We start from the raw sequence: 57671 nt of genomic DNA on the forward strand, positions 1-57671 counted from the left end.
CGAGAGTAGGGAACTGCCAGGCATCAAACAAGTGAAGAAGCCCTGAACGAAAGTTCAGGGCTTTTTTACGTGCGTAACCTGCGGAAAGCGGGGCGTCAGGCCGGCTGTCCTGCGCCGTCCGCGTCATTAAAACCGCCGGGCCGGGATAAAATGGCGCGTGAGAAAGCCGGATGGCGTGTCCGTCATAACGTAAAAAACTTACTCACAGACGCTCTCACCCCCTACAATAAGTGAAGAAGCCCTGAAAGAAAGTTCAGGGCTTTTTTACGTGCGTAATCTGTGAAAAGCAGGGCGTCAGGCCGGTTATCTTGCACTGCACCTGGCGTTATAAACCTGCACCACCGCTAGACCGGCAACGGATGCGTTTTTTTTACTTCTCTCAGTGATATAGAAGAATTAATACTCAGAATTCCGGGTAATTTACGCAATTCCTTTTCAATAAACAGACTGTAATGGTCTAAATCCCGCGCCACGACCTGTAAAAGAAAATCGGCTTCACCGGTGATGTTGTGACAGGAAAGTACGTAAGGATTGGCCGTGATCCGTTCTTCAAAGTCCCGGGTTGCTGCCTCACTGTGCTGACTGCAAACCAGACGAACAAATGCCATCACGCCAAAGCCCACCTTTCTGCGGTTAATCACCGCCTGATAGCCCTCAATAAATTCCTCATCTTCAAGCCGTTTCAGTCGTCGCCACGCCGAGGCTGGACTTACGTCCAAATCCTGAGAAAGCTTAAGGCTCGATACTCTGCCGTCCTGCTGGAGATAACGCAGCAGCGCCAGATCTTTCTTATCCAGAATGCTCACTGATATATCTACTCACTATTAGCGTATTTAATGAAGGATAATTTCATAATTAATTATTCAGCTGCAATAGCTGAAAAGTAATTTCCTGATCGAAAGGTATAATTTTAAAGACACCTACGATGAGGGTTTACTGATGAAAGCTGTCATATACGAGTCATTTCTGTCGCCACCACTACTGAAAACGGTGCCGGACCCCACTCCCGAGCCCCACGGCGTGGTGATTCGGGTCAAAGCGACCGGGGTTTGCCGAAGTGACTGGCATGGCTGGGTGGGGCACGATCCCGATATCCCTTTGCCGCATGTGCCAGGACATGAATTTGCGGGCACGATAGAAGCTGTTGGCAGTGCGGTGACAAAATGGCGGCCTGGCGATAATGTCACGATGCCCTTTGTGTCGGGCTGTGGTTTTTGTCACGAGTGTCACTCGGGCAATCAGCAGGTTTGCGATCGTCAGTTCCAGCCAGGTTTCACTCACTGGGGGTCTTTCGCAGAATATGTGGCGGTACAGCAGGCGGACTTGAACCTCATCGCGCTGCCGGACACACTTAACTTCACTACCGCAGCGAGCCTGGGATGCCGTTTCATCACCTCGTTCAGGGCAGTAGTCGATCAGGGAAGAACGTCTGCAGGGCAGTGGCTTGCCGTCCACGGCTGTGGTGGGGTTGGCCTCTCCGCCATCATGATTGCGAATGCACTTGGGGCAAACGTGGTAGCGATTGATATCGCGGAGGATAAATTGCAGCTGGCCCGGGATTTGGGTGCCGTCGCCGTCGTGAATGCTGCACGTGTGCACAATGTGGCAGAAGCCATCAAAGACATTACCCAGGGTGGAGCGCATGTTTCCCTGGATGCACTCGGTCATACGGTCACCTGCGTGAACTCCATTAACTCACTAAGAAAAAGAGGCAGGCACATCCAGATAGGCCTGATGGCGGGTGAACACAGTGCACCGCCTATCCCAATGGCCAGGGTGATTGCTAATGAACTGGAAATTATTGGCAGTCATGGCATGCAGGCTCACCGCTATGACGTCATGATGAATATGATAGCGGCGGGAAAACTCCGCCCTGAGAAGCTCATTGGCAGAACCATTAACCTTGAGCAATCCATAGAAGCGTTAATGAATATGGATAAGTTTGAATCGCCGGGGGTAACGGTAGTCACCGCGTTTTAACGGGTTAACACGACCTCTTCCTCGTCATTGATGTGCATGTGGACGGGAAGAGGCCGCTGGCCTCCCCTGCCTGCGCGACTGAAGATTTCAGTTGTTTCAGGGAATTAACAACACATGTCACATTTTGTCATATTCAGACAACACATCTTTCCGTTTCCGCCATGACCGTGCTTTACTCAACGCTTTAACGCTGCTTATCAGCAAGGAGCCGAGGCATAGCATGTCAGACGTGATCAAGAATCAACAAGCGCAGGTGCTTGACCAAAAAAAACGTATCTGGGCCATCGTAGGCGCATCTTCAGGTAATCTTGTCGAATGGTTCGACTTTTATGTGTACTCGTTTTTCTCACTCTACTTCGCCCACATTTTCTTCCCGCAAGGTGATACCACAACCCAGTTATTGCAAACAGCAGGCGTATTTGCCGCAGGCTTTTTAATGAGGCCAATTGGCGGCTGGTTATTTGGCTATATCGGTGACCGCCACGGGCGCAAAAAATCGATGCTGATCTCTGTCTGTATGATGTGTTTCGGCTCCCTGGTGATTGCCTGCCTGCCGGGCTATGACAGTATCGGGATCGCCGCACCGATCCTGTTATTGCTGGCGCGTATGTTTCAGGGACTGTCAGTGGGCGGAGAGTACGGTACAAGCGCAACGTATATGAGTGAAGTGGCGCTGGAAGGGCGGAAAGGCTTTTACGCATCGTTCCAGTACGTGACATTAATTGGCGGACAATTAGCTGCTGTGCTGACGGTGGTAGTGCTGCAGTTTATGTTAACCGATCAGGAGCTACGTACATGGGGCTGGCGCATTCCGTTCTTCCTGGGGGCGATGCTGGCCGTGGTAGCGCTGTGGCTGCGTCGCTCTCTGGACGAAACTTCCGATAAACAGAGCCGTGAGCATCGCGATGCCGGCAGTGTCATTGGCTTATTACGTAACCACACGAAACCTTTCCTGATGGTGCTGGGTTTTACGGCGGGCGGTTCGTTGAGCTTCTACACCTTTACCACCTATATGCAGAAGTACCTGGTGAACACTTCAGGCATGGATGCCAAAACCGCCAGTGGATTGATGACCGGCGCTTTACTGGTTTACATGCTGCTACAGCCCATTATTGGCGGCCTTTCCGATAGGATTGGCCGACGCACCTCCATGATGATTTTTGGTGCTGGTGCGGCGGTTTGTACGGTACCTGTCCTGACGCTGCTGCAAAACGTACAAAGTCCCGGTATTGCCTTTGCCCTGATTATGCTGGCGTTACTGATTACCAGCTTTTACACCTCAATCAGTGGGATTTTGAAAGCAGAGATGTTCCCGCCGGAGGTTCGAACCCTCGGCGTTGGGCTCTCTTATGCGGTGGCAAATGCGATCTTCGGTGGATCTGCAGAGTACGTGGCGTTACTGATGAAGCACAACGGTATGGAGACCACGTTCTTCTGGTACGTTTCCGTCATGGGGGCGTTGGCGTTCCTGGTGTCGCTGCTGCTACACCGGCACGGAAAAGGCATTAAGTTGTAACAGGGCAGACAGAATGCCGCAGTCAGGCTGCGGCATTCTGGATCTTCACAGGATACGGCTGATGAGCCGATCGATACGAATACGGCGCAGACGGCGAATCAGCTTACGCACTTTCGCCGGGTAGTCAGCAATGCTTTCCAACTCACGGAAGTGCCCAACAACCCTGGTGTGTTGACGAATCAGCATCAGCTCATGCTGTCGCTGCTCGGTCAACTGCTGCAGAGGATCGTGAATCAGGACCGCATTCTCCAGATCCAGTCGCCATGCGCGCGGATTAAGATTGTTGCCCGTAATAAGCTGCCACTCATCGTCAACCCACATGCCTTTCAGGTGATAGCTGTTTTCACCGTCTTTCCAGAGACGCACGGTCAGTTGACCGTTGCTGACGTAATACTGCAGGCGGCTTAAAAAACGACGCAGGTTAATTTCGTAGAGATAGGGCAAGGCACCGATGATTTTAAACGGCTGATCGGGCGCGATATAGAAGTCATTCGCCGTTTTATCCCCCACGATAATCTCAACTTCTTTACCCTGGCGTAAAAGGGCAATGATATTGCGCACCAGCAGTGCTGGCAGGTTGAAGTAGGGGGTGCAGATGGTGAGCTTCTTTTCGGCGCACGGCATTAAATGAAAAATAGTCTTATTCAGCAGGCTGCGCTTACCCAACCCGACCAGCGGTGTGACGGCGAGTTCATCGTTACCGGCATTACCTTCAAACTGATAGTTAAAGCCGCGTAAGTCCTGACGAAACTGACGCGTTTCATTTTTGATTTCCGGGCTGGATGGACGGTCAGCATAGTCCAGGCGATTGACCGCCTCTGCATCTTTCAAATGCACGTTCATCCATTCGAACATGGTATCGGTCAGCGCGGCATTACGGATGAGTTGATAGCGGTCGTAGCGGTATTTGTCGTGCTGATGCAGGTAAACGTCATTAATGCTGGCGCCGCTGTAGAGCAAGGTATCATCGATAATGAAACCTTTCAGATGCAGTACGCCCATTGCTTCGCGAGTATTAACCGGAATGCCATAGACTGGAATCACGTTATCGGGATGTTGCTGGGCCATCTCGCAATACCAGTCGGCGTTAGTAACACCGCGTGCGGCACCAATGCGACCCCGTTGCGCGCGGTGCCAGTCGACTAAGATACTGATATCCAGCTGTGGACGAGCCATTTTCGCGGCATATAATGCATCCATAACGGCCCGACCCGCATCGTCATTTTCCAGATAGAGGGCGACGATACAAATGCGCGATTGCGCTGACGCAATCTTTTCCAAAAGCGTCTCGCGAAATTCGGCAGGCGAATATAACGTCGACACATCCGCAACAGATTGTGACAGTTTAGGCAGCTGTGCGAGGTGTTGTTGGTGTTTATTGCGTTTAAATTTAGACAACATCACAGTGCACTTCTTCTCGGTTCATTGTATGGCCTTTTGCCACCAAATCAGGGTCATAACGCTAAATAATAACATCAACCACGGCGGACGGGGCGATTTTTACTTTTCTCTACACGGTAAAGTGACATTATCCTGTAACAAAAGCTTCAGGCTGACGATGCCATCGTCCATTTGCACATCTACGCTAAAGTTGAGTTTTTTCGCCAGTGTGACCATGCCGCGGTTGCCGGGCATGGTAATGCCATTCAGTTGTTGCAGACCATGGGCGCGTGTGTAACGAATCATTTTTTCAAGTAAACGTCGTCCCATTCCCAGCCCTTTGAGATCCGAGCGGACCAGCACCGAAAACTCCGCGTCAATGTTGTCTGCATCAGAAATGGCGCGAGTGACACCGATAATTTCCGGTTGCCCCTGATGCTGACGAACCGCAACAATTGCCATTTCCCGGTCGTAATCAATCTGCGTCATATTGGCCAGATCCTCATGGGTGAACTCATTAATTTCACTGAAATAGCGGTAGTAGAGATCTTCTTTGGTGACCTGACTGATGAAGTCGCGCAGAAGCGGTTCATCTTCGGGCAGGATGGGGCGGAATAAACAGTGCTGACCGTCCTTCAGTTCTACCTGCTCTTCCAGATGCTGAGGATAAGGACGTATGGCCAGACGCGTTTCACTGTCACCGGTAAAAGGCGCAAGCGTCAGCGTGACGTCCAGTAAGGTGAAATCACTGCCCGCCGCCAGCAGCGGATGAATATCCAGGCGTTGTATTTCCGGGCAATCCACCACCAGGTTAGAGACCTGCACCAGCAGTTGGCTCAGGCCAGCGACATCCAGCGGGATCAGGGCACTCCGGCTGCGGATCTTGCCGCTTTTGATTGCCTGAATCACCAGATAACGAGCCAGCGTCATATTGAGCGGTGGTAAGGCCACGGCGGCCTGCTTCTCGGCCTGCCACTCCACGCCGCCTTCACCCAGCATGATGATGGGGCCAAACAGGGCATCCTGCTCCACCACGACCCGCAGTTCCTGAGCACCGGCCCGGTTGGCCATGCTCTGTACGACCAGCCCTTCAATCCGTGCGTGCGGCAGCGTTTGTGTTACCCGGTCAACGATAGCGTCAGCCGCTCGCTTTACTTCCGCGGCGTTACGCAGATAGAGCATTACGCCCTGTACCTCAGACTTATGCGCCACATCGGGCGAACGCAGCTTCAGTGCCACCGGATAACCGATTTGTTCGGCGATAGTGACCGCGTCCTCACTGTCTTTGGCAATCCAGGTCGGTAGCGTCGCCAGACCGTAGGCTTTGAGGACGGGCTGCACTTCATGCGTGTCCAGAGACAAAATGCCCTTGTCCAGCGCCTGGGACAGCAGTTGGTGAGCCTGAGCGCTATCCTGCGTCAGGTTTACCGGCAAGGCAGGGGTTTCCCGCAATAACTTCTGGTTACGCCGGTATTCAACCTGATGCATAAACGCGGTGACGGTTCCTTCCGGCGTACGCCAGGTGGGAATGCCAGCCTGGGTAAAAGCCCGTCGTGCCGCCAGAGAAGAGTATTCGCCGCACCAGTTGGTCAACAGCGTAAGCTGTTTGCCGCGCGGATGCTGATGGATCAGCTGGATGATTTTCTCTGCGGTTTCAGTCGCCGGAGCGACGGCACTGGGGGCATGAATAATCATCAGGGCATCTAAATCGTGGCTGTCGAGCAGAACGGTCAGACAGGCCAGGTAGCGTTCCGGCGTTGCATCATCTTTTAAATCAACCGGATTGCCGTGGCCAACGCCTTCTGGCAGCACGGCATTGAGCTGCTGTACCGTTGGCTCACTCAGCGTGGCGAGCTTCCCGTTGCGGGCATAGAGTTCATCCAGCGCCAGTGCAGCGGGTGCCGCGCCATTGCTGATAATCATTAGCCGATGCCCGCGTGGTGGACGCATATGGCTTAACGACTCCACCGCCGTAAACAGCTCGTGCGTATCCTGTACACGTAATAAGCCCGCGCGCTGGATAGCCGCATCCCAGGCGGCATCCAGACCGCTGTGTGTGCCGAGCAGCGCCTGCGCCTGACGGCTGCGTCCGCTTTTGATGATCAGAATAGGCTTGTTACGGGAGGCGCTGCGGGATGCTGAAACAAAGCGACGGGCATCACTGAGGTGTTCAAGATAAAGCAGAATCGCACTGGTTTTGCCGTCGCGGGCAAGAAAATCCAGCAGATCGTCCACATCGGTATCCAGGCTGTCACCCAAGGCGATAAACCACGAAAAGCCAAGGTTGCGCTGCTGCGCCCAGTCAAGGATGGTATTGGATACGGCTGACGACTGCGAAATAAACGCGATGCGGCCTTTGGCGATAGGAACAGGAGAAAAGCTGGCGTTAAGGCCCTGCCAGGGGGCCAGTAATCCCAGACTGTTGGGACCCAGCAGACGAATCTGCCAGCGGCTGGCACACTGTTTTAACTCGGCTAACTGACTGGCGGGCGCGGAGAGGATAATACAGGCTTTACACCCTTTCTCGCCAAGCTGCTGTAACAGCTCAAGGTTTCTTTTGTGATGGGTACAGATCACCGCCAGGTCCGGGGCGAAGGGCAAGCTGTCAATGTCAGGCCAGGCCAGCACACCGCTAACCGCTTTATATTTTGGCGTCACCGGCAGCACCGGGCCGCTAAAGCCACCCGCCAGCAGATTACGCATCATAAAATAGCCTGCCCGTCCCGGCTTGACCGAGGCGCCGATTACCGCAATCGATTTGGGTCGTAACAGCGCTTCCAGCCCACGTTGACTCATCACCTTCTCCATTCATCGAGATTTAGGTGAGTGTAAACGCTTTTAGACTTTTTTACCGTCGGGCAGATCCCAGCCTGAATAACGACAATCAGCCTGCCACGGCGCGCATTACCGCGCCTGGCCGGGATGATGCGGCTTACCCGCAAGGTAAGCCTGACGGAACTGCTCAAAATGCTGGGTTAATGCCTGTGCCGCTTCCGTGTCGCCCGCCTGCTCCAGAAGTGCCGCCGCGATCTCTGCGGTACAGTGCTGGCCTTCGCCATGCGCTTCGCGCAGCCGGTAGCGAGAAGGGGCCGTAACATTGAGCGAGATCAGCGGAAAGCGGTCAAGCCAGGGGCTTTTACGAAACATCTTCCGCGCTTCGTTCCAGGTGCCATCCAGCATAATAAACAGCGGCGGTTTACCCGCAAGCGGCGGCGAGTGGATAACCTCGCGGCCTTCATCCGCATACGAGGCAGGAAAAACCACTAGCGGTTGATAAGCCTCATCGGCAACGGCTTCCAGCAATGCGGGATCGGGCTCGGTACGTGACCAGCCAAATGCCTGGGTGTCCGGTAACACATCGGCAATCAACCGGCCCGTATTGCTCGGCTTCATGGGTTCGGTATCAAACATCACCAGGCAAAAGCGACTGCGGGCAGACTGCACCTGGATGCTGGCGCACAGACAATTTATTTCAGGCAACAGGCATCCCTGGCAGCGGAGCACACGATTCCCGCGTGCCAGAAAGGGACGCGTGGCACGGGCCAGGCGTTGGGCTCGTAAACGCAAAACGGCATTATCAGACATGATTATTCAGGACAGGAAAAAGCGTAGTGTAATCGAAGCGTCGAACAAAGGGAAAAGGCCAGCCAGGCTGGCCTGTCGTGCTTACAGGGATTCGTCGAGCCACTCGTTGAAAGGGGCTTTCGGCATGGCACCGTTTAAGACATCCACCATCTCGCCGTTCTTAAACACCATGATGGTCGGGATGCTGCGAATGCGGAAACGACTGCTCAAAGCCGGTTCTGCCTCTGTATTCACTTTGATAAAGCGGACTTTACCGCTGCGCTCCTGAGCGACATCTTTAAATACCGGGGCGAAGTTAACGCAGGGTCCGCACCACGGGGCCCAAAAATCCACCACGACCGGCAGATCGTCCCGCAGATAGCTGTCCAGCGTTGCGGCCGTCGCGTTAATGACATCGCCCGAAAACAAGGCTTCACCGCAGCGACCACATTTGGCACCCTCGGCAAGCCGTTCTTCGGGAACGCGATTGGTTGCCTGGCAAGACGTGCATACCGTATTCATAAAAACCTCTGATAATGATGTAGAGCACTTTGCTCAATATTACCCATTATGAAAGGGTGATAAGATCGGCTCAATGTGGATTGCTCTATAGGTTCAATAGTTGATAGCTAAGCGCAGTCACATCAGGTAATCTTCGCGCTCTCAATGCAGGAGGAAGAAATGAACGACGAATTTAAAGGCAAAAGTGGTAAGGTCAAAGTCATGTACGTGCGTGGCGAAGATGAGCAAAGCGCGCGTGCGCCGAATCCTCGTACAGGCAAAGGTGGCCGTCCTGCTGCTCGTCGTGAAGACAATCGTCGTTCATCTGGCCCGCGTACTGAGCGTAGTGAAGACGGCGGACGCAGTACGGGCCGTCGCAGCGACAGCGCACCACGCCGCAGTGACAGCGCACCGCGGCGCAACGATCGTGGCAGCGACAATCGTGATGCCTACGGCAGCAGCGATTCACCCTGGCGCACCGTATCCCGCCCACCGGTAGCCGAAGACACCAAACCCGAAAATCCTGGGATTGGCGGTAAAGGCGTGGTTGACGTAGAGCAGATTCGTCGTCAGCGTCTGGAAGAAACCCGTGTTTATGGCGAAAACGCCTGTCAGGCACTGTTCCAGAGCCGTCCTGAATGCATCGTCCGTGCATGGTTTGTGCAAAGTGTGACGCCGCGTTTTCGCGATGCGCTGCGCTGGCTGGCGGCTAACCGCAAAGCCTACCACGTTGTGGATGACGCAGAGATCACCAAAGCTTCCGGTACTGAGCACCACGGCGGCGTCTGCTTCCTGATTAAAAAACGCATGGGCATGGACGTGGCCGAGTGGCTCAGCAAGGCCGAAACCAAAGACTGCGTGCTGGCGCTTGAAGATGTCAGCAATCCCCATAATCTTGGCGCTATCATGCGCAGCTGCGCGCACTTCGGTGTGAAAGGCCTGCTGGTCAACGATGCCTCGCTGCTGGAATCGGGTGCGGCGGTTCGCACGGCTGAAGGCGGAGCCGAACATGTTCAGGCCATCAGCGGTACCACCTTCAATGAAGGCCTGGAAGCGTTCCGCAAAGCGGGTTACACCATAGTGACCACCTCAAGCCATCAGGGGACGCCGCTGTCTAAAGCTGAGTTGCCTGCCAAAATGGTACTGGTGCTGGGACAGGAGAGTGAAGGTTTGTCCGACAGCACCTTCCAGCAGGGTGATATGAGCCTGTCAATTGGCGGCACCGGTAATGTTGAAAGCCTGAACGTGTCGGTGGCAACCGGCGTACTGCTTGCCGAATGGTGGCGTCAGAACGCCTGACCGTACTATTAAATGATGGCGCCGTTAAACGCGCCATCCATTGTCTGTTTCCCGGCGCTGTCCGGGAAATATCTTCCCCGTCAGCCCGTATCTTTTTCAGCGCCAGATGCCGCGCGCTGAACCTGTTCATCCATCTCATCAAGCGCCCGCTGATTATCCAGCCCCCACTGATAAAGCTGTTCCACCGGTTTTGCAAAACGGTTGCCCAGGGCGGTTAACTGGTACTCCACTTTGGGTGGGATCACGTCATAAACATGACGGGCGATTAACCCTCGCTGCTCAAGCTCCTTCAACGTCTGAAACAGCATCTTTTTCGATATTCCCTGCAGGCTCCGCTGTAGTTCGCCCGTGCGCGCCCGTCCGCCGGGCCAGTGGTACAAGGCATGCAGCACCATCGGATTCCACTTGGCAGAAAAAAGATCCATCAGTCGGCGTGGTGGCGAATCCACATAAAAAACCAGTTTACCTTCTACCCAGGCAGGCATCGTCAGCGCACTCCTTTTATGGTCACCAAATGGTAACTACTATCAATAATGAACCCATTTAAGTAGAGTTTGCCGCCCTCAGTTATATAAAGCCAGTCACTATGAGAGGCACGATGAAAATTAATGCACTAGTCGCCCACGATGCAACCCAGCCGCTTACGTCCGGGCTGATAGCACTGCGCCCGCTTCAGCCGCAGGATGTCAGAATCGAGATTCTTTACTGTGGCGTTTGCCACTCAGATTTGCACATGGCACGCAACGAATGGGCGGCAAGCCATTATCCCCTGGTGCCGGGACATGAAATTGTGGGACGGGTGGTTGAAACTGGTCACGCTGCCAGTCGGTTTGCGCCTGGTGATATTGTGGGGGTGGGCGTAATGGTGGATTCCTGCCGCACATGCCATTTTTGCCAGCATCAGGAAGAACAATATTGTGAGGCCGGCTTCACTGCCACCTATAACGGTACGGATAAATACACCGGTGACCGCACATGGGGCGGCTATGCCGAGCACGTGGTGGTCGATCAGGACTTCGTGGTGTCGGTGCCACAGCACCTGCCGCTGGCTGGTGTTGCGCCATTGTTGTGCGCTGGCGTAACCGTGTGGTCACCGCTGCGCCATTTTAACGTTAAAGCGGGCGACAAGGTCGGCGTCATTGGCTTAGGCGGGTTAGGGCATATGGCCGTGAAGCTGGCACGTGCCCTGGGCGCTGAGGTCACGCTTTTCACCACGTCGCCAGGCAAAGCCGAGGACGCCCAGCGTCTCGGTGCCCGTCATGTGGTGGTGTCACGCGATGCCTCGGCGATGCAAGCCAGCCGGAATGGGCTGGATCTTATCCTTGACTGTGTGGCGGCCCCTCACGATCTTAATCCTTATCTGGCGACGCTTAAAACCAATGGTCGCCTGGTGCTGGTGGGGATCCCGGACAGTCCGCACGTTTCACCGGACGTGACGCCGATGGTGTTCCGTCGCTTAAGCATTAGTGGCTCATCGATTGGCAGCATTAAAGAAACGCAGGAGATGCTGGATTTTTGCGGCGAGCAGAATATCACGGCGGACATTGAGATGATTCGCGGAGAGCAGGTCGAAGAGGCCTTCACGCGAATGCTGAAAGGTGACGTGAAGTACCGTTTCGTGATTGATATGAAAGCGACGCGCTGGTAGCCAATACAGGTTCTGGCGTGCATCACCGCCACGCCAGAACCTGCCACAAGGCTACGCGCTGTTACGACTAGTGCGCGCCACCCGCACCGCCACCGGCAGTAAAGGGTGGACGGGCAAACCAGATCAGCACCAGCAGTATCAGAAACACGCCTGCCGAGGCCCAAAAAATCTCGTTGGCAGAGATGATCAATCCCTGATTGGTGATCTGCTGCGCAATGTACGCCGAGGCTTGCTGATGCGTCATGCCCATCCCTTCCAACTGACTGTACATCTGCTGCGCATTGACGTTATAAGGCGTCACCGACTCGCTGAGATTACTGTGGTGCATTGCCTCACGATCCGTCCACATCGTGGTGGTGATCGAGGTCCCTATTGAACCCGCCAGCGTACGCACAAAGTTTGACAAACTGGATGCCGCCGCCATCCGGTCGGGTGTCAAACCCGACAGCGTAATCGTGGTAAGTGGCATAAAGAAGCAGGCGACCGCGAAGCCCTGAATAAATTGCGGCCAGGCTGATGCACCAAAATCCATGCCCGGTTCAAACGTGTAAGCGCGCCAGTAGAAACAAACGGCATACATGATGAAACTGAAGGTGACCAGTTTCCGCATATCAAGCTTATGGGAGAACCGACCAATAATGGGCGACAGGATGACAGGAATAATCCCGACTGGCGCCGAGGCCAGCCCAGCCCAGGTCGCGGTATAGCCGTAGACCTCTTGCAGCAGTTGCGGCAAGAGAACGATCGACCCAAAATAGAGCATGTAGGCCAGGCTAAGGGACAAGCAGCCTATGGTGAAGTTACGCGATTTAAACAGCGACAGATCGACTATCGGGTGGTCGTCTGTCAGCTCCCAAATCAATAACATCACCAGCGCCAACACCGCCGCAATCGTCAGGACGATAATTTCTGTGGAGTTAAACCAGTCCAGCTCTTTACCGCGATCCAGCATCACCTGCAACGAGCCAACCCCGACAACCAGCAGCACCAGGCCAACGGTATCGATAGGACGAATTTGCGTTTCGGTTTCACGACCGCGCAGGGTTTGCAGCGTGAGCATAATGACCACTACACCAATCGGCACGTTGATAAAGAAGATCCAGCCCCAGTGATAGTTATCACTGATCCAGCCGCCGAGAATGGGGCCGCATATGGGGGCCACAATCACCGTCATCGCCCAGAGTGACAGGGCGATACTGCGTTTTGCGGGCGGATAGTTATTCAGCAACAGGCTTTGCGACAGCGGGATCAATGGACCTGCAACGATCCCCTGAATTATCCTGAAGAAAATCAGCATTTCCAGGCTTTTCGACATGCCGCAGGCCCAGGAAGCCAGCGCAAACAGGATGGTCGACCAGGTAAAAAGTTTGACTTCACCGATGCGTTTGGCCAGCCAACCCGTTATCGGAATCGAGATGGCGTTTGCCACCCCGAAAGACGTGATGACCCAGGTGCCCTGGGAGTTTGAGGCCCCCAGATTACCCGCAATGGTCGGTATAGCAACGTTAGCAATGGTGGAATCCAGAACCTGCATGAACGTCGCCAGGGATAGCGCAATGGTCATTAAGACCAGCGGCATCCCTTTGAGCGGTGCTTGTGCCATTACAGCCTCCGGGTCATCATCCGGCGTTCGCGTGGACGATATCGGTAATCAGCTTATTGACCGGTGCAAGGTCAATGGCCAGGGCGTTGCTGCTGTAGGCAGCCTGCTGACGAACGCTGGTAGCCAGTGCGCTGCCGTCTTTATTATCGGTATCAATTTCTACCAATGTTGACAGCCCGATACGCAGAGGATGTTTAGCCACTTCGTCCTGGTTCAACTCAATACGGACCGGCAGTCGCTGAACCACTTTGATCCAGTTACCAGTGGCGTTCTGCGCCGGTAACAGCGAGAACGCGCTCCCGGTGCCCATATCCAGACCCACGACTTTACCGTGGTACACCACATCGTCACCGTAAATGTCCGCCACCACGGTGGCCGATTGGCCGATACGCACGCCAGCCAGCTGTGTCTCTTTGAAGTTAGCGTCCACCCACAGGTTGGTTGCGGGTACGACCGCCATCAATGGGGTGCTGGTGCTGATCTGTGAACCGACCTGCACGCTGCGGCGAGACACATAGCCATCCATCGGACTGCGAATCTCAGTACGTTGCAGCGCCAGCCAGGCGTCACGCAGTTCTGCCGCACTTTGCTTCACTGCGGGTTGGTTTTCCAGAGACGTATTCAGGATCACCGCCTGATTGGCGTTGTACTGCTGAACCGCCACATCCAGCTCCGCTTTCGCTGAAGCCACGGCATCGCGCGCGTGTTGCAGTTCTTCACGCCCAATCAGGTTAGAGGCACCCAACGGCTCGCGACGTTTCAGATCGGCCTGTGCCTGATCTAACGCGGTCTGACGGAGATTAATCGTCGCCTGATATTGCTTTGCATTGATCATCTGTTGGTGCACCTGACGCACGCTGGTTGCCAGCCCGGTCTGCGCTTTTTCAAACGCCTGCTGTGCGTCGGTTTTATCCAGCGACACCAGCACATCACCTTTTTTGACGTAATCGGTATCATCAAACCAGACTTTATTCACGCTGCCTGATACCTGGGCCATGACCTGCACCTGGTTACCGGCGACATAAGCATCATCCGTTTCCTGATAGTGGCGCAACACTAAATACCAGTAAACGCCCCACGCAATGCCAAGCAGTATGACCACCAGCGCCAGTAATATCAGCGCACCTTTGCGCTTTTTCTTCTTGTTATTGACTGGTTGATGCGGGCTTTGCGCCTCTGTTGCACTCATTTATTTCTCCACGTTTTCCACTATGTCGGCGGGTTAAACTCCGTTTTCACCTTCGCCCGAGCCAAAAAAGCCAGCGACTAAGCGCTGGCCGGATAAAAGAGGGTTAAAATAACGATTTCGTCAGGTGATTGTGTCGCAGATCTTGCTATTACCGTGAAAGGGAAGCCGTTAGTTTATCTTCTTCCATTTTATCCAGACGGGTAAGCAGCTTGCGGGTGATGTTTTCCAACTGCGATTTCTCATCGCCGGTCAGAGAAGACCACAGGTATTGCAGGCTCTGATGCTGAGGTGGCAGCACCTGTTGCAGAAACGCATTGCCTTTTTCGGTCAGATGAAGATGCAGGCAACGACGATCCTGAGCGCTCTCACGACGTTCAATCCAGCCGCGCTTTTCCAGCTCATCAGCGATACGTGTTGCATTCGTCCGTGATGAACCCAGCGCGGTGCTCAGTTCAGAGGGCTGGATGCTCTGATCTTCCTGCGCATCAAGCGTCAGTAACGCCATAAACAGGGTTTCATTAATCCCCTGTTCTTTAAGCATTTTGTTGCGATTGTCCAGCAACTTACCCTGCATGTGCATGCAAAGACGCGTCAGGAGAATCTCCTGGAAGGGAAAATCTGCATGACGATTTGCACGGATATTTAACATCTGCTCAATGGGCGTAAACGAACTTTCCATTAGAAAAAACCTCACTAATTTCAACTTTTATAGTAACCACGGTGGCAGCATTATGGGTGAGTGACCGGGTTCTGAAACCCCATCCTCAGGCTGTCGCACTGTGGTGATTCACGATCTGTCCTTGACCCCAGGGTAAAGGTTTTGCGCATCGATTCCATACGCGTTGGTCGTACAGTGAAACGGTACGACATCAAATGATTACGAAAGAAAAAATAACTTACGTGAATAACTTTGGGCCAACGATAGCAAACTCACACTCTGCTGAACAGGCTAAATCACACTATTCGGGCTATTCGCCTGTTCAAGACCACGATTCCGCCACCAGATGATCAAATTCAGTAAAGTCAATATCGCCCCGGCCACACAGACGCCATACCAGCCTGCCAGATGGTAGGCATTTGCCGACAACAATGAGCCTAGCGCACCGCCAATAAAGTAGCTGGTCATATAACCGGCATTCAGGCGATTGCGTGCTTCAGGCAGACGCGCATAAATGACGCTCTGGTTGGTGATGTGCACGGCCTGAACGGCAAGATCCAGCAACAAAATGCCGATAATCAGCGCCACAAGATTCTGCGCGCCCCAGGCGATAGCTGCCCATGACAACAGCATAATCAGCAAGCCTGCGCTGGTGGTGAGTCCGGCCTTACCTTTATCCGCCAGCGAGCCTGCCTTTCTGGCGGCCAGCGCACCGGCTGCACCGACCAGCCCCAGCAGTCCGATTTCCCCTTCCGTGAACCCATAGGGTGCGGAGGAGAGCAGAAACGCCATGGATGTCCACAGGATGCTGAAATTCGCAAAGGTCAGGCAGCCGCTATAAGCCCGGGTACGCAGCACCGGATCGGCCGCATACAACTGAAAGATGGAAACCAGAAGCTGGCGGTAATTTAGCGAGACAGACGGCGTAATGCGCGGCAGAGTGCGCCACAGGGCCAGTGCCATCAGCAGCATCAAGACGCTGGCGACCCAGTAGACGGTTTGCCAGCCACCCAACTGTGCCAGGCCGCCCGAAACGGTTCGTGCCAACAGGATGCCTAGCAGCAGTACGCTCATCACCGTGCCAGTGACTTTTCCCCGTTTTTCCGGCGCGGCCAGCGTTGCGGCCAACGGCACCAGAATCTGTGCCGCGACGGAAAAGAGCCCGGTGATCACCGTTCCCAGCAGCAGAAAGGGGAAGGATGAAGAGAGGGCAATGATCACCATGCCAACCGCAGCCATCACGATCATACCAACAATCAGGCCGCGCCGTTCCAGCATGTCGCCGAGCGGGACCAGTAACAGCAGCCCACAAGCATAGCCAAGCTGTGCGGTGGTCACAATGAACCCGGCGAGCGCGACAGATAAGTCGAAGTGCTGCGCAATGGTGTGGAGCAGTGGCTGAATATAATAATTGCTGGCGACACACAGGCCGGTGGCAACGGACATCAGTCCCACCAGGGCGGGCGTTAAACCAGGACGAGAGGTTGTCATAGGGAGGCAGAGGTAAAAATTAATAATGTGACGTTAATAATAACCTAAAAAATTATTTGAGGGCTATGTTTATGTGGCGCGTGGATGGACAGGTGATGGCGAAAAAAAAGGGCGAACCACCGTCCGCCCTTCGTCAGTCAGTTGTGCCTTATTTAGCGGCAGCGCGGGCGTCGCTAATCCACTGATCAAACTGGGCCTGATGGCCTTTGATCCAACTGTCTACGTGACGATTGATATCCTCTTCCGAGTTTTGCCCGGCATGCATGGCTGCATTTTCCGCATTGATATCATTAATCGGCAGTTTCATGTCGGCAAACAGTTTGGCCGCAGCCGGATTTTTTTCCGCCCAGGCTTTGTTGGCAACGATGTGCATGGTGTTGACCGGGAAGCCATAGTTCGCGCCGTTAGCCAGTTTGGTATCCACGCCTTTTTGTTCGCCCGGTAATGAGGAGAACGGCACCTGGAGCCAAACGACGTCGCGGCCCGGTTTAAGCACATCACTCAGCCAGTAAGGCGTCCAGGTGTAGTACAGGATAGGTTTTCCCTGTTTAAAGCGTGCCAGGGTGTCCGCCACCATTGCCGAGTAGTTGCCCATGTTAGCGGTAACGGTTTTGCTCAGACCATAAGCCTCATTCTGGTGATTAATCACCGCCTCACAGCCCCAGCCTGGCGTACAGCCGGTCATATCCGCTTTACCATCCCCATTGCTATCAAACAGCTGGGCAATTTTCGGATCTTTTAGCTGGGCGATATTGGTGATGTGATACTTCTCAGCGGTTTTCTTGTCGATGAGATAGCCTTGAGCCGCACCGGAGACGTAGGTTCCCTGGCGATAAAACTTATTGCTACCGCCTGCGGCTTTATACATATCGTCATGCAGAGGCTGCCAGTTGGTCGCCAGGAAGGTCGCATCGCCAGACGCAATGGTGGTATAGGCAACGTTGTAATCCACTTCACTGGGTTTCTCGACGGTATAACCCAGTTTCTCCAGGCCACGGCTCACCAGCAGCGTCTGAAACGTTTCTTCAGCAATCGTACTCTGTACCGGTTTAACCGTAATGCCTTTACCGGGCTGATCGGCGGCGAACGTCTGAGAAGCGGATAAGGCCGCCAGAATGGCAACTACGGCAGGGATCGTCTTGCGCATGGTTATTCCTCGTTTTTGTTGTCGCGTTAAAGGCGGCAGATAACGGCCGCCTTTACTGTTCAGGATTTACGGAAGGGACGTGTCAGCAGGCCAATTGGCCCGGTGTGATACCAGTGGCGGCTGCCACGGCTGCGTTTGTCACGCGCCACCGATTGGGTCAGGCGGTCAAGGATGATGGCCAGAATCACGATGCCGACACCGCCCACGGAGGCCAGGCCCATGTCCAGACGACCAATGCCGCGTAGCACCATCTGGCCCAGTCCTCCGACGGCAATCATGGAGGCAATCACCACCATCGACAGCGCCAGCATCAGCGTCTGATTCACGCCGGCCATAATGGTTGGCATCGCCAACGGCAACTGGACTTTGAACAGCAGCTGATGCGGGCTGGCACCAAAGGACTCACTGGCTTCGATCAGGTCGGCAGGAACCTGCTTGATCCCCAGAATGGTCAGCCTGACAATCGGCGGCAGGGCAAAGATAATGGTGACGACAACGCCCGGCACATTACCAATACCAAACAGCATGACAATCGGAACCAGATAAACGAAGGCCGGTGTGGTCTGCATCGCGTCCAGCAGCGGGCGCACAATTCTTGCCGCGCGTTCACTGCGCGCCAGCCAGATCCCCATCGGCAAGCCAATGATGATGCAAAACAGCAGGGCCGTGAGCACCAGCGCCAGGGTAATCATGGCCTGCGACCAGGCACCAATAGCGCCAATGGCGATCAGCGAAATCAGCGTGGCAATGCCCATTGCCGGACTGGCGATTTGCCAGGCGATTAACGCAAACAGCGCGATAGCAACGGGCGCGGGCATACCCAGCAACAGCTGTTGAAACGCGCTGAGGATATAATCTACCGGCACGCGAATACTTTGAAAGACCGGGCGGAAATGATTCACCACCCAGTCGATCCCTTCGGTTACCCAGTGATCCAGCGGAATCCAGGTTTTATGGAAGGGGTCCATGAGCGAGAAATGGTCTGCCTGGGGCGCGGGCGCGTTGTTCAACCAGTCGGTGCTGCTGGTGGAGCCTGTCGCGGCACTGCCATCCGGGGTGCCCCACGCATCTGCACCGCCGGTGGCTGCATGATGGCTGCTGTCGGCGGCACTGCTCTGGTCTGCGGCACCAGACCAGGGATCGCTACTCTGGCTGCTCTGTGTATCCGTTGCCGCCGCGTTATCCCATGGGGTTGATGTCTCTTTACTCATTGCTGGCTCCTTCACGATCTAAAGCACGTAAGAGCGTGCTTTTGGAGATCACGCCGACGTATTGATTTTCTTCTCCCACCACCGGAACGGCACAGGGTGCCTGCGCCACGTGTGAGAGCAGTTCATTTAACGAGGTCGTGGCAGGAACCGCCGTGGGCGCGTCGAGCAGGGCGCTTTCCAGCCCTTGTCCTGCCGCCAGCGCCGCTTTAAGAGAGTCGGTTGACACTACACCGATGAATTTCTGTTTTTCCAGCACGTAGCCGAACTCACGATCTTCATCCTGCAGCAGTTTTATGGCCGAGCGCGGGCCTAAACCGGCCGCTTTACGGATCAGCGCGCCAGCATTACGGCGTGCAATATCGTTAGCGCTGAAAACATGGCTGATATCGACACCGCGGAAGAACGTACGGACGTAATCATTGGCTGGATTATTCAGGATTTCGTCAGGTGAACCCACCTGGACGACTTCGCCATTTTGCATAATGGCAATGCGGTCGCCAATGCGCATGGCTTCATCCAGATCGTGTGAAATAAACACGATGGTGCGCTGATGTCTGGCCTGTAATTTCACCAGCTCATCCTGCATTTCGGTACGAATTAAGGGATCGAGCGCAGAGAAGGCTTCATCCATTAATAAAATATCGGGATTAATGGCTAAAGCACGAGCCAGACCTACACGTTGACGCATTCCGCCTGACAGTTCATCAGGATAGGCATGAGCATAATTTTCCAGCCCAACCTGACGCAACGCCTCAAGGGCTTTTTCCTGCCGTTCCACCAGGGGCGTTCCGGCTAATTCCATACCAAACGCGGCATTATTTAACACGTTAAGATGCGGCATTAATGCGAATGACTGAAACACCATGCTGATCTTATTTCGGCGAACCTCCCGCAGTTCGCTGTCCGATATTTTCGCAATATCGACACCGTCAATAATCACCTGGCCGCGTGTCGGCTCTATCAGACGATTGAGAAGGCGAACCATGGTGGATTTTCCTGAACCGGATAACCCCATGATGACGAATATCTCGCCTTCTTCAATGGCCAGACTGGCATTTTTGACACCCAACGACAAGCCTGTCTTTGCGAGTATCTCCTCTTTGCCACAGCCCTTATCAATATATTTAAATGCCCTCTGTGGATTATCGCCAAATACCTTATAAAGATTTTTTACTTCTAATTTAATTGTCATGCGATAGTGAAGCCCTGATTAAATTATTTTAATGTGAAATGACGTGTCCTGGTCGAATTTAAGCAGGCTATAACCTGACATACTCAGATTATCTGTCAACCCTGGTGTGAAATATCCATGGCTAAAAATTACCCGTCATGGCGATAATTTCCAGCGCTCACAAGGGATGAGGGAAGATGAATTTTTTGTGATTTATTTGAGAAATAGCAGATAATTAGCCTGCTCAGACGAAGGGAATTGCCAGAATGGCGTGAGGATCAGGGGAAAGGGATAAGAAATAATGATAGCGATAAGGCTGAAATAACGGATTATAAATCAGTGTCATTAATGATTAATGACTGTGCCGCAGAATCACGGCACAGGGTTCACTAAAAACTCCAGTCTTCGTCTTCGGTTTCTACCGCTTTTCCCATCACATAGGAAGAACCCGAGCCCGAAAAGAAATCATGGTTTTCATCGGCGTTAGGGGACAGGGCAGACAAAATCGCCGGGTTGACGTTGGTCATTTCTGCCGGGAACAGCGCTTCGTAGCCCAGGTTCATCAAGGCCTTGTTGGCGTTGTAGTGCAGGAAGGTTTTGACCTCTTCCGCCCAGCCGACATCGCCATAAAGCGCTTCGGTATAAACCACCTCGTTTTCATACAGCGCCAGCAGCAAATCAATGGCGAACTGCTGCAAGGCTTCGCGGCGACCTTCATCAACCTGCTCAAGGGCTTTCTGGTACTTGTAGCCGATATAGTAGCCGTGTACCGCTTCATCACGGATGATGAGCCGAATCAGGTCGGCGGTATTCGTCAGTTTGCCACGACTGGACCAGTACATCGGCAGCCAGAATCCCGAATAGAACAGGAATGACTCCAGAAAAACGCTGGCAATTTTTTTCTTCAACGGATCGTCAGCACGGTAATGGGTGAGGATGATCTCAGCTTTGTTTTGCAGCGCCTGATTCTCTTCGCTCCACTGATAAGCGGCATCCACATCGCTGGTGTTACACAATGTCGAAAAAATCGAGCTGTATGAGCGGGCATGTACCGCCTCCATAAAGCTGATATTCGACAGCACCGCCTCTTCATGTGGCGTCAGCGCATCGGGCATCAATCCCGGTGCACCCAGCACGTTCTGAATGGTGTCCAGCAGCGTCAGGCCGGTAAACACGCGAATAGTCAGCTGCTGCTGCTGTTTATCCAGCGTCTGCCAGGCAGGCAGATCGTTGGACAGCGGCACTTTTTCCGGTAACCAGAAGTTGCTGGTCAGACGGTTCCATACCTCAAGATCTTTCTCATCCTGAATACGGTTCCAGTTAATGGCTTGAATTTGTCTGAGTTGCATAATGTGTTCTCACAGTGCGCAGGAGACGCAGCCCTGAACTTCAGTGCCTTGCAGGGCCATCTGGCGCAGTCGAATGTAGTAAAGCGTTTTGATCCCTTTTTTCCAGGCGTAAATCTGCGCTTTATTTATGTCGCGCGTGGTCACGTCATCCCGGAAGAAAAGCGTTAATGACAGGCCCTGATCCACATGCCGGGTCGCCTCAGCGTAGGTATCAATAATGGCTTCCGGCCCAATCTGGTAAGCATCCTGATAGAGTTCCAGATTGTCATTGGTCATAAAGGGCGCCGGATAGTAAACACGGCCGGTTTTACCCTCTTTGCGGATCTCTATTCGCGACACAATCGGATGAATACTGGACGTGGCGTGATTGATGTAAGAGATCGAACCGGTGGGCGGTATCGCCTGCAAATTCTGATTGTACAAACCGGACGCCATCACCGAGTCCCGCAGTGCCAACCAGTCATCCTGCGTGGGTAAGGTGATGCCCGCACTGGCAAACAGGGCAGCGATGCGGGGCGTACGCGGTTGCCAGTCACACTGCAGATATTTGTCAAAATAGGCACCGGTGGCATAGGTTGACGCCGCAAAGCCATCAAAGGCCTGTTGGCGCTCTTTTGCCAGCTGATTTGAGGCGCGCAGCGCATAATAGGTCACACAGTAAAAATAGAGGTTGGTGAAATCCAGCGCTTCCGGTGAACCATAGGCGATGCCTTCGCGGGCCAGATAGCCATGCAGATTCATCTGGCCCAGGCCAATAGCATGGGAGCGGCGATTGCCTTCCGCCACGGAGGGAACCGAACCGATATCACTCATATCGGACACCGCCGTTAGCGCACGTATTGCCGTCTCCACCGTGTGCGCCAAATCGCCAGAGTCCATCGCATGGGCGATATTCAGCGAACCAAGGTTACAGGAAATGTCTTTTCCCATCCGGCGATAGCTGAGATCCTCATTGAATTCACTGGCGCTGTTCACCTGCAAAATCTCTGAGCAAAGGTTGCTCATATTGATGCGACCGGCAATCGGGTTATCCCGGTTGACGCTGTCCTCATACATGATGTAGGGATAGCCCGATTCAAACTGGATTTCCGCCAGCGTCTGAAAGAAATCGCGCGGCTGGATATAGGTTTTACGGATTCTGTCGTCCGCCAGCATCTCCTGGTATTTTTCGCTGATGCTGATATCCCCAAACGCCTGACCGTATATCCGCTCAACATCGTAGGGCGAGAACAGCGCCATCGGCTGATTCTCTTTGGCGAGCTGGAACGTAATGTCCGGGATCACCACGCCCAACGACAGCGTTTTAATGCGGATTTTCTCGTCCGCGTTTTCGCGCTTAGTATCAAGAAAGCGCAAAATGTCTGGATGGTGTGCATTGAGCCAGACCGCGCCGGCACCCTGACGTGCGCCAAGCTGATTGGCATAGGAAAACGCGTCCTCCAGCATCTTCATCACCGGAATGACCCCGGAAGACTGATTTTCAATGCGCTTAATCGGCGCGCCGGACTCACGCAGATTCGACAGCAGAAACGCCACGCCGCCGCCGCGTTTTGACAGCTGCAGGGCAGAATTCACCGCCCGGCCAATCGACTCCATATTGTCTTCAATACGCAGCAGGAAGCAGGAGACCAGCTCGCCGCGCTGTTGCTTGCCGCTGTTGAGGAACGTCGGCGTCGCGGGCTGAAAACGCCCGCTCAGGATGGCCTCCAGCACCGATCGTGCCAGCGCTTCATCCCCTTGTGCCAGCGTCAGCGCCACCATACAGGCGCGTTGCTCAAAGGTTTCCAGGTAACGCTTTCCATCAAAGGTTTTTAGCGTATAGCTGGTGTAGTATTTCCACGCACCTAAAAACGTTTTGAACTCAAAGCCCCATGCCTCGGCTTCATCGTGCAGCGCGCACAGGAAGTTAAAATCATACTGATTGAGCACGGCGGCTTCGTAGTAGCCTTCGGCGACCAGATAGCGCAGGCGCTCGGCAACGCTGGCGAAGTGCTGAGTATTAGGTTGCACGTGCTGAATAAGAAACTGACGCGCGGCCTGCTGATCTTTCTCAAACTGGATGCGGCCATCGGCGTCATACAGGTTAAGCATGGCGTTCAGCGCATGGTAGTCCAGCGCTACGTTGTTGAGGGTATCTGTCGTTGCCAAAATTGGGTTACTCCCGCTTTCACATTGGCGATATCGTCGGGGGTTCCCATCAGTTCAAACCGATACAGGTAGGGAACCTGACATTTCTTAGCAATGATGTCGCCCGCCAGGCAGTAACCTTCACCAAAATTACGATTACCGGCAGCGATAACGCCGCGCAGTCCGCTGCGGTTAACGTCATCATTGAGAAACTGAATCACTTGTCTGGGCACGGCCCCGCGATGACTGCCGCCGCCGTAGCTCGGCACCACCATGATATAGGGCTGGTGGAGATGCAGCTGTTGCTTACCATCAATCGGTATGCGGTACGCAGGCAGACCCAGACGGGTAATAAACCGATGGGTGTTTTCCGACTGGCTGGAAAAATAGACCAGTGGAAACATGTGGCTACCCGCCGATCGCAACAGACTGAGACAGGCGGGCTATCTTGTCCGGTCGGAATCCGCTCCAGTGATCGTCACTGGTCATCACGACAGGCACCTGGCGGTAGCCCAGCGCTTTGAGGTTATCAACCGCCTCAGGTTGTGAATCAAGGTTGATCAGGTGGTAGTCAATGCCGTGGCGATCCATTGCATTTTTCGTGGCATTACACTGGACACAGTTGTTCTTAGTGTAAATAATAATGCGCATGATTCGTATTCCTCTCTCATTGCGGTGCCGCTGCGGATAACGAAGTGTATTTCCCTGAATCAGGCTTCGTCCTTGCAAACATCTTGTGGGATGACAATGAAATGAATACTAGATGTAGTGTCTTTGGCGGTCAAGCGTACTATATATAGGGTTAATCGGGGTGAGGGCGGTAAGTCAGTCGCGGCGCGGTCTGCAACGCGAAAAAAAAATTTGTAAAGCCGGTTGTGCAAAAAACAGGCACAAAAAAGCCCCGCTCAGTGAGCGAGGCCGATGATAACGATAAGGCAGGGATTAGCGGCGTGAAACCAGCAGCGCGCCCAGAACAATCCCCACGGCAGCGCCGATACCTACGCCATACCAGGGTTTGTCATGCACATAGGCATCAACCTGATAACCTGCGTCGCGGGCAACCTGTGAGACACGGTTACCGCCGCCATTGAGTTTCGCGCGGGTTTGCTTCAGTAAGGCTTCCGCCTGACTGCGTGCAGAATTAACCTCATCTTTCGCTTCACTGCCGTAAGATTTAAGCAGCGCTTCAAGTGAATCAGCCAGCTCGTTCACATCCTGATTGATATCAATGTCATCGTTTTTTTGCGTTCGATTAAACATTTTTGGCTCCCTTGTAATTAACACGTAATACTTAGTGTAGACCACGTTTTGCGTAACGAGGCGCGGAATGGCCCTTTAGGGAAAATTCCGAATGCCCGTGCAGCCATGCTGATGTAAGGTTGCGTGGCTTTTGAAGAGGAGAGGATCAAGCATGTATTTACGACCAGATGAGGTAGCGCGCGTCCTGGAAAAAGTAGGCTTTGAAGTCGATGAAATTACCCCACGTGCCTATGGCTACCGTCGTGGCGACAACTATGTTTATGTTAACCGCGAAGCCCGTATGGGGCGCACGGCGCTGATAATCCACCCAACGTTGAAAGAAAAAAGTCAGCCGTTTGCCGACCCAGCTTCCGAAATGAAAACCTGTGATCACTACACGCAGTTCCCTCTCTACCTGGCGGGTGATTCTCAGGAACATTACGGTATTCCCCACGGATTCAGTTCCCGAATGGCGCTGGAACGCTACATACAGAGCGTGTTCGACTAGCGCATCCCGCCCCGTTAACGCGGGGCAACGACCCCTTCCCGACGACGCGTTACCGCTTCGCCCGTTGCATTTCAACGCGGTGACGCGTATAAATCTGCTGCATATAGATGTTTAGACGTCCATACGGATGGAGTATATGAGCGAGCAGACGACTTCTTCGCAGGATCAATTCAAGCGAACCATGAAAGTTCGTCATCTGGTGATGTTATCGCTGGGTGGCGTTATTGGCACCGGCCTGTTTTTTAATACCGGCTACATTATTTCCACGACAGGAGCTGCAGGCACGCTGCTGGCTTATCTGATTGGCGCGCTGGTGGTCTGGCTCGTCATGGCCTGTCTGGGTGAGCTGTCGGTCGCCATGCCTGAAACGGGGGCGTTCCACGTGTATGCTGCCCGCTACCTGAGCCCGGCGACAGGTTATACCGTTGCCTGGCTGTACTGGCTGACCTGGACCGTGGCGTTGGGCTCCAGCCTCACGGCGGCAGGGTTCTGTATGCAGTACTGGTTTCCACACGTGCCGGTGTGGATATGGTGCCTGGTGTTCTGTATCGCCATCTATCTGCTCAACGTGATTTCCACCCGCTTCTTTGCCGAAGGGGAGTTCTGGTTTTCCATTATCAAAGTCATCACCATCGTTGCCTTTATCGTGCTGGGCGGTGCGGCGATGTTTGGCTTTATCCCCATGAAGGACGGCACGCCTGCGCCGGGATTAAGTAATATCACGGCTCACGGCTGGCTGCCCAATGGCGTGTTGCCGATTCTCATGACCATGGTCGCGGTGAACTTTGCGTTTTCCGGCACCGAGTTAATTGGTATTGCCGCTGGCGAAACCGAAAATCCACAGAAAGTCGTGCCGCTGGCGATTCGCACCACCGTCGCGCGCCTGATCCTGTTCTTTGTCGGCACGGTCTTCGTGCTGGCGGCGCTGATCCCAATGGACCAGGCCGGTATCGTCAAAAGCCCCTTTGTATTGGTGTTTGAGAAGATCGGCATTCCGTGGGCGGCGGATATCATTAACTTTGTGATACTGACTGCCATCCTGTCGGCCGCTAACTCGGGTTTGTATGCGTCGGGCCGTATGCTGTGGTCGCTGGCCAATGAAAAGACCCTGCCGCGCGCCTTCGCCCGGGTCAACAAACGCGGCGTACCGCTGCTGGCAATCACGGTCAGTATGATAGGTGGCCTGCTGGCGCTGTTCTCCAGTGTTATCGCGCCGGATACCGTGTTTGTGGCGCTGTCTGCTATCTCTGGCTTTGCGGTGGTCGCCGTATGGCTAAGCATCTGCGCATCGCACTACGTTTTCCGCAGGCGTCATGTGCAACAGGGGAAATCGCTGCAGGATTTGGTGTACCGCGCGCCGCTGTATCCGCTCACTCCAGTCCTGGGCTTCCTGCTTTGCCTGCTGGCCTGTGTGGGGCTGGCATTCGATCCTTCGCAGCGCATCGCCCTGTGGTGCGGAATTCCGTTTGTGCTGTTTTGCTATGCCGCTTACCATGTCACGCACAAAAAAACACAGGCTAAGGAGGCCAGGGATGTCGCATAATCCTGTTGCGCACGCACTACAACAGTCTGCACCGTTGATTCTGGATGGGGCGCTGGCGACCGAGCTTGAGGCCCGAGGCTGTGATCTGGCGGATGCCTTGTGGTCTGCAAAAGTATTGATGGAAAACCCTGAGCTGATTTATCAGGTGCACTACGACTATTTTGCGGCGGGCGCGCGCTGCGCGATTACCGCCAGCTATCAGGCGACGCCGCAGGGGTTTGCGGCGCGCGGCCTGGACGAACAACAGTCTTTGGCGCTGATCGGGCAAAGTGTTGAACTGGCCGCCCGCGCCCGTCGTGATTATCTGGCGACGCAGGCCGATGAAACGATCCTGCTGGTGGCCGGCTCTGTCGGACCCTACGGCGCGTTTCTGGCCGATGGTTCGGAATACCGGGGTGACTATGCGCTGCCCGAAGCCGAGATGATGGCGTTTCATCGCCCACGCATCACCGCTTTACTGGCGGCGGGCGTGGATGTGCTGGCCTGCGAAACGCTGCCCTCCTTTGCTGAAGCGCGCGCGCTGGTTGCCTTGTTAGGTGAATTTCCTGACAGCAGCGCCTGGTTCTCGTTTACGCTGCGTGATGCCGAACACATCAGCGATGGTACGCCGCTGCATGAAGTGGCCGCGTATCTGAATGCGCAGCCGCAGGTTGTTGCGATGGGGATCAACTGTATCGCGCTGGAAAGCGTTACGCCGGCCTTGCAACAGCTACAGCACCTGACAGACAAACCGCTGGTGGTGTATCCCAATTCAGGTGAGCAGTATGATGCCAGCAGTAAAACCTGGCATTCTGCCCCCTCTGGCTGCACCTTGCATGACAAGTTTACCGAGTGGCAGCAGTCCGGTGCCCGGTTAATTGGCGGCTGTTGCCGTACCTCGCCTGCAGACATTGCGGCTATTGCCCGGCATTGTCAACCGCAATAAAGCAGCAGAATCGGGCGATGATAGCCCGATTGAGACAGATGAAAAGGTGGGAAGGGCGGTTTACACTGTGCTTCCTGACTTTTATCGGACCCTTCCATGAAACAGCACATTTTGGCTCTCGCCGCCGCAATGCTCCTGAGCGGCTGCGCCACCATTGTTGGCAATGAAACCCAATCGGTCCTGATCGATTCGCAGCCGCCGGGCGCGCGTTTTACCGTGCAGGATGAAAACGGCCGTCCGGTTGCGGAAGGATACACGCCCAAAACCGTCATCCTGGAGAAATCCAACCACAGCTACTTTGGCAAGAAGCACTATTTGCTGATGCTGGAAAGCCCGGGCTATGTGCCGGTGACGGTACCGATCGAGGCCCGCGCCAACCTGTGGTACCTGCTGGGGAACATTCCACTGCTTGGCTTACCGGGCTGGTTACTGGTCGATCCGTTCTATGGAGGGATGTACAACCTGGAGCCGGAGCATCCTCGTCCTTACATGAATCCGGTTGGCGCGCGCGGCTGATTACTGGGCCGTAGGTTTGACCATGCTGCCCTGGGTTTTATGCCGTTCAAGGTACTGATGCTGGAAGATACACATCCGGATCGTATTGCGGTACTCGCCATTGATGAAGAATTCGTGTTTTAACACGCCTTCAATCTCAAAGCCGAGTTTGCTGTAGATGTGGATCGCTTTCTCGTTTTCCTGATCGACAATCAGGTAGAGCTTATACAGGTTCAGTACCGAGAAACCATAATCCATCGCCAGCCGGGCGGCCTGCGTCGCCAGGCCTTTGCCCTGATGTGTCGGATCGATGATGATCTGAAACTCGGCGCGGCGGTGGACATGGTTGATCTCCACTAATTCCACCATTCCCGCTTTTTGCCCCTCATGCTCGACGACAAAACGCCGTTCGGTCTGATCGTGAATGTGCTTGTCGTAAAGATCTGACAGCTCAACAAACGCCTCATAGGGCTCTTCGAACCAGTAGCGCATGACGCTGGCGTTGTTATCTAACTGGTGCACAAAGTGCAGATCTTCTCTTTCCAGCGGGCGGAGTCTGATGGTCATCGTTTTTCCTTACGTTAGGCTGAGGCGGTAATGTGCTCAACGATCCGCCCCTGCGCCATGCGTACGGCACGGTCACACATATGGTCAATCACATCGGGATCGTGGCTGACCAGAACCATGGTCAGGCCATCCTGACGCTTGAGATCGTTAAGCAGATTGAGGATTTCAGCCTGTATTGACATATCCAGTGCTGACGTCGGCTCATCCAGCAGCAGTATTTTGGGTTGCAGTAGCAGGGCGCGAACAATCGCCACGCGCTGACGCTGGCCGCCGGACAGCTGATGAGGATAACGATCGGCTAATGCCGGGTCCAGACCCACATGGCGAAATCCGTCATGAATACGATCCGCAATGTTATCCCGCTTCAGCAGTTTTAGCGGCTCAGCCAGCGTGCGGCGCAGGCGGTGGCGAGGATGCAGGGACGCGTAAGGGTCCTGAAACACCATCTGCACTTCCTGACGCAGCGCACCGGTAAAGGTGTTGCCCGGCAGCACCGGATGTCCCGCCAGCTGCATCTCCCCCTGCCAGTGGGGATTCAGCCCCGCCATGACCCACAGCAGCGACGATTTACCACAGCCGGACGGGCCGACCAGGCCAAAGCACTCACCGGCGTTCACCTGAAGATTCACGTCGTGCACCACGGTGCGAAGATCGTAACCCTGTTTGTGTGACACGCTGAGGTTATGCAGATTAATCATCGTTATTGGCCTCCAGCGCTGCACGGTCCAGCACCGGCAGCAGTTGTCCATGTGTCGCTTTACTGGGACGGCATGACCACAGCGTGCGGGTGTAAGGATGTGTCGCCTGAGGCAGGTCGGCAGCAGGCAGCGTATCCAGTACCCGGCCTTTGTACATCACCATCACGCGCTCGCAGTGTTCTGACACCTGTTGCAGATCGTGGCTGATCAGCAGCAGGCCCATATTGCGGGATTCAACCAGTTGGCGGATCAGCGCCAGCACCTGATCGCGCATGGCGTGATCCAGCGCGGAGGTAGGCTCATCGGCAATCAAAAAGGCAGGATCGGTAATCAGGGCGATCGCCAGCATCACGCGCTGGCCCATTCCGCCTGAAAGCTGGTGCGGATAAAACTGCATCAGAGCACGCGGGTCCGGCAAACCCACCGCGTTCAGCATATCGCAGACTTTTTCTTTCCGTTCTGCACGGCTCAGACGGCGGTGCAGAATCAGCGGTTCTTCAACCTGCCAGCCGATCGTCCGCGCCGGATTCAGCGCATACTTGGGGTCCTGCATCACCATGGCCACCCGATCGCCACGAAGCTTACTCCAGCTGCGTTCATTCAGGGTCAGGGCATTTTCCCCGGCGACCTGCAGCTGGCTGGCGTGCAGATGCAGCGATGGCGACAGTAATCCCATCAAGGTGCGCGCAGTGAGTGATTTGCCGGAACCGGACTCACCGACCAGCGCCACGCGCTCACGTCCGATGGCGAAGCTGATATTATCCACCAGCGTCGCGTCGTCGCTGCGGATGCTCAGCGACTCTACAAGAATGTTATTTTGCATGTCGGGTATCCAGTCGGTCACGCAGGCCATCGCCTGTCAGATTAAAGGCCAGGCTGGCAAACAGAATGGCCGCGCCGGGTGCGGCAGCCACCCACCACTGGTCAAAAATCACCTTACTGCCTTCAGCCACCATGGAACCCCACTCGGCGGTAGGCGGTTGCACGCCCATGCCCAGGAAGCCCAGTCCGGCTGCGGCCAGGATAATCCCGCCCAGGCTGAGGGCGGCCCGCACTACCGCCGTGGGCAGGCACAGTGGCAGAATATGGCCGAACATCAGGCGAAAACCGGTAATTCCCTGCATACGGGCGGCGGCCAGATAGTCACTGCGCCGCAGGGACAGCGTTTCGGCTCGCGCCTGACGGGCAAACGGCGGCCAACTGGTCAGCGCCAGTGCCAGCGCGCCGTTCATCAGTCCCGGCCCCATTATCGCGACCAGCGCCAGCGCAATCACCAGATTGGGCAGCGACAGAAAAATATCGGTAATGCGCATTAACACGCGCTCGGTCCAGCCGCCCACATAACCGGCGGTAATCCCCACCAGTAAGCCGACCGGAATGGTCAGGATCAGAATTAACGAGACCAGCAGCAGCGTAGGACGCGCGCCATAAATCACCCGGGACAGCAGGTCGCGGCCAAAACCGTCGGTACCAAACCAGTGTGCAGCCGAAGGCGGCAGCAACCGACTGGAGATGGTTTGCAGATTCGGATCGTACGGCGCGATCAGCGGGGCCAGCAGTGCCATCAGAATGACAATAGCCACCAGCGTTAGCCCAATGGTTAACGAGGTAATCCGGCGGCGACTGCGGCGTGGTCGCACCGTTTCAAGTTCAGTGAGTTGTTGCGTCATCGTGTTCTCGGGTCGGTTAACCAGGTAAGGGCATCCGCCAGCGCGTTAATCAGGATAAAGCAGCCGCCGATCAGTAAGGTGGCACCTAAAATCGCCGGCACATCGCCAGAGAAAAGCGCATTGGTCATGTAGCGTCCCACGCCGGGCCAGGCAAACACGGTTTCCGTCAGGACCGAGCCTTCCAGCAGCGTGGCGTAAGAGAGGGCAATCACGGTAATCAACGTACCAAGCACGTTAGGGAAGATATGACGCAGCAGAATACGCACCCGGCCCGCGCCTTTAGCACGCGCCAGCACCACATACTCTTTGCTGCTCTCTTCCAGCAGCGCGGCGCGCAGCAACCGTGTAATGCCTGCCATCGCCAGCAGACCCAGGATCACTACCGGTAACCATAAGTGCGCTACGGCGTTCCAGAATATCTCCCGGTCACCTGACAGCCAGCTGTCAATCAGCACGAAGCCGGTTTTCGGCTCCAGCGTATAGGCCCAGATATCATCCAGTCGACCCGGCCCGGCAGACCAGTGCAGCACCGCGTAAAACAGCAACAGGCCCAGCAGGCCCAGCCAGAAGACCGGCACGGAGTAACCCAGCAGGGAGATAAAACGGGCGACGTTATCAATCACGCTGCCGGGTTTCCAGGCGGCCAGCAGTGCCAGCAAAACGCCAAACACCACGGCAAAAATCATCGCGCAGGTGGCCAGCTCAATGGTTGCCGGAAACGTCTGGAGCAGGTCGCTGCTGACCGGCTGGTTGGTCAGACGGGAAACCCCAAGGTCGCCGCGCAACAGATGCTCGACGTAGTGCCAGAACTGCATCAGTACCGGTTGATCCAGCCCAAGGTCGTGACGCACCTGCGCATAGGTCGCTTCGCTGGCATGATCGCCTGCTATCTGCTGTACCGGATCGATAGGGGACAGATGCGACAGCATAAAGGTGAACGCCAGTAACCCCAGCAGGGTGATCACCAGCGACAGTAAGCCTGATGAAAGGCGGCCAACGCGCCGCCAAATATGCCGGGAGGACCCGGCAGAAGAGGCAGAGTGTGCCATTACTTCGTAACCTGCGAATAGTAAACCATGTCCGGGTTGATGCCCTGAACGTAGCCCTTAAGATTGTCGCGCAGGGCGATAAGGTTTTTCGCCTGCAGGCCAATCACATAAGGGGAGCTTTTCAGCACTTCACGCTGCATGGCCTGGTAGAGCGCAACGCGTTTTTTCGGATCGCTCTCGGCGGTCGCCGCCAGGACCTGCTTGTTCAGCTCCGGAATATGCCAGTCGGAACGGTAAGCAATCGTCTTGCTGCCATCTTCCGGGTTATAGGCAAAGGACGCGGCGTTGGTATTGGGATCAAAGTAGTCCGCGCCCCAGGCATTCAGCGTGCCTTCGTAGTTATGCGCTTTTACGCGCGTCGAGACTTCAGAACTGAGTCCCGGTAACACGTCGACTTTCACGCCGCCCTTGGCAAAGCTGCCCTGCAGGGCCTGCGCAATGTCGAGGTAAGGTGGTTGATTGCTGGTGGACAGGGTGAAGCTGACGTTGGTCAGGCCCGCTTTTTTCAGAATCGCTTTCGCTTTTTCAGGATCGTAACTGTAAGGCGTATCGTTTAGCGCACCGAGAAAACCTTTCGGCAGGAATGTCTGGTGAACATCGAACTGTCCTTTCAGCAACTGACCGGCAATGCCTTTATAGTCGAACAGGTAACGTGCCGCTTCCCAGAAGGCGGGGTTTTTAAGCGCGGCATTGTTTTTGTTGCCCACGTTGAACTGGATGTAATACAGCGAGGCCATCGGAAAGGCTTCGGTGGTCACGCCGCTTTTGCCTTTGAGCGAGGCGATCTGGTCTGCGCCCAGATTACGGGCAATGTCCGCATCACCCTGCTCAAGCAGTAAACGACGGGCAGCCGGTTCCGGCACGTTCTTAATCAGAATATTTTTGATCTTTGGCGCACCCGCCGGCGACGTCGGGTTGGCGGTCAGGATAACGGCCTGGTGCATGACTACCTTGCGGATCTGGTACGGGCCGCTCCCGGCGGAGTTGGTCGCCAGCCAGCCGTTGCCAAAATCGCCTTTGGTGGCATGTGCCGTCACGGTCTTTTCATCCACAATGGAGGAGACCGGGGCGGAGAGCAGGCTCAGTACGTAGGCCGGGCTGACGTCGGCAGTCCAGCTGATTTGCACATGGTCGTCATCGACCTTTTTAAGGAAGCCATCCACGTTATCTTTGTTCCAGCCAAGCTGGGTAAGAATAAAGGAGGGATCAAGATTCAGTTTCACAACACGGCCCAGCGAGAAGATCACATCTTCCGGACGCAGCGGGTTGCCGCTGGAAAACGTCGCGCCTTTACGTAACGCAAACGTCAGGCTGCGGTTGTCACTGCCTGGCTGCCAGGAGGTTGCCAGCGTCGGTTTTAAGTCGGTCGGATTTTGCGGATCGGACTGAACGAGGCGCTGATAAATGTTGGTAAAAGCCTGTACGCTGGTGAGTTCAAATCCTTTAGCCGGATCGAAGCTGTCGGCATCGTCGGTCGACTGAACCACGACCAGCGTGTCTTTCGGTGTGGCAGCGTTTACGCTAAAGGCGGTGGCCAGTGACAAGGCCAGTAGTGATGGAATTATTTTTTTCATGGAAAATCCTTGCCTGAGAAAGTAACGCGAGTGTACGAAAGGGCTCATGCAAAGAATAGTCCATTATGGGCTAATGATATGCAAAAAAGTTATAACCAATGCAGGACGGTTATAAGACGAAATGAAAATCGCAGGGTGTAACAGAAACGATTAATAAACGAAACGCCGGTTAAACGGCTATTTTTCTTTACCCGCCGGGTGCGGCGTTTATACTACGTCAAAATAGTTGCAGGAGTCATACATTGGACAGTCACCCTAAATACGATTTAACTCCGGCAAGCTAACTGCATTTCGCTGCTTGCCACCTGGCGGGCAGCAATCCCCTCTGTAGGTTTCGATTGCTCTCCTTAAAATAAACGCTGTAGTCACCGCGAGAGCACGCTATGTTGATGTATATTCTGGCACTTTTTCCTCCGCCTCGACAGGCGTAGCTGCGGGCTGCGCACCCTTTCACTTTTCGTCTTCCTTTGCTTTGCGTTTATTTCGCAAGGTCCGACCTATGGCGGCCTGATATTACGGCTGCGCGGCGGGAATTATTTACCTGTCCTGAAAGGCGGACGTCTTAAATAAACCGGTCATCACCGGAAAACCGGGCATGCATTATTACGCATGCAGGATATCTGTTGCTTTAAATCAGGGAGATGTCGACATGAGCGACATGAAAATCGAACAAGCCGCAAGGGTTTATAACGCGCAACGTTCAGTAAAAAAATCAAAAACACCTTATGCCATCGAGCGCGAAGCACGCCATCGCACCGATGTGACGCTCAGCAATCTGCACAGCAGCTATGAAGGACTGACGCACGCAGAAGCCAAAGCGCGACTCGGCGACTATGGCCGGAATGAAGTCGTGCACGAGAAAGCGCCTTCTGCGTTTATCCAGTTGATTACGGCATTCAATAATCCGTTTATTTATGTGCTGATGGTGCTGGCACTGGTGAGCGGGATAACGGATTACTGGCTGCCGTTACGTGCCGGTGAGGAAACCGATCTTTCCGGCGTGATAATTATTCTGACCATGGTTACGCTCAGCGGGCTGTTGCGTTTCTGGCAGGAGTTTCGCACCAATCGCGCGGCCCAGGCACTGAAATCCCTGGTGCGCACTCAGGTCACCGTGCTGCGTCGGGAAGAGGGCTGTGCCATCTCCCGTCGCTACGATATTGATATGCGCGAACTGGTGCCAGGCGATGTCATTTTACTGAGCGCGGGGGATCTGGTGCCGGCTGACGTACGCCTGCTGACCTCACGCGATCTGTTTATCAGTCAGGCGATCCTGACCGGTGAATCCTTGCCTGTGGAAAAAAACGATCTCAGCGCTGGCGTGGAGATCGAAGAGCAGCCCGGTCGCAGCGTACTTGAACTCAAAAACAGCTGCCTGATGGGGACCAATGTTGCCAGCGGCACGGCCAGAGCGCTGGTCGTCGCCACCGGCAGTGAAACCTGGTTTGGTTCGCTGGCGGCTTCATTGTCTGGTCGCCGGCCGCAAACGTCATTTGACCGCGGTGTGAACAGCGTTTCCAGGCTCCTCATCCGTTTTATGCTGGTGATGGTGCCGATCGTCTTACTGCTTAATGGCTTCACCAAAGGTGACTGGATGGATGCCACGCTGTTTGCGCTGGCCGTCGCGGTGGGCCTGACACCGGAAATGCTGCCCATGATTGTCAGTGCCAATCTGGCAAAAGGCGCCATTGCCATGTCACGCCGCAAGGTCATTGTTAAACGCCTGAACGCCATTCAGAACCTGGGAGCAATGGATGTGCTCTGTACCGATAAAACCGGCACGCTGACACAGGACAATATTTTGCTGTCGGCGCACCTTAACGGCAACGGCGAAGAAGATGCGCGAGTCTTGCTGCTGGCATGGCTTAACAGCAGCAGCCAGAGTGGGGCAAAAAATTTAATGGATCGCGCGGTACTGAAATTTGGCGAGCAAAGCCTGTCTAAAGCCGCGTGCAGTCAGTTTCAGAAAGTCGACGAGCTGCCCTTTGACTTTGTCCGCCGTCGTGTGTCGGTAGTGGTGGAAGATCTGCATAACCATCGTCCGTTGTTGATCTGCAAAGGCGCGGTAGAAGAAATGCTGGCAGCGGCGACCTCGTTGCGCCAAGGCGATGCGACGATTCCACTGTGCGAGCAAAAGCGTGCAGCGTTGTTAGCGCTGACCCGTCATTACAATCAGCAGGGTTTTCGTGTGCTGCTGGTCGCTACGCGCGAGGAGGGAATATCGCTGCCGCTGTGCCGCGATGATGAGTGCGAATTAACCCTTGAAGGCATGCTGACGTTTCTGGACCCACCGAAAGAGAGCGCGGGCAAGGCAATACAGGCGCTGAAAGACAGCGGGATTAAGGTCAAAGTGCTCACTGGTGATAACCCGTTAGTGACAATGCGTGTCTGTCAGGAAATCGGGCTGGCTTCAGAAGCCATGCTGACCGGCAACGACATCGACGCCATGAGCGACGACGAACTGCGTCGGGACGTAGAACGCTGCATGATTTTTACCAAACTCACGCCTCAGCAGAAGTCACGTGTGCTTAAACTGCTGCAGCAAAATGGACACACCGTCGGCTTTCTTGGCGACGGGATCAACGATGCGCCCGCACTGCGCGAGGCGGATGTCGGGATCTCGGTCGACAGCGCGACAGATATCGCCAAAGAGTCATCGGACATTATTTTGCTGGAAAAAGATTTAGCGGTATTGGGCGAGGGCGTGCTGAAAGGGCGTGAAACCTTTGGCAATATCATCAAGTACCTGAACATGACGGCCAGTTCAAATTTTGGCAATGTGTTCTCTGTGCTGATTGCCAGTGCGTTTATTCCTTTTCTGCCTATGCTGTCTGTTCAGCTCCTGATTCAGAACCTGATGTATGACATCTCTCAGCTGGCGCTGCCCTGGGATAAAATGGACCGCGAGTTTCTGCGTAAACCCCGCAAATGGGATGCCGGTAACATCAAACGCTTTATGCTGTGGATGGGACCAACGTCTTCCATTTTCGATGTCACGACCTTTGCGCTGATGTGGTATGTGTTTGACGCGAATCATGCGGGTGCACAGTCGCTGTTCCAGTCCGGCTGGTTTGTGGAAGGCTTACTGTCACAGACGCTGGTGGTGCACATGCTACGCACGCAGAAAATCCCGTTTATTCAGAGCTGTGCCCGGTTACCCGTGCTGTTGACCACCGTGGGGATTTCCGCCGCCGGGATTCTGCTGCCATTCTCTTCGCCTGGCGCTATGGTCGGGTTAGTGCCGCTGCCATGGCACTATTTCCCCTGGCTGGTGCTGACGTTGTTGAGCTACTGCCTGGTGGCGCAGGGCATGAAAATGTTTTATATCAAACGTTTTGGGCGCTGGTATTAATCCCCCAGCGAGCAGTAAACCCATAACCTAATCAACCGCAGGTGGATGTCAGCAACGCTTTGCCCGGGCATCCACCTGTCTTCCCGCAAAATCCCCGCGTTTTTCTGCATTGCACACGTTGTTATGGATCAATTTATCAAAAGCGATGCCATAAATGTAAACCAGCCGTTAGTCATTCCCTCTCTCCCGTCGGATTTCTCTGATACAATTTGCGAAAAATTCACCGCCCCAGCGTCGGGGAATCTTCAGGTAAGCCGATATCTGCTATACCGCGTCCACCACAGCGGGCGTGGGTCGTTAACATTCCGTGTTGGTCTTCACGACGATAAGGCTGCTGTATCTGAATACGCATTTATCGTTCGGGCATGGTGCTCTACAGCGAATAATTGCGCGTCTTTCCCTGAGCAGATAAAGGTTCGTTGCCACGTATGTGTTTTTTATGGGTTATCCACGCTGTTTGTTGCCGGAGGACAGAATGCAACAGACAGAGTATGTGATTGATGAGTTGGTTCGGTATATACCGGCTCAGAGTTTGCTGTGTCTGGTGGATTCCAGCGAAACCAGCGTGCCGTTATCGCCGGCCTGCAACCATTTACTGGAAATGTTTCTGAAAAGCTCCGGCGTCGTGCTGTCCCGGGAACAGATTCTGGATAACTTCTGGCAAGAAACGGGCGCAACGCCGTCTTCTAACAGCCTGAATGCTTACGTTTCAGCAATACGGCGTGGGTTGTCCTCTCTTGGCATCGATCAGGAGGCGATCACCACCGTCTACAAAGTGGGTTTCGTTTTTAATCCGGTTATCCGTATCCAAAAAACGGAAATCCAGCCTGAGTCTTCCACGGAGGACATTCCTCCCGCCTCCTTACCGGTTACACGCCGCAGCGCGCGTCGTTACTGGGTGTTTTTCGGCATCCTGGTGCTGGTGGGGGCTGGATTTCTGCTCCCGCAGCTCATAAGAGAAAAGACGATGACGCCCATCAGCGTCGGCCAACTTAACGGCTGTGATGTGTTTTATCTTCCGGTTCACCCTGGAGAATCGACGTTTCCGACTGAAGCGGTGTGGCGCAAAATAATTGCGAGTAGCCAGATGGCCTGTCAGAAGGGCGGTCGGTATATGTTTTATGCCGACAGGAATGTTATGGCCGGACACCCTGGCAACATGTATGTCTCTTACTGCGTCAGAACAGAGAACAAAAAAATAGCATGCTCAAATTATACAGAGCTGGGATGGAGGCCGGACAATGACAACCCGTAAAAAACGCCTTGCCTCGTTGCTGGGTCTGATAACTGTCTTAGTGGGCTTGCTGGTTTATGTCAGCTATTACTACGTTAAATCGCACCGTGAAATGTTTGAATTTACCTGTGCGGCCAATTTACAACAGCGCGATGCGACGACCGACTTTCATCTGGATGCCAGCTTTGTGCTGACGCTACGTTATTCAGGCGAGGCAATGGTCTCTGTTGATGGCACCGTGCATAAAAACGGTAAAGATTACGTATTAAGACGCAATGCGGAGTTCCAGTATTCTCCCTATATCCAGTTTCTCTATAAACTCAATCATTTCACCGTCCACCGGGGCCTGCGGGATAATGTGCCTGCTAACGTCCTGAATACTGATTTTTCTTACCTCTATATCACCAAAATAACCGATATGGATGATGCGGTATTAATTGGCACACGCGTTTTACCGCTCATTGTCTGCCATACACGCTAACTGATTTACCCAACGTGCACGTTATAGCGGGCTGCATAAAACGCGGCACGTTCGCCTGAGTGCGCGCTTTTTTTGCTTTTCTGGTGCGCCTTGCGCGAGCTTCATGTCGTCTTTTTCAGATGATAGTTTTGTATTTATTTATAAAATTAGAATTTTGTATCTAATATTGGTCTCGTTTAAGTGTTTGTGGTTGTCCTTTGGCGTCATTGTTAAATTAAGCCGTCGGTAAGATTGCCGTCAGTGAGGTTTGTTGCTGTTACAGACAGGCGATCTTATCCGGGCGTTTAATTTCTTCAATGAAGTCAGGTTTTGACCTTTATACGGAGCCAGCGATGAAAAATTTAGCATATAAAATTCAGTGTGAGGCGAAATGGAATCAGCTTCAGGAAACGGAAAGAAAACCCAAAATGAAAGACGTGATGATGTGCCTGATTAAACGTCAGGCTGAAGGCATTGTGACCCGGGACGTTGCGGATGAATGTGATATGTCTATTTATGCCGCGAGAAACTGGTTACTGAAGCTGGAAAACAGTGGCTTATTAAAAAAAGAGCCAGGACGTAAATCCTGCAAATGGTTCATCCTTTAATAATTAATACATCTTATCTCTGTTCTTATAAAATACGCGGTGCGATCTGGCCTGCCTTTTATTCTTTAATGGGCGACAAATAATCAGCAGGGCGACAGCACTCAGAAAAGGGAAAATAGCCAGTTGTAACCCGGCCAGGGTGGCTTCTGGAGACGGCGTCAGCACAGCATTTAGCGGGTTGCCCATCATGACATTTCCGGCCAGCGCAGCGCCCCCGACCTGAAACATCTCCTGTTGCGCGAAGGTGCGCAGCCCCAGGAGCAATCCACTCAGGCTGCCCGACAGGCGCATATCATTGCGCAGAAAGAGCGCCAGAAAGGGCACCCGCGCATAGAAGCCGATAGCAAAGACAAACTGGCTGACTGGCAGAGCCGACGTCCATAAGCCTGGAGGCGCGGCGGTAACGGTGACACAGCTTTGAAAACGCAGCGCGGAGTCAGGCATAGTAATGAATATGCTTCTTGCCATGTACTGGCGATGACTCAATTTTAGTTCTGACCTTGAACACCTCCCACAGCAGGGATTCGGTCAGGATCTCATCTGGCGATCCCTGGGCAATCAGTTCCCCCTCCAGCATCACAATCAGCCGGTCACAGAAGAGTGCCGCATGATTCAGATCGTGGATGGCAACAATACTGGTAACCGGAAGTTCGCTGATCAGCTTCATCAACTGGAGTTGATGGTGAATATCCAGGTGGTTAGTGGGTTCATCAAGCAGAATTTCATTGGGTGCCTGCGCTAACGCTCTGGCGATATGCACGCGCTGCCGCTCCCCGCCGGAAAGACTTTGCCAGCCCTGATCGCAGCGTGAGCACATATCCACGCGCTTCAGTGCGGCTTCGACTATCTCGTCGTCCTGATGTGTCCAACTGGAAAAAGGCGAATGATGCGGGATTCGACCCAGTTTTACCACGTCACGTACGGTCATATTGGCGCTGGTTAACGCATGTTGCTCCACAAAGGCAACGCGACGGGCAAGTTGCTTTCTGGCAATGGATGACAGATCTTTGCCATCCAGCAGTACCTTGCCTTTATGTTGCTTACGCAGGCCAGCCAGCAGGCGCAACAGTGACGACTTACCGGAGCCGTTCGGCCCCAGCAAACCCACGGTTTCACCCGGTGACACCGCCAGGGAGACATCGTTAACGATAATTTTTTTTCCTACCTTCCAGGTAAGGTTTTGCGCGCTGATGCTCATTATTGCGTCCTGGAGCGATAAATAATAATTGCAAAGAAAGGCACGCCGACCAGCGCGGTAACTACGCCAACCGGCAGGCTTTGTGGCGCAATCAACATGCGCGATGCGATATCCGCCAGCACCATCAGAATTGCGCCTGCAATGGCACAGGCCACCAGCAACCGGCTGTGCAGCGGCCCAAAAAAGAAGCGCATCACATGGGGAACGACCAAACCGACAAAGCCGATCGAGCCTGCCATGCTGACAATCGTGGCGGTCATCAGGGCGGTCGCGGTGAACAGCACCAGACGGACCACGCCGACCGGAATACCCAGCGAGGCCGCTGCGTCGTCACCAAAGGTAAAGGCATCCAGCGCGCGGGAGTAGTACAGGCAGACCGCTAAGCCGATCAGCACAATCACCAGAACCAACTGAAACTCAGGCCAGCGCACGCCACTAAAGCTGCCCAGCAGCCAGAACATCACGTCACGTGCCTGTTGGGCGTTAGCCGAGGTACTGATAGTGTAAGCGGTAATGGCATTAAAGAGCTGCGATGCCGCCACACCGGCCAGAATGGTACGTTCTGTTCCGCCGCGCGCGCCGTTGGTCAGCAGAGCAACAAACGCAAAAGCGGCAAAGGCACCTGTAAAGGCACCCAGAGACAGCGAGATGGCGCCGGCGCCGACGCCCGATACCACGATCAACACCGCACCTGTTGATGCGCCAGCCGAAACGCCCAGCACATAGGGTTCGGCCAGCGCATTTTTCAACAGGCTCTGCAGGACGGCGCCGCAAATGGCCAGGCCCGCACCGCTCAGCGCCGCAACCAATGCCCGGCTTAAACGGAAATCCCAGATAACGCTTTCATGAATGCGATTAACGGGCACATCCGTCATACCCAGTTTATTGGTCACGGTGTACATCACCGATTTCAACGGTATCGACAGTTCGCCCACGCTGACGCCCAGCGCGATAACGACAAACAGCACGACGATGGCGATGAGCGCGATAGCAATAAAGCTCACATTACGTCGTACCAGCACAACCTCTTCACGCATTAATTCAGGCCCATCTTACGTAACTGTTCGCCAACCTGTTCTGCACCATAAATTGTCCGGATCGTCGGGTTCATTGCCTGACCGTCCATCACCACAATATGGCCTTTCTTCACGGCATCCAGCTGGCTGACCGCCGGGTCGCTTTTCAGGAACTTGATCTTTTCTTCGGCGTTATCCAGTTTCCAGCGGTTACGGTCAAGGCTGGTGACCACGATGACATCCGGATTGGTGGCAATAATGCTTTCCCAGCTTACGGTGGGCCACTCGGTTTCCGTGGTAATCGCGTTATGACCGCCTAACACATTGGCAATAAAACCCGATGCGCCGTTTTTACCGCCCACGTAAGCATCGGCAGACGGCGAGGAACTGGAGAACCAAAACAGGAAGGAGAGATCTTTTTTGCCTTTCGGGAAGGCTTTTCTCAGAGCGCTTTCGCGGGCTTTGAAGTCGTTGATCACCTGCTGGCCGCGATCTTCTACGTTAAAGATTTTGGCAAAATCGGCAATCTCTTCATAAACGTAGGACATATTCCACAGCGTGGCACGGCTACCGTAAATGTCGCCGGTGTTCTGTTTGGTGGCACACATGCCCGGAGACAGATAGGTATTCATCCCCACTGACTCAAAGTCTTCACGTTTGGCAACCTTGCTGTTAGGCCCCATCAGCAACTGAATCTGTGCGGCAACAAAGTCGGGATTCTTCGCCAGGATGGACTCCAGCGTGGGGATCTCCACCGTCAGTACCGGCACTTTGGCGTTTTGTTCCGCTAACTGGGGTAAGACTTTGGTCGGCCAGAATGCGCTGGCAACCATTTTATCCTGCAGTCCCAGCAACAGCAGAATCTCAGCGGTATTCTGCCCAAGCGCCACCACGCGTTCGGGTGCCTTAGTAAAGGTTTCTTTCTGACCACAGTTTTCAATCGTCAGAGGATAAGTGGTTGCCCAGGCGGAACTCGTCGTCAGGAAAATAAAACTCAACAGGCTAAGCATTTTTTTCATTTGTTATGTCCATCAATAAAATGAGACTGCGTGCTTTTAACATTCTGGCGCGGCGAATTTTATCAGACATAAAATGTAAATAGAAATCATTATTAAATGGGTTATCTTTTTGCCGAAATGTATAAAAATAACTTGAGTGATTAAAAGGACGTAACCTGACCGGTGGATATAGAAATAAATAACATTGAGCTAAAACAGGGGCGTAAATAATCCGCAGAAGTGAAGGTGGTGATGATTAACCTTATGATAGATAAAATAATATTAACCATATGAAACGTGATTAATGCGACGGCAGGGCGTTCCGGGGCGCGGGTTGACCCGGCCGCAGGTGCGTACAGCGCCAAATGACCTGGCTGCTGCCTGGGCAGCGTCCGCAACGCTATCGGCAGGGCCCGTCTGCTCCATCTCTGCTCCATCATCCACACAAACTCCAGCAATCTATTCTGCTTATCATCCTGCCACTTTCGTGGAGGATGAAATGAACAGGCTGAACTACATCGCTAAATATGTGGAATATAACCTCAAAGTCGCGAGGTATTTCCTTATCAATGACACACGTTTTCATACGCAACGACTGCGCACGTTGCTAAACAGAGAGCCGAATCTGATTCATCCTGTCACGCTGAATGAAAAAATGTGCTATCGACTGATTTATGACAGGAACCCGCTTTATACGCGGCTGGCAGATAAACTCGCCGTGCGTGAATATGTGCTCAGTCGAACCGATGAACTGATGATCGCGCCGTTAATTAATACCTATAAAAACACCAGAGATATCGATTTTAACACCTTGCCAAATAGCTTCGTTATTAAGTGTAACCACGACAGTGGCAGCACGATAATTTGCAAAGATAAAGGTACGTTCAATACGCAAGCCGCGTTATTAACGCTGGATTTGGCCATGAAGAAAAATATGTATTACTGCACACGAGAATGGCAATACAAAGACATCGTGCCAACCCTTCTTTGTGAAGAATATATTGAGCTGTTCGAGGGGCGGGACAGAGGCACGACGCCTGAAATGTTGCGCATTCACTGCTTTGCGGGTTGTGCGAGTTTTATTGAAGCCGACTTCACCGATGAGCAGGGCAGGGAATATGTGAATGTCTACAACAGAAAATGGGAACTGCAGCCATTCCAGATTGAGTATCCCAACCATCCTGCTTCGATACCGGAACCTGCGCTGTTCTATCGCGCACTCTCTGCTGCCCAGGCGCTGGCAAAAGACATTGACTACTGCAGAGTGGATATCATGCTCAAAGACGACAGCCTGTACTTCAGCGAAATAACCTTAACGCCCCAGCGCGGCAAGCTCAAAATCCTGCCTCTGGAATGGGATGCTAAGCTTGGCGCGATGTGGCAACAGCAGGCGTACCATAAAACCCACCGCTTTCCTTCCAGCCCAGCGGTGGATCTACGCTAAAGGGCTACGGGCCAGCGCAGTAAAAACAGTGAACCGCCCTGAGAGGAGGTCTGATAACTGATGTCGCCACCGTGGGCCTGCATAATCGCCTTCGCGACCGATAAACCCAGCCCACATCCCGCTGGGTTTATCGCCCGTCCCGCCGTGCCGCGTTGAAATGGCTCAAACATATGACGCTGGAAATCCTCGTGCACCCCGGGGCCAGCATCTTCCACCTCAATAAAAAACGTGTTGTCCCGGTGTCCGCTGCGCACCCGGATGACGCCCGGCGTGGCGTAATTAAGGGCGTTATCAAATAAGATGGTCAGGCACTGAATAATCCGCAGCGGATCACATTGCGTAACGGCAGTATTTTGCTCAATGATCAGGTTAAATCCCTGCTCGCTAAACTGATGGCAAAACGAGGCGCTAACGTTCTCCAGCACGTCGTTAAAGGCGACGGGTTTAACATCCAGCATAAAAGAACCGCCTTCAGCCGCCCCCACGACGCGTAAATCGTCGATAAGCCGGGATAATCCCTCTGTCTGCCGCAAAAGACTTTTGAACAGCTGCGGATCGGGCTCAAATACCTCTTCTACCAGTCCCTGTAGCCTGCCGCGTAAAATCGTGACGGGCGTTCTGAGCTCATGGGCAATGGCGGCATTCCAGGACTTGCGTTCGTTATCCAGCGTCTGCAACTTTTCTGCCATTTCGTTAAAGTCTCTGACCAGAATATTGACCTCACCAAGGCGGCTCTGACTGTTAGCGGCGCGGGCACTTAAATCCCCCTGAGAAATGCGGCGTAAACTGGTGGCAACGGAACTCAGTGGATTCAGTATTTTGGCGGAGAGCTTAAAAGCAAAAAGTAAGGCAATCAGGAAGCTGATTACAGAACTGATCGCTATCCAGACCCAGTCAAAGACCGTCATGCTTTCACTGTTACTGGCGGATAAACCGCCGGGGAAATTATCGATGATAAAGCTGTAGAACAGGTAGGAGCCCACCACAGCGACGATAATGATAGTAAATGTCAGAGACAGCATAAACAGGAGGATTTGCCGACTGAGCGCTTTGTCTTTGTTCACTTCTGTTCACCCAGTCGATAGCCTATTCCACGAATACTTTCTGGCACGCCGGATAAACCACAGCTTTCAAATTTTTTACGTAACTTGCTCATATGGCTGTCTACCGTTCTGTCGAGCGTATCGCTTTCGGGCAGGCAGGCATTAAGCAACTCTTCGCGGCTAAAGACTTTACGGGGATATTTTGCCATGTGCGTTAGCAGCTTAAATTCTGTGGTCGTCAGAACGGGCGTAAACGTCTGTCCATCGCTGTGGATCTCAACAGAGAACTCATCGGGATAGATGGTCATAAAGCGGGTTCTTATCAGGGTTTGTGGTGGGGCCTGCGTTTTGGCTCTGCGCAGAACGGCTTCGATGCGGGCGACCACTTCCGACGGGTTAAAGGGCTTAACAATATAGTCATCGGCACCCAGACGAAGCCCCATCAGTTTATCGATATCCTGATCCAGCGCGGTAACCATAATCACCGGCGTGTTGCTGTCTTTACGCAAGGAGGAAAGCACGTTCCAGCCATCGATTAACGGCAGTTGAATGTCCAGCAGCACCAGGTCAGGCTGTAAGCTTTTGATTAAGGCCAGGGCGTTTTCGCCATCTGCCGCATGTACGGCTTTCATTCCGGCGCGTTTGATGTAACTGATTAAGATATCAGAAATTTCAAAGTCATCCTCTGCCACCAGGATTAGATTATCGTTACTCATAACGCCCTCAAGATGAATAAAACCTGTTGCGGATGATGAGGGCAGCACAGTCAGACATTAAGCTCGCCCTTGCATCAGGAACATTACGCCTGTCAGTACAGGCAGACCAGCAAAAGCACCGGGCCGGGCAGCAGAATAAAACGACCTGCCTGCCATTCGCACACCGCGAGGTGACCGGGTCGCGCGGTGATGCGGCGACGGGGAACGCTATCAGCGTCCGCACCACTCTTTCTGCAAGATGGCGAAAATCAGCGTGTTTTCATAGAGGGTTATGCCGTCATCATCAGTAAATGACACATGCTCTTTGAAACAGCCCTCCAGCCGCATTCCCAGACGCTGGCATAACTTTTGCGAGCCGTCGTTATAATCCGCAACGTAGGCGTAAATGCGCCTCACATTTTTCACCTTGAATAAGTAATTAAACAGGCAGGTTGCGGCTTCCTGAGCAAAGCCATGACCATGATATTCAGGATTAAGATACCATCCCACGCTCATTGTCTTCGCGTCAGGCTCGTCGTCGTTAGAGGCAAAAAAATGGCCGATTAAGGTATCCGTCTGTTTCAGGCACAGGGCAAACTGCGTCGCGTCGCGGCTTCTGTTTTTTGCTTCCTGCACGGCGGCGGCAAAATCCTCCAGCTTCTCATCCAAAAAACAGGCTGGGTAAGGATCGGATAAATACGCAAACAGGCCCGCCGCATCCTGTTCCATAAATTTTCTGATGATTAACCTTTCGGATTCGGCTATTTTCATATCAGATTTTTCCCGGTGAAATAGACAGGAGGGTTATTTTTGTCCTGTGCTGTATTAATCTGTTTAATGAATAAATTTTGGCGTATATTACGTCCTGCGCTTTTAGGTTGTCTATCTAATATATTACTTTATGAATAAATTTCTTTAACTTTTACGCATCCATACTCTCTCCATAAATTTTACATAATAGGTCATTGTTAACGGATTACACTCCGGAATAATGCGCATTATTAGAGAGTATGTGTGATGACGCCCCGGAATTTAATAAAATTAAACTTTTGTGTTTTATTTTTGTTACTGTTCGCCACCGGTTTAAATCCCGCAACAGTTTTATCACAACATCCTTATATGACCGTTCAGGGGAAAAGCGTCATAGCGACGCCGTTCCGTCCTGTGAAAACCCTCAGTCGTTCTGCCGGGCGTACAGCCCAGAAAACGCTCTGGGAGGCGGTGGCTACCCATGCACTGGCCTGCCGGGGAGGCCGCGCAACCCGGCTTTTATATAAGGCTGCTCTGCGCCGACTCAGGGAGCCGTGAACGCATACAGCAGGCAAGCCAGTCACGATGATGTTGGTTTGACAGACAACGTTTTACATCAGAAATCACGCGAGGGCGCGTGAATAACAGCACAACAGATGAGGGCTTTGGTCAGCATCTTTCTTTTGTTCAGTCAGGGTAAATCATGCCTCAGTTTTTTATTAATCGACCCATCTTTGCCTGGGTAATTGCCGTCTTTATTATCTTGTTTGGTCTGCTCTCCATTCCAAAATTGCCTGTCGCACTTTACCCCTCGGTCGCACCGCCAACCATCAGCATTAACGCTTCTTATCCAGGCTCGACGCCGGAAAGCATGAATAACAGTGTGGTGGCGCTGATTGAGCGCGAGCTTTCATCGGTTAAGCATGTGCTGTATTACGAATCGTCCAGCGATACCAGTGGCATGGCGACGATAACGGTGACCTTTGCGCCAGGCACCGATCCGGAACTGGCCCAGGTGGACGTGCAAAACCGCATCAAAGTGATTGAGTCGCGGCTGCCGCAGGTCGTGCGGCAGAATGGACTGAGCGTTGAAGCCTCAGGCGCTAACTTTTTGATGATCGTCGGACTGACGTCGAAGGACGGCAAGCTCACCGAGGCCGATCTCAGCGATTATTTTTCGCGTAATCTTTCAGAAGAGCTTCGCCGGGTTGAGGGCGTCGGCCGCGTTCAGCTGTTTGGTGCAGAGAAAGCGATGCGAATCTGGGTGGACCCGGTAAGGCTTAGCCAGTATCGCCTGACCATCAGCGATGTCAGTCGGGCCATTACTACCGAAAATACCCAGATTGCGCCCGGACGTACCGGCGACTCGCCAGCGGTTGCCGGTCAGCAGGTTAGCTATCCATTACTGGTTAAAGGACAGCTTGGTTCACCGCAGGAGTTCGCGAATATCACCCTGCGCGCAAATCCGGATGGCTCACGCGTGGTGCTGAGCGATGTGGCGCGAGTGGAACTCGGCTCACAAACGTACAGTTTTGCCAGCCGTGAAAACGGACATGTTTCGACCGCCGCGGCTATCCAGCTTTCGTCCGGCGCAAATGCGGTAAAAACCGCAGAGCGGATCAAACTCCGCCTGAACGAGCTGAGGCAGGCCATGCCAGAGGGCATGGCTTACAGCATTCCTTTTGATACCACGCCGTTTGTGAAGATCTCTATCGAGAAGGTGATTCATACCTTTATAGAAGCCATGATTCTGGTCTTCCTGGTGATGTACCTGTTCCTGCAGAACGTTCGCTATACCTTTATCCCTGCCATCGTTGCGCCCATCGCCCTGCTGGGCACCTTTACCGTTATGCTGCTGGCCGGTTTCTCGGTCAACGTGTTAACCATGTTCGGTATGGTTCTGGCGATAGGGATTATCGTTGACGATGCGATAGTGGTGGTTGAAAACGTCGAGCGAATCATGGCGGAAGAGGGGCTCGGTCCAAAAGAAGCGACGCAAAAGGCGATGAAAGAGATAACCGGTGCGGTAATCGGTATCACCCTTGTGCTGAGTGCCGTCTTCATTCCCATGGCGATGGCCAGCGGCTCTGTCGGGGCGATTTACCGGCAGTTTACGCTCTCCATGGCGGTTTCCATCTTAATCTCTGCCTTCCTGGCGCTCAGCCTGACGCCTGCGCTGTGCGCCACGCTGTTAAAATCCACTGATAAGCATGCCCATCAGAAAAAAGGCTTTTTTGGCTGGTTTAACAATAAGTTTGCCGCCATGACTCACCTTTATGGTCGCGGCGTAAGCCGCTTATTAAAACGGGTGGGTGGCGCACTGGGGGTTTATCTGGCCCTGTGTCTGCTGCTTGTCCTTGCGATGAAAAACCTGCCTTCTTCGTTTCTGCCGGAAGAGGACCAGGGATTCTTTATGACCTCTATTCAGCTACCGTCAGACGCTACGAGTGAGCGCACGCTAAAAGTGGTTAAAGCGTTCGAACAGCAGGTGCTTTCAAGCCCCGCTATCCAGTCAAGCATCGCGATTATGGGGTTCAGCTTTGCGGGGTCCGGCCCCAACTCCGCCATGGCCTTCACGACGTTAAAAGACTGGGGCGAACGGCAGGGGGCCACTGCCTTTTCCGAAGCCGAACGTGCTCAGAAAGTGATGTCGGCTAATCCCGACGCGGATACCTTCAACCTGATCCCGCCGGCCATTGACGGACTGGGTAATTCATCGGGTTTTACCCTTCGCCTGCAGGATCACGCTGGTAAAGGCTATGCAGCGCTGAAAGAGGCGGAAGAGCAGCTACTGGCCCTGGCGGCGAAAAGCCATGTGGTGCGGGATGTGTACGTTGACGGTTTACCCGATGGGCAGATGATCAGGCTTAATATCGATCGGCAAAAGGCCTTTGCCATGGGGGTTTCTTTTGACGAAATCAGCCAGACGCTGTCCGGTGCGATGGGGTCGCTTTACGTTAATGATTTCCCAAACAGCGATCGTATGCAGCAGGTCATCATTCAGGCCGACGCGAAATATCGTATGCAGCTCGACGATATACTCGGATTGTATGTTCGTAATGCGACGGACGGGATGGTTCAGCTCTCTGAATTCGTTCATGCCGACTGGGAAACAGCACCATTGCAGTTAGTCCGCTATCAGGGCTATCAGTCCATAAAGATAAACGGCAATCCCGCACAGGGATATTCAAGCGGCGATGCGCTTAACGAGATGAGTCGCCTGGCTAAACAGCTGCCCGAAGGATTCGCGATTGAGTGGACCGGCGGCTCGTTGCAGGAGCAGCAATCGGCTTCCGAAGCGCCGATGCTGATGGTGTTGTCCATGCTGGTGGTGTTCCTGGTGCTGGCAGCCCTTTATGAAAGCTGGTCAGTCCCGGTCTCCGTTATGCTGGTTGTGCCACTTGGGCTGCTGGGCGCGGTCATTGCCGTCAGCCTGATGAATATGCAGAATGATGTTTTCTTCAAAGTCGGCATGATCACCATCATTGGACTATCCGCAAAAAATGCCATTCTGATTGTCGAATTTGCTAAACAGATGCACGAAGGGGGAAAAGGGCTGGTTGAGGCAACGCTGGAAGCTTCGCGTATGCGTTTACGACCTATCCTGATGACATCACTTGCCTTCACGTTAGGCGTGATGCCATTGATGCTGGCTAGCGGGGCCAGTGCCAGAACGCAGCAGGCGATTGGCAGCGGCGTGTTTGGCGGCATGATCAGCGGCACGCTGCTGGCAATATTCTTTGTACCGCTGTTCTACTTTTCCGTTATGAAAGTCACAGAGAAGTTGGCGCGTAAAAGGTCTTAACAGTCCTTGAAAAACGGACGTGATGGCAAGCCTGAACCCGGTATGCTGTCGCGTCCTTTCCGTCTGCCTCGCAGCCAGGCCTGCCATAAAAGTATAAAAAACCGTTCAAGAGCATCATGCTATACGGCGCGGCCTGTCCGGTGGGCTGTGATGATGTGGATTACCACGATTGGCGGCGTGCGTTTATGACAGAAAAGCCAGCTCACAGGAGCTGGCTTTGTACGAGTAAGGTCTTATCAGAACTGATAAACCAGACCTACAGCAACGATATCATCCGTTGAGATACCGGCTGCTTTGGTGAAGTCATTGTCATCCAGCAGGTTGATTTTATAATCGACAATCGCTGACATGTTTTTGTTGAAGTAATAGGCCGCGCCCACGCCCACGTATTTCACCAGATCCTGGTCGCCAAAATTGCCTTCAATATCCTTGCCTTTGGACTGCAGGTAAGCAAGGCTTGGACGCAGGCCAAAGTCGAACTGGTACTGCGCGACCATTTCGAAATTTTGCGCTTTGTTAGCGAAACCGATGGCACCATTACCGATGCGGGTGGCGTTATAGGTCTGAGTGAACTGCGCTGCCAGGTAAATATTATTGGCATCATATTTCAAACCGCCGGTATAGGTTTCGGCATTATCACCTTCACCCAGTGCCAGACCATTTTGGTCCAGAGTACGTTTGGAGTGAGAATAGGCCAGACCTGCGCTGATACCGTCCCAGAAGGTATAGGTTACAGCCGCACCGTAGCCATCACCATTTTGCTTCGCAGCGGCACGCCCGTTATTGGTGGCGCCTTCTCCGTTATTGCCCCCGTTTCTGCCCTGATACTGCAAGGCAAAGTTCAGGCCGTCAACCTGACCGAAGAAGTCGGTGTTACGGTAGGTCGCCAGGCCGTTGGCACGCTGCTGCATAAAGTTATCAGAACCGTAAGTGTCGCCGCCAAACTCAGGTAACACATCGGTCCATGAGGTCACATCGTAAACCACACCGTAATTACGGCCATAGTTAAACGAGCCATAGTCACCGTATTTCAGACCTGCAAAGCCCAGGCGGGTCCATGACTGATCGTTGTCACTTTCCGTTTTATTAGCCTGCATATTGTATTCCCACTGACCAAAGCCAGTCAGTTGATCGGTAATCTGCGTCTCGCCTTTAATGCCCAGACGAGCATAGGACTGATCACCATCTTCACCTTTGTCATCTGAGAAATAATGTAAGCCCTGTACTTTGCCGTACAGATCAAGTTTGTTTCCATCTTTGTTATAAACTTCAGCAGCATTTGTTGTACCTGCTGCTAACAATGTAGTTACTGCCACTGCAACTAATTTAAGTTTCATGTGAGAAGTCCTTTTATTTATCTTTTGTATTTACCTGAGCCATTGATGAATGAGGCGCGCTTAAATGGCTCACTACTTTTAAATGACAATGCGGTACGAATTCAATAATAAGTTTCCTGTGCGTGCGACTTATTTATCTTTATATGATCTGGATCTATGTGAGTGGAACTGTATGTTATCATTGTGTTTTTTAATTACTTCTCTTGGTTGGTTTGTTTTTTTAATGTCTTTGTTGTTTTTTTAATATGGTTTTTTATGATTTTATTTTGGTTGGGTGGTTATTTTTACTTTGCGGTGTTTTTTAATTGTTTTAAATGATGAATGGGCGGGTTAATTTCCCGCTCCATATGTAAGTGAATGACTTAATGGTAGGTTGGGTTGTTAGGTTGGTATTATTGAATGGTGGGTTTTATGTTGAAATGAACGAAGATTGAAGTCGGTATTCAATATTGATTTTTTAAAATAAATATTAAAAAATTTGGCAATGGACATAAACGCATCATTAGTTGCCAGTAAAAAATATATTAGCGAATTGCGCTCTGTTGTTTCCCCTTATATTTTTGCTGAGGTGCAAAAGAAATGCTGAGTTCAACACAGGAGATCATTAAACGACGTATAAGATTTTGCCCTCTCAGGAAGTATGGCGGAAGGGCGCGCCTGTTTAGAAAGTCGAGGCTATGAACTGATTACGGGTTCAGGGATGGGAGAGGAAGATATCATTCGAGATATCTCTGGCTGTGACGGCATTATCGTTCGTCTTTCAAAAATGTCCGATCGCGATGTGATCGACAAAGACGCACTGCTGCAGATCGCTCGCCTCAACCATGCTTGGCATCAGCCCGACAACCCTGTGGCGTAAGTTAAAAGAGTACGAGCTTAACGGCTGAACGCGGCTGACGAAGCGGCTTTGATGTAGTCAACAAATGCCCTTAACGCCGAGGACATATAATGGCGGCTGGGATAGTAAAACTGCAGGCTGGGCTGTTCGGGTAACCACGCCTCCAGCACCGGAATCAGACGACCGTCCGCCAGGTAAGGTTTAACCTGTTCGTGATAAAGATAGCCCATTCCTGCGCCGCACAGCACGGCATCAAGCTGAGAGTCCATATCATCCAGTACGATATTACCGCCCGGAAGTATCTCAAGCCTGCCTTCCGGGCCGCCGAATTCCCATTGATAAATGCGACCGCTGCCGTGACGAAACATCACGCACTGATGATTAACGATGTCACGTGGGTGCGCCGGGGGCGCATGGCGGGCGAAATAGTCCGGCGTGGCCACCACAACCAACTTAATTTTGGGGCCGACAGGAAGGGCGATCATGTCTTTTTCAACCCTGCTGCTGAGACGAATGCCTGCGTCAAAACCCTCTTTAACGATATCCACCAGCCGGTCTTCTGTGGTGATTTCCACGCGGATATCCGGGTAAAGCCGACTGAATGCGGCCACCAGCGGGATTAACACCATGCGCGAGGCCAGACGCGAGGAATTAATTTTCAGTGAACCCATTGGCGTCTGACGAAAACAGTTAGCCTCATCGAGTATCACATTGATTTCATCAACGGCCGGGCGCAAACGTTCAAACAGATTTGCACCCGCTTCCGTGAGTGCAACGCTTCGCGTCGTACGGTTGAACAACCGAATTTTCAGCCGCTGCTCCAGTTGCTTTATGGCATGGCTAACCGCCGAGGGCGACAGGCCCAGCTCGTCACCGGCCGCGCGGAAGCTTTTGTGGCGGGCGACCGCGATAAAGGTCGCGAAGTCATAAACGTTCAGTTTCATTAGTGAAAATCTCTCATTAACCCATCTCAAATCATAGGTTTCACACAGTAATGTGGCGAGCGTAATGTGAGTGCCTCAACACAAGATGAGGTGAAAGATGAAACCAGCAAACCTGTATATCGTTTGGTCACATCCCCGTGCCGATTCACTCACCGCACAGATGGTGGCGAGCCTGCGCCATCGGGCGGAACAACGGGGCGCGCATGTTAAAACGCTGGATCTCTACCGCAGTGGCTTTGATCCGGCGATGCGGGAAGAGGACGAACCAGAGTGGGAAAATCCCGCTAAATGCTACTCGCCACAAGTCCATCGCCTGTTCAACGAGCTTAACGATCGGGATGCCATTATTTTTGTCTTCCCGTTATGGTGGTACAGCTATCCCGCCATGTTAAAAGGCTATCTGGAACGCGTGTGGAACTATGGTCTGGCCTACGGTGAAAACAGCGCGTTAAAAGATAAAAAAGTACGCTGGCTGGCACTGGTCGGCGGTTCTCAGCAAACCTTTATTAAATACGGCTGGGAGAAAAACATCACGGATTACATGATGGGCGTTACGGGCTATCTGGCGATTGGTGACGTGGAGGTTCATTTCCTCTATAACACCCTGGGGGTGGAGGAGACGATTGAGGACAGCCACTCGCATTATGAGCAACTGTTTGCACAAGCGCGGGCGGTCGTAGACAGTACCATTGGATAAAACATGGCAGGGCGATCGCTGCCCTGCAAAACGGCGTACGTGACAGCCTGGCCTGTATCGGCGGTCGGGCGTCGACAGGAGATGACCAAAATGAAAATAGCCATAGCGGGCCTGTTACTGATATCCGGCTCTGCCATTAGCGCGGTGAGCAGTTGCGATGTCATTGGTGGTGGAGCGCAGTATCAGGATCGTCTTACGCCGGATAACGTCGCCCACTATGTCACTGTCCGCACTTTCGATGCGTTGAAACAGGCTGTCGACAGCAATCATCCCTTCATCTATGTTCCGGGTGATGTCACCATCACGGTGCCGAATCAGTCACAGGCTTTGCGCATCAAAGCCGGGCAGACGCTTTTTAGCAATCGTGGTGAAAAAGACAGTCGGGGCGCTTTATTACAAACGCCATGGCTCAATGACGGACTTAATCAATATCCTGTGTATGTTGTTGAGGCTAAAGCAAGGATAACCGGGCTGCGTATTGAAGGCCCCTCTGGACAACCGGACACGCCGAATAAAACGATTGGTATCCAGTTTTTACCCGGCACCGATCATATTGATATCGACAACAATGAGATTTATCACTGGCCGTGGGCCGGGATTAGCGTAAAAACGTCCGTCGACAATAAAATTCATCACAACGTTATCCACGATAATATCCGTACCCAACTGGGCTACGGTGTGGTGGTACAAAATGGCCATGCCCAGGCCGATATCTACTGCAATACCTTTAACGCTAATCGTCATGCTATTGCCGGAAAAGGCGATGACGGTGAGGGCTATCACGCTTATAACAACCTTGTGCTCAATGGCGGAGCACGGGGCGCTTACCATCAGTTTGATATGCACAAGGGCGCACAGGGCCACGGCGGGAAAAACATCATCATAAACAATAATCTGTTTGATTATGGGCGCAGCGGGACGTCAAACCGAGGCAGTGTTTATATTCGAGGTGTACCGACCGACGGGCCGGTTAGCGTTAACGACAATCTGTTTACCCAGCCCTGGACGGTAGGCTCGCAAACCGCAGTGGGTGGTGTGCCTGGCTCAATCCCGCCGGTTGAGGAGATTAAACGCCACAATCGTTTCAGTGTGGCGGCACATTACAGCAAAGATGCGGCCGGATTTTGTGTTGTCTCCGTGACAGAGCACAGGATGCCGGTGAACTGTGAGTCGGTTGCCTCTGTGCTTGCGAAATAAGCGATGGCGAGGCAGCACAGAAAACCGGTCATCGGTTGCTGCGGGCCACATTGTGATGTGGCAGATGGAAACGCACTGAACGACTGAACCTCACCACCGGCGTTTCGGGTTCCTCCCCATGATATCCTGCGGAGGAACCTGTCCAGCGTCAGTCATAACAGGTTTCGGCGTCAGCGCGCACGGCCATTCATTGTGCTTCCGCCTCGGACGTTTCCGGCACAACGGCGGGGTTTTTTTTGCCTAATAAGGCCAGCGCGTGTTGCTCTCCCCACTGCTTTAACAGCCCAAGCAAGGGCGCAAGCGAAGCGCCTTCTTCGGTCATGCTGTACTCCACCTTCGGCGGAACTTCAGCATACACTTCGCGATGAATTAACCCGACGTTTTCCAGTTCCCGAAGTTGCCGCGTGAGTACCCGCGGCGTGATATCCCCCAGCCGTCTTCTTAGCGCATTAAACCGCAGCGTTTCGTTTTGCAGGTGGTAAAGAATCATCCCTTTACCCTTGCCGCCAATCAGTTCCAGCGTGGCTTCAACCGGGCAGGCCACCGCATCGTAATTTTCATATCTGGGGGTTTTTACAGTATCCAAAATGTACCTATATCACCTAAATGACCGTATTTAATAAAATGCACATATGGTCTATGTTTAGCAACTGCTGATTAAGACATCCCTCTTTTAACGGAGAAAAGCATGAAAGCACTTACCCTTAAAGCACCTGGCGGACTCAACAATATCCATGTGTCGGACATCGCCGATCCGGGCCAACCGGGCAAAGGTGAGATTCGGGTCGCTATCAAAGCCGGCTCCCTGAATTTTCACGATCTGATTGTCGCGACGGGGCAGTTTCCAACCGAAGATGGCCGCATCCTGCTGTCTGATGGTGCAGGCGTTGTTGACGCCGTTGGCGAAGGCGTTAACGATTTCCGCGTGGGCGATAGCGTGGTTTCGACGTTCTTTCCTGTCTGGCTGTCCGGCAAACCCACGGCAGACGTCGGTGGCTTCGCCCACACGCCAGGAGACGGCATTGATGGCATGGCCAGCGAATTCGTGGTGCGTTCTGAGAATGCCTTTACCCATGCCCCGAAAGGCTGGACGCACACCGAGTCAGCCACGATCACCACATCTGGCCTGACAGCCTGGCGCGCCCTGATCACCGAAGGCAAACTGCAGGCCAACGATACCGTGCTGGTGCAGGGAACGGGCGGCGTGTCCATTGCCGCCCTGCAGATCGCCAAAGCGATGGGTGCCAGGGTGATCGCCACCTCCTCATCAGATGAAAAGCTTAAGTACGTTAAAGCGTTAGGTGCCGATGAAACCATCAACTACCGCACCACCCCGAACTGGGGCGATAGCGTCCTCGCACTGACCAACGGCGTGGGCGTGGATCATGTTGTTGAGGTGGGCGGCCCGGCGACGCTGGGCGAGTCACTGAAAGCGGTCAAAATCGGTGGGCACATCACCCAAATCGGTATCATTTCCGGCGATGAAGCAACGCTGTCCATTCTGTCTGTTCTGGCGAAGCAGGTCACCATTAAAGGCGTGATCGTTGCCAGTCGTCAGGACCAGATTGACTACGTGAAGGCGCTGGAAAGCATGAACCAGAAACCGGTTATTGACCGGACGTTTAAATATGACGATATTGCTGAGGCTTTCGCCTGGCAGCAGAGCGGCTCGCATCTGGGCAAAATCTGTGTTGAGTGGTGACAGGTAGATAAAGTGGGCAGGTAAGCCTTGTCATAAGAGGCGAAAACCTGCATGTCGTCGGTCAAAAAAGGGTGCATATGCTGTGCACCCTTTTCAACAAAACCCTCTGCACAGCAAGGGGAAATGCGCGGTGTTGTCATCCAACGGCTCGAACCTTGTCTGACTTGCAGGCTCTGCCCCTCGTCATCATCCTTTAGTCATTATCATGAATATAATACGCGGCATCAGCAGGCTGAAAATCGGTCATTTCG

At 53.3% G+C, this 57671-nt stretch carries 53 protein-coding genes and 2 pseudogenes (1 of these 55 running past the window's edge); 19 read left to right on the forward strand and 36 right to left on the reverse strand.

Going from position 1 to position 57671, the window contains the following annotated elements:
• Window positions 1-344: 344 nt before the first annotated feature.
• The gene (locus tag NR177_RS17735; protein ID WP_253851916.1) at window positions 345-806 is read right to left on the reverse strand and encodes an Lrp/AsnC family transcriptional regulator; all 462 of its coding nucleotides are present in this window, start codon (window positions 804-806) and stop codon (window positions 345-347) included.
• Window positions 807-939: 133 nt separating this feature from the next.
• Here NR177_RS17735 and NR177_RS17740 point away from each other — a divergent pair, with 133 nt between their 5' ends.
• Window positions 940-1980 (forward strand): zinc-dependent alcohol dehydrogenase family protein, encoded by a 1041-nt coding sequence (locus NR177_RS17740; RefSeq protein ID WP_256853332.1) that lies wholly within the window; start codon window positions 940-942, stop codon window positions 1978-1980.
• A 220-nt stretch (window positions 1981-2200) separates the two neighbouring features.
• Window positions 2201-3496, forward strand: coding sequence for an MFS family transporter (locus NR177_RS17745; RefSeq protein WP_256853333.1), 1296 nt, complete (start codon window positions 2201-2203; stop codon window positions 3494-3496).
• Window positions 3497-3541: 45 nt separating this feature from the next.
• Here NR177_RS17745 and pssA read toward each other — a convergent pair whose 3' ends face one another.
• The 4 genes from pssA to trxC all read right to left on the reverse strand — a co-directional run bounded on the left by pssA (window position 3542) and on the right by trxC (window position 8962).
• Window positions 3542-4900, reverse strand: coding sequence for a CDP-diacylglycerol--serine O-phosphatidyltransferase (pssA, locus tag NR177_RS17750; RefSeq protein WP_172897293.1), 1359 nt, complete (start codon window positions 4898-4900; stop codon window positions 3542-3544).
• 96 nt (window positions 4901-4996) lie between these two features.
• Complete coding sequence (locus NR177_RS17760; protein ID WP_096012737.1) at window positions 4997-7672, reverse strand: bifunctional acetate--CoA ligase family protein/GNAT family N-acetyltransferase; 2676 nt, start codon at window positions 7670-7672, stop codon at window positions 4997-4999.
• A gap of 108 nt (window positions 7673-7780) precedes the next feature.
• Window positions 7781-8461 carry a tRNA-uridine aminocarboxypropyltransferase gene (locus NR177_RS17765; protein ID WP_096012738.1) on the reverse strand — a complete coding sequence of 227 codons (681 nt, stop codon included), beginning with the start codon at window positions 8459-8461 and terminating at the stop codon, window positions 7781-7783.
• A gap of 81 nt (window positions 8462-8542) precedes the next feature.
• A complete protein-coding gene (trxC, locus tag NR177_RS17770; protein ID WP_063880693.1) occupies window positions 8543-8962 on the reverse strand; it encodes a thioredoxin TrxC in 420 nt (139 codons plus the stop codon).
• Window positions 8963-9121: 159 nt separating this feature from the next.
• On the opposite strand from trxC, the gene NR177_RS17775 reads away from it, so the two are divergent.
• Window positions 9122-10240: a tRNA/rRNA methyltransferase gene (locus NR177_RS17775; RefSeq protein ID WP_256853334.1), complete on the forward strand. Its 1119-nt coding sequence runs from the start codon at window positions 9122-9124 to the stop codon at window positions 10238-10240.
• Between the two features lie 80 nt (window positions 10241-10320).
• Here NR177_RS17775 and NR177_RS17780 read toward each other — a convergent pair whose 3' ends face one another.
• Entirely contained in the window at window positions 10321-10725 is a 405-nt protein-coding gene (locus NR177_RS17780) for a helix-turn-helix domain-containing protein (RefSeq protein WP_096012740.1), read from the reverse strand.
• 113 nt (window positions 10726-10838) lie between these two features.
• On the opposite strand from NR177_RS17780, the gene NR177_RS17785 reads away from it, so the two are divergent.
• Entirely contained in the window at window positions 10839-11888 is a 1050-nt protein-coding gene (locus NR177_RS17785) for an NAD(P)-dependent alcohol dehydrogenase (RefSeq protein ID WP_256853335.1), read from the forward strand.
• Window positions 11889-11955: 67 nt separating this feature from the next.
• Here NR177_RS17785 and emrB read toward each other — a convergent pair whose 3' ends face one another.
• The 12 genes from emrB to NR177_RS17845 all read right to left on the reverse strand — a co-directional run bounded on the left by emrB (window position 11956) and on the right by NR177_RS17845 (window position 25094).
• A complete protein-coding gene (emrB, locus tag NR177_RS17790) occupies window positions 11956-13491 on the reverse strand; it encodes a multidrug efflux MFS transporter permease subunit EmrB (protein WP_256853336.1) in 1536 nt (511 codons plus the stop codon).
• A 16-nt stretch (window positions 13492-13507) separates the two neighbouring features.
• Complete coding sequence (gene emrA, locus NR177_RS17795) at window positions 13508-14680, reverse strand: multidrug efflux MFS transporter periplasmic adaptor subunit EmrA (protein WP_063880688.1); 1173 nt, start codon at window positions 14678-14680, stop codon at window positions 13508-13510.
• A 148-nt stretch (window positions 14681-14828) separates the two neighbouring features.
• Window positions 14829-15359 carry a transcriptional repressor MprA gene (gene mprA, locus NR177_RS17800; protein WP_145394884.1) on the reverse strand — a complete coding sequence of 177 codons (531 nt, stop codon included), beginning with the start codon at window positions 15357-15359 and terminating at the stop codon, window positions 14829-14831.
• Between the two features lie 270 nt (window positions 15360-15629).
• On the reverse strand, window positions 15630-16829 hold the full coding sequence (locus NR177_RS17805) for an MFS transporter (RefSeq protein ID WP_109717454.1): 1200 nt from the start codon (window positions 16827-16829) through the stop codon (window positions 15630-15632).
• 148 nt (window positions 16830-16977) lie between these two features.
• Entirely contained in the window at window positions 16978-17976 is a 999-nt protein-coding gene (proX, locus tag NR177_RS17810; RefSeq protein WP_256853337.1) for a glycine betaine/L-proline ABC transporter substrate-binding protein ProX, read from the reverse strand.
• 59 nt (window positions 17977-18035) lie between these two features.
• The gene (gene proW / locus NR177_RS17815; protein WP_109717456.1) at window positions 18036-19187 is read right to left on the reverse strand and encodes a glycine betaine/L-proline ABC transporter permease ProW; all 1152 of its coding nucleotides are present in this window, start codon (window positions 19185-19187) and stop codon (window positions 18036-18038) included.
• A complete protein-coding gene (proV, locus tag NR177_RS17820; RefSeq protein ID WP_096012745.1) occupies window positions 19180-20379 on the reverse strand; it encodes a glycine betaine/L-proline ABC transporter ATP-binding protein ProV in 1200 nt (399 codons plus the stop codon). Before proV ends, proW begins: the two co-directional genes overlap by 8 nt.
• 368 nt (window positions 20380-20747) lie before the next feature.
• Window positions 20748-21707, reverse strand: a complete 960-nt coding sequence (nrdF, locus tag NR177_RS17825; RefSeq protein ID WP_063880683.1) for a class 1b ribonucleoside-diphosphate reductase subunit beta — start codon at window positions 21705-21707, stop codon at window positions 20748-20750.
• 9 nt (window positions 21708-21716) lie between these two features.
• On the reverse strand, window positions 21717-23855 hold the full coding sequence (gene nrdE, locus NR177_RS17830) for a class 1b ribonucleoside-diphosphate reductase subunit alpha (protein ID WP_109717457.1): 2139 nt from the start codon (window positions 23853-23855) through the stop codon (window positions 21717-21719).
• Complete coding sequence (gene nrdI / locus NR177_RS17835; protein ID WP_256853338.1) at window positions 23825-24238, reverse strand: class Ib ribonucleoside-diphosphate reductase assembly flavoprotein NrdI; 414 nt, start codon at window positions 24236-24238, stop codon at window positions 23825-23827. The genes nrdE and nrdI overlap by 31 nt, the downstream gene beginning before the upstream one ends.
• Before the next feature lie 4 nt (window positions 24239-24242).
• On the reverse strand, window positions 24243-24485 hold the full coding sequence (locus tag NR177_RS17840; protein WP_063880680.1) for a redoxin NrdH: 243 nt from the start codon (window positions 24483-24485) through the stop codon (window positions 24243-24245).
• Between the two features lie 291 nt (window positions 24486-24776).
• A complete protein-coding gene (locus NR177_RS17845) occupies window positions 24777-25094 on the reverse strand; it encodes a DUF883 family protein (protein ID WP_063880679.1) in 318 nt (105 codons plus the stop codon).
• A gap of 151 nt (window positions 25095-25245) precedes the next feature.
• Here NR177_RS17845 and NR177_RS17850 point away from each other — a divergent pair, with 151 nt between their 5' ends.
• The 4 genes from NR177_RS17850 to NR177_RS17865 all read left to right on the forward strand — a co-directional run bounded on the left by NR177_RS17850 (window position 25246) and on the right by NR177_RS17865 (window position 28565).
• Complete coding sequence (locus tag NR177_RS17850) at window positions 25246-25581, forward strand: DUF2002 family protein (protein WP_063880678.1); 336 nt, start codon at window positions 25246-25248, stop codon at window positions 25579-25581.
• A gap of 136 nt (window positions 25582-25717) precedes the next feature.
• A complete protein-coding gene (gene mmuP / locus NR177_RS17855) occupies window positions 25718-27124 on the forward strand; it encodes an S-methylmethionine permease (RefSeq protein ID WP_063880677.1) in 1407 nt (468 codons plus the stop codon).
• Window positions 27114-28049: a homocysteine S-methyltransferase gene (gene mmuM, locus NR177_RS17860; protein WP_256853339.1), complete on the forward strand. Its 936-nt coding sequence runs from the start codon at window positions 27114-27116 to the stop codon at window positions 28047-28049. The genes mmuP and mmuM overlap by 11 nt, the downstream gene beginning before the upstream one ends.
• Before the next feature lie 96 nt (window positions 28050-28145).
• Complete coding sequence (locus NR177_RS17865) at window positions 28146-28565, forward strand: hypothetical protein (RefSeq protein WP_063880675.1); 420 nt, start codon at window positions 28146-28148, stop codon at window positions 28563-28565.
• Here NR177_RS17865 and speG read toward each other — a convergent pair whose 3' ends face one another.
• From speG to NR177_RS17895, 6 genes are read right to left on the reverse strand one after another with little or no spacing between them, the layout of a single operon-like run.
• Window positions 28566-29111: a spermidine N1-acetyltransferase gene (speG, locus tag NR177_RS17870; protein ID WP_013026855.1), complete on the reverse strand. Its 546-nt coding sequence runs from the start codon at window positions 29109-29111 to the stop codon at window positions 28566-28568.
• Window positions 29112-29125: 14 nt separating this feature from the next.
• A complete protein-coding gene (locus NR177_RS17875) occupies window positions 29126-29809 on the reverse strand; it encodes an ABC transporter ATP-binding protein (protein ID WP_256853340.1) in 684 nt (227 codons plus the stop codon).
• Window positions 29802-30632 (reverse strand): ABC transporter ATP-binding protein, encoded by an 831-nt coding sequence (locus NR177_RS17880; RefSeq protein WP_063880673.1) that lies wholly within the window; start codon window positions 30630-30632, stop codon window positions 29802-29804. The genes NR177_RS17875 and NR177_RS17880 overlap by 8 nt, the downstream gene beginning before the upstream one ends.
• Window positions 30622-31479, reverse strand: a complete 858-nt coding sequence (locus tag NR177_RS17885) for an ABC transporter permease (RefSeq protein WP_063880672.1) — start codon at window positions 31477-31479, stop codon at window positions 30622-30624. The genes NR177_RS17880 and NR177_RS17885 overlap by 11 nt, the downstream gene beginning before the upstream one ends.
• Complete coding sequence (locus NR177_RS17890; RefSeq protein ID WP_063880671.1) at window positions 31476-32528, reverse strand: ABC transporter permease; 1053 nt, start codon at window positions 32526-32528, stop codon at window positions 31476-31478. The genes NR177_RS17885 and NR177_RS17890 overlap by 4 nt, the downstream gene beginning before the upstream one ends.
• Window positions 32528-34102, reverse strand: coding sequence for an ABC transporter substrate-binding protein (locus NR177_RS17895; RefSeq protein WP_063880670.1), 1575 nt, complete (start codon window positions 34100-34102; stop codon window positions 32528-32530). The genes NR177_RS17890 and NR177_RS17895 overlap by 1 nt, the downstream gene beginning before the upstream one ends.
• Window positions 34103-34751: 649 nt before the next feature.
• On the opposite strand from NR177_RS17895, the gene mgtA reads away from it, so the two are divergent.
• Entirely contained in the window at window positions 34752-37454 is a 2703-nt protein-coding gene (gene mgtA / locus NR177_RS17900; RefSeq protein WP_256853341.1) for a magnesium-translocating P-type ATPase, read from the forward strand.
• A gap of 220 nt (window positions 37455-37674) precedes the next feature.
• Here mgtA and NR177_RS17905 read toward each other — a convergent pair whose 3' ends face one another.
• Complete coding sequence (locus NR177_RS17905; RefSeq protein ID WP_255474508.1) at window positions 37675-37806, reverse strand: hypothetical protein; 132 nt, start codon at window positions 37804-37806, stop codon at window positions 37675-37677.
• A 123-nt stretch (window positions 37807-37929) separates the two neighbouring features.
• Between NR177_RS17905 and NR177_RS17910 the strand changes: the two genes are divergently transcribed.
• The 3 genes from NR177_RS17910 (at window position 37930) to NR177_RS17920 (ending at window position 39756) form a co-directional block, all read left to right on the forward strand.
• The gene (locus tag NR177_RS17910) at window positions 37930-38709 is read left to right on the forward strand and encodes a helix-turn-helix domain-containing protein (protein WP_256853342.1); all 780 of its coding nucleotides are present in this window, start codon (window positions 37930-37932) and stop codon (window positions 38707-38709) included.
• The gene (locus NR177_RS17915; protein WP_109717464.1) at window positions 38696-39169 is read left to right on the forward strand and encodes a hypothetical protein; all 474 of its coding nucleotides are present in this window, start codon (window positions 38696-38698) and stop codon (window positions 39167-39169) included. Before NR177_RS17910 ends, NR177_RS17915 begins: the two co-directional genes overlap by 14 nt.
• Before the next feature lie 332 nt (window positions 39170-39501).
• Window positions 39502-39756 (forward strand): FaeA/PapI family transcriptional regulator, encoded by a 255-nt coding sequence (locus NR177_RS17920; protein WP_063881235.1) that lies wholly within the window; start codon window positions 39502-39504, stop codon window positions 39754-39756.
• A 210-nt stretch (window positions 39757-39966) separates the two neighbouring features.
• On the opposite strand, the pseudogene NR177_RS17925 reads toward NR177_RS17920, so the two are convergent.
• The 4 genes and pseudogenes from NR177_RS17925 to NR177_RS17940 all read right to left on the reverse strand — a co-directional run.
• Window positions 39967-40125: pseudogene (locus NR177_RS17925) on the reverse strand (MFS transporter); the annotation flags it as partial.
• A 67-nt stretch (window positions 40126-40192) separates the two neighbouring features.
• Window positions 40193-40954, reverse strand: coding sequence for an ABC transporter ATP-binding protein (locus NR177_RS17930; protein ID WP_096012751.1), 762 nt, complete (start codon window positions 40952-40954; stop codon window positions 40193-40195).
• Window positions 40954-41991 (reverse strand): iron ABC transporter permease, encoded by a 1038-nt coding sequence (locus tag NR177_RS17935; RefSeq protein WP_063880664.1) that lies wholly within the window; start codon window positions 41989-41991, stop codon window positions 40954-40956. Before NR177_RS17935 ends, NR177_RS17930 begins: the two co-directional genes overlap by 1 nt.
• Window positions 41991-42989 (reverse strand): ABC transporter substrate-binding protein, encoded by a 999-nt coding sequence (locus NR177_RS17940; RefSeq protein WP_063880663.1) that lies wholly within the window; start codon window positions 42987-42989, stop codon window positions 41991-41993. Before NR177_RS17940 ends, NR177_RS17935 begins: the two co-directional genes overlap by 1 nt.
• Before the next feature lie 478 nt (window positions 42990-43467).
• Here NR177_RS17940 and NR177_RS17945 point away from each other — a divergent pair, with 478 nt between their 5' ends.
• A complete protein-coding gene (locus tag NR177_RS17945; RefSeq protein WP_256853343.1) occupies window positions 43468-44412 on the forward strand; it encodes an ATP-grasp fold amidoligase family protein in 945 nt (314 codons plus the stop codon).
• Here the strand turns inward: NR177_RS17945 and NR177_RS17950 are convergent.
• The 3 genes from NR177_RS17950 to NR177_RS17960 form a co-directional block, all read right to left on the reverse strand.
• A complete protein-coding gene (locus NR177_RS17950; protein ID WP_256853344.1) occupies window positions 44409-45476 on the reverse strand; it encodes an ATP-binding protein in 1068 nt (355 codons plus the stop codon). The two genes, NR177_RS17945 and NR177_RS17950, sit on opposite strands and share 4 nt — an antisense overlap.
• A complete protein-coding gene (locus NR177_RS17955) occupies window positions 45473-46171 on the reverse strand; it encodes a response regulator (protein WP_256853345.1) in 699 nt (232 codons plus the stop codon). Before NR177_RS17955 ends, NR177_RS17950 begins: the two co-directional genes overlap by 4 nt.
• A 210-nt stretch (window positions 46172-46381) precedes the next feature.
• Window positions 46382-46921 carry a GNAT family N-acetyltransferase gene (locus NR177_RS17960; protein ID WP_256853346.1) on the reverse strand — a complete coding sequence of 180 codons (540 nt, stop codon included), beginning with the start codon at window positions 46919-46921 and terminating at the stop codon, window positions 46382-46384.
• Window positions 46922-47603: 682 nt separating this feature from the next.
• Between NR177_RS17960 and NR177_RS17965 the strand changes: the two genes are divergently transcribed.
• Entirely contained in the window at window positions 47604-50705 is a 3102-nt protein-coding gene (locus NR177_RS17965; protein ID WP_256853347.1) for an efflux RND transporter permease subunit, read from the forward strand.
• A gap of 236 nt (window positions 50706-50941) precedes the next feature.
• Here the strand turns inward: NR177_RS17965 and ompC are convergent, their stop codons facing one another.
• On the reverse strand, window positions 50942-52042 hold the full coding sequence (ompC, locus tag NR177_RS17970; RefSeq protein ID WP_256853348.1) for a porin OmpC: 1101 nt from the start codon (window positions 52040-52042) through the stop codon (window positions 50942-50944).
• Window positions 52043-52662: 620 nt separating this feature from the next.
• Here ompC and NR177_RS17975 point away from each other — a divergent pair.
• Window positions 52663-52820: pseudogene (locus NR177_RS17975) on the forward strand (hydroxyacid dehydrogenase); the annotation flags it as partial.
• Between the two features lie 46 nt (window positions 52821-52866).
• Window positions 52867-52929 carry a helix-turn-helix domain-containing protein gene (locus NR177_RS24050; protein ID WP_372340345.1) on the forward strand — a complete coding sequence of 21 codons (63 nt, stop codon included), beginning with the start codon at window positions 52867-52869 and terminating at the stop codon, window positions 52927-52929.
• Here the strand turns inward: NR177_RS24050 and NR177_RS17980 are convergent.
• Window positions 52919-53824 (reverse strand): LysR family transcriptional regulator, encoded by a 906-nt coding sequence (locus tag NR177_RS17980; RefSeq protein WP_063880643.1) that lies wholly within the window; start codon window positions 53822-53824, stop codon window positions 52919-52921. The two genes, NR177_RS24050 and NR177_RS17980, sit on opposite strands and share 11 nt — an antisense overlap.
• Window positions 53825-53921: 97 nt before the next feature.
• On the opposite strand from NR177_RS17980, the gene NR177_RS17985 reads away from it, so the two are divergent.
• Window positions 53922-54521, forward strand: a complete 600-nt coding sequence (locus tag NR177_RS17985) for an NAD(P)H oxidoreductase (protein ID WP_256853349.1) — start codon at window positions 53922-53924, stop codon at window positions 54519-54521.
• A 90-nt stretch (window positions 54522-54611) separates the two neighbouring features.
• Window positions 54612-55718, forward strand: coding sequence for a right-handed parallel beta-helix repeat-containing protein (locus tag NR177_RS17990; RefSeq protein WP_256853350.1), 1107 nt, complete (start codon window positions 54612-54614; stop codon window positions 55716-55718).
• Window positions 55719-55905: 187 nt separating this feature from the next.
• Here NR177_RS17990 and NR177_RS17995 read toward each other — a convergent pair whose 3' ends face one another.
• On the reverse strand, window positions 55906-56304 hold the full coding sequence (locus NR177_RS17995) for a helix-turn-helix domain-containing protein (RefSeq protein ID WP_013026830.1): 399 nt from the start codon (window positions 56302-56304) through the stop codon (window positions 55906-55908).
• A 102-nt stretch (window positions 56305-56406) separates the two neighbouring features.
• Between NR177_RS17995 and NR177_RS18000 the strand changes: the two genes are divergently transcribed.
• Window positions 56407-57420 carry an NAD(P)-dependent alcohol dehydrogenase gene (locus NR177_RS18000; RefSeq protein WP_096012765.1) on the forward strand — a complete coding sequence of 338 codons (1014 nt, stop codon included), beginning with the start codon at window positions 56407-56409 and terminating at the stop codon, window positions 57418-57420.
• A 193-nt stretch (window positions 57421-57613) separates the two neighbouring features.
• Here NR177_RS18000 and NR177_RS18005 read toward each other — a convergent pair whose 3' ends face one another.
• Window positions 57614-57671: the end of an ATP-dependent Clp protease proteolytic subunit gene (locus NR177_RS18005; RefSeq protein ID WP_109717479.1), read on the reverse strand. It continues 611 nt past the right edge of the window; 58 of the gene's 669 nt are visible here — the last part of the coding sequence; the start codon falls outside the window, past its right edge; it ends in the stop codon at window positions 57614-57616.

The organism is Pantoea sp. Fr+CA_20 (genome assembly GCF_024520835.1).
GTDB lineage: Bacteria > Pseudomonadota > Gammaproteobacteria > Enterobacterales > Enterobacteriaceae > Pantoea > Pantoea allii.

Bases quoted from the DNA above. Each gene is read 5' to 3' on its own strand.
- NR177_RS17740 (WP_256853332.1), top strand. From the start codon at position 940: ATGAAAGCTGTCATATACGAGTCATTTCTGTCGCCACCACTACTGAAA.
- NR177_RS17745 (WP_256853333.1), top strand. From the start codon at position 2,201: ATGTCAGACGTGATCAAGAATCAACAAGCGCAGGTGCTTGACCAAAAA.
- NR177_RS17760 (WP_096012737.1), bottom strand. From the start codon at position 7,672: ATGAGTCAACGTGGGCTGGAAGCGCTGTTACGACCCAAATCGATTGCG.
- NR177_RS17765 (WP_096012738.1), bottom strand. From the start codon at position 8,461: ATGTCTGATAATGCCGTTTTGCGTTTACGAGCCCAACGCCTGGCCCGT.
- trxC (WP_063880693.1), bottom strand. From the start codon at position 8,962: ATGAATACGGTATGCACGTCTTGCCAGGCAACCAATCGCGTTCCCGAA.
- NR177_RS17775 (WP_256853334.1), top strand. From the start codon at position 9,122: ATGAACGACGAATTTAAAGGCAAAAGTGGTAAGGTCAAAGTCATGTAC.
- NR177_RS17780 (WP_096012740.1), bottom strand. From the start codon at position 10,725: ATGCCTGCCTGGGTAGAAGGTAAACTGGTTTTTTATGTGGATTCGCCA.
- NR177_RS17785 (WP_256853335.1), top strand. From the start codon at position 10,839: ATGAAAATTAATGCACTAGTCGCCCACGATGCAACCCAGCCGCTTACG.
- emrB (WP_256853336.1), bottom strand. From the start codon at position 13,491: ATGGCACAAGCACCGCTCAAAGGGATGCCGCTGGTCTTAATGACCATT.
- emrA (WP_063880688.1), bottom strand. From the start codon at position 14,680: ATGAGTGCAACAGAGGCGCAAAGCCCGCATCAACCAGTCAATAACAAG.
- mprA (WP_145394884.1), bottom strand. From the start codon at position 15,359: ATGGAAAGTTCGTTTACGCCCATTGAGCAGATGTTAAATATCCGTGCA.
- NR177_RS17805 (WP_109717454.1), bottom strand. From the start codon at position 16,829: ATGACAACCTCTCGTCCTGGTTTAACGCCCGCCCTGGTGGGACTGATG.
- proX (WP_256853337.1), bottom strand. From the start codon at position 17,976: ATGCGCAAGACGATCCCTGCCGTAGTTGCCATTCTGGCGGCCTTATCC.
- proW (WP_109717456.1), bottom strand. From the start codon at position 19,187: ATGAGTAAAGAGACATCAACCCCATGGGATAACGCGGCGGCAACGGAT.
- proV (WP_096012745.1), bottom strand. From the start codon at position 20,379: ATGACAATTAAATTAGAAGTAAAAAATCTTTATAAGGTATTTGGCGAT.
- nrdF (WP_063880683.1), bottom strand. From the start codon at position 21,707: ATGCAACTCAGACAAATTCAAGCCATTAACTGGAACCGTATTCAGGAT.
- nrdI (WP_256853338.1), bottom strand. From the start codon at position 24,238: ATGTTTCCACTGGTCTATTTTTCCAGCCAGTCGGAAAACACCCATCGG.
- NR177_RS17840 (WP_063880680.1), bottom strand. From the start codon at position 24,485: ATGCGCATTATTATTTACACTAAGAACAACTGTGTCCAGTGTAATGCC.
- NR177_RS17845 (WP_063880679.1), bottom strand. From the start codon at position 25,094: ATGTTTAATCGAACGCAAAAAAACGATGACATTGATATCAATCAGGAT.
- NR177_RS17850 (WP_063880678.1), top strand. From the start codon at position 25,246: ATGTATTTACGACCAGATGAGGTAGCGCGCGTCCTGGAAAAAGTAGGC.
- mmuP (WP_063880677.1), top strand. From the start codon at position 25,718: ATGAGCGAGCAGACGACTTCTTCGCAGGATCAATTCAAGCGAACCATG.
- mmuM (WP_256853339.1), top strand. From the start codon at position 27,114: ATGTCGCATAATCCTGTTGCGCACGCACTACAACAGTCTGCACCGTTG.
- NR177_RS17865 (WP_063880675.1), top strand. From the start codon at position 28,146: ATGAAACAGCACATTTTGGCTCTCGCCGCCGCAATGCTCCTGAGCGGC.
- speG (WP_013026855.1), bottom strand. From the start codon at position 29,111: ATGACCATCAGACTCCGCCCGCTGGAAAGAGAAGATCTGCACTTTGTG.
- NR177_RS17875 (WP_256853340.1), bottom strand. From the start codon at position 29,809: ATGATTAATCTGCATAACCTCAGCGTGTCACACAAACAGGGTTACGAT.
- NR177_RS17880 (WP_063880673.1), bottom strand. From the start codon at position 30,632: ATGCAAAATAACATTCTTGTAGAGTCGCTGAGCATCCGCAGCGACGAC.
- NR177_RS17885 (WP_063880672.1), bottom strand. From the start codon at position 31,479: ATGACGCAACAACTCACTGAACTTGAAACGGTGCGACCACGCCGCAGT.
- NR177_RS17890 (WP_063880671.1), bottom strand. From the start codon at position 32,528: ATGGCACACTCTGCCTCTTCTGCCGGGTCCTCCCGGCATATTTGGCGG.
- NR177_RS17895 (WP_063880670.1), bottom strand. From the start codon at position 34,102: ATGAAAAAAATAATTCCATCACTACTGGCCTTGTCACTGGCCACCGCC.
- mgtA (WP_256853341.1), top strand. From the start codon at position 34,752: ATGAGCGACATGAAAATCGAACAAGCCGCAAGGGTTTATAACGCGCAA.
- NR177_RS17905 (WP_255474508.1), bottom strand. From the start codon at position 37,806: ATGCGTATTCAGATACAGCAGCCTTATCGTCGTGAAGACCAACACGGA.
- NR177_RS17910 (WP_256853342.1), top strand. From the start codon at position 37,930: ATGCAACAGACAGAGTATGTGATTGATGAGTTGGTTCGGTATATACCG.
- NR177_RS17915 (WP_109717464.1), top strand. From the start codon at position 38,696: ATGACAACCCGTAAAAAACGCCTTGCCTCGTTGCTGGGTCTGATAACT.
- NR177_RS17920 (WP_063881235.1), top strand. From the start codon at position 39,502: ATGAAAAATTTAGCATATAAAATTCAGTGTGAGGCGAAATGGAATCAG.
- NR177_RS17930 (WP_096012751.1), bottom strand. From the start codon at position 40,954: ATGAGCATCAGCGCGCAAAACCTTACCTGGAAGGTAGGAAAAAAAATT.
- NR177_RS17935 (WP_063880664.1), bottom strand. From the start codon at position 41,991: ATGCGTGAAGAGGTTGTGCTGGTACGACGTAATGTGAGCTTTATTGCT.
- NR177_RS17940 (WP_063880663.1), bottom strand. From the start codon at position 42,989: ATGAAAAAAATGCTTAGCCTGTTGAGTTTTATTTTCCTGACGACGAGT.
- NR177_RS17945 (WP_256853343.1), top strand. From the start codon at position 43,468: ATGAACAGGCTGAACTACATCGCTAAATATGTGGAATATAACCTCAAA.
- NR177_RS17955 (WP_256853345.1), bottom strand. From the start codon at position 46,171: ATGAGTAACGATAATCTAATCCTGGTGGCAGAGGATGACTTTGAAATT.
- NR177_RS17960 (WP_256853346.1), bottom strand. From the start codon at position 46,921: ATGAAAATAGCCGAATCCGAAAGGTTAATCATCAGAAAATTTATGGAA.
- NR177_RS17965 (WP_256853347.1), top strand. From the start codon at position 47,604: ATGCCTCAGTTTTTTATTAATCGACCCATCTTTGCCTGGGTAATTGCC.
- ompC (WP_256853348.1), bottom strand. From the start codon at position 52,042: ATGAAACTTAAATTAGTTGCAGTGGCAGTAACTACATTGTTAGCAGCA.
- NR177_RS17980 (WP_063880643.1), bottom strand. From the start codon at position 53,824: ATGAAACTGAACGTTTATGACTTCGCGACCTTTATCGCGGTCGCCCGC.
- NR177_RS17985 (WP_256853349.1), top strand. From the start codon at position 53,922: ATGAAACCAGCAAACCTGTATATCGTTTGGTCACATCCCCGTGCCGAT.
- NR177_RS17990 (WP_256853350.1), top strand. From the start codon at position 54,612: ATGAAAATAGCCATAGCGGGCCTGTTACTGATATCCGGCTCTGCCATT.
- NR177_RS18000 (WP_096012765.1), top strand. From the start codon at position 56,407: ATGAAAGCACTTACCCTTAAAGCACCTGGCGGACTCAACAATATCCAT.